This window comes from Sphingosinicella xenopeptidilytica, from assembly GCF_042676985.1.
Lineage (GTDB): Bacteria > Pseudomonadota > Alphaproteobacteria > Sphingomonadales > Sphingomonadaceae > Sphingosinicella > Sphingosinicella xenopeptidilytica.
Map to the genome: position 1 here is coordinate 166,960 of NZ_JBHTIK010000012.1, position 54,100 is coordinate 221,059.

Below are 54,100 nucleotides of genomic sequence, written 5' to 3' on the forward strand. Positions count from 1 at the left end.
CATCTGCAGATAGGCGACAAGCGCGTCCATCTCGGTGATCTGCTTGGGATTGCCGTCGAAATCGCGGACCTGCGCCTTGGGGTAGCGCTTGCTGAAGGCTTCGAGATCGCCGAACTCGTCCGTCTGGAGCTTGAGATCGTCGTTCGCGGCCTTGATCGCCTCTTCGCTGTAGGGAACGCCGACACGGCTGAGCGCAGTGAGGTGCTTCGTCATGTCGCCGGCCTTCAGCGGGCGCTCCTTCAGGAACGCGTAGGGCGGCATGATCGATTCCGGCACCACCGAGCGCGGATCGACGAGGTGCTGCACGTGCCACTCGTCCGAATAGCGTCCGCCGACGCGCGCGAGGTCCGGCCCCGTGCGCTTGGAGCCCCACTGGAACGGGTGGTCGTACATGCTTTCCGCCGCGAGGCTGTAGTGGCCGTAGCGCTCCACCTCGTCGCGGAACGGGCGCACCATCTGGCTGTGGCAGTTGTAGCAGCCCTCGCGGATGTAGATGTTGCGGCCCGCAAGCTCGAGCGGCGTGTAGGGACGCACGCCCTCCACCTTCTCGATCGTGGAGTCGATCCAGAAGAGCGGTGCGATCTCCACGATGCCGCCGATGGCGACGACGATGAGCGCGCCGACGCCGAGCAGGGTGACGTTCTTTTCGAGGCGTTTGTGATCGAAGAAACGGGATGCCATTGCGCGCGTCCTTACTCTGCGGGCTGCGGGGCGAGCGGACGGTCCGCCGCGGCGTCATACGGGGTTTCGGTCATCGGCTTCTCCTCGCGGAGCTTGCCGGCGATGGTCAGCCAGACGTTCCAGACCATGACCAGCGAACCGGCGAGGTAGAGGATGCCGCCGGCGGCGCGGATCAGGTACATCGGCAGCATTGCCGCGGTGACCTCGGAGAAGGCGTACACGAGGTAACCGTCGTCACCGTATTCGCGCCACATCAGGCCCTGCATGATGCCGGCGACCCACATCGACGAGGCGTAGAGCACGATGCCCACGGTCGCGAGCCAGAAGTGCCAGTTGACCATGCGCAGCGAATAGAGCCGCTGGCGGTTCCACAGGCGCGGCGTCAGGTAGTAGATCGCCGCGAAGGTGATCATGCCGTTCCAGCCGAGCGCGCCGGAGTGGACGTGGCCGATGGTCCAGTCTGTGTAGTGCGACAGGCTGTTCACCGCCTTGATGGACAGCATCGGGCCTTCGAAGGTGCTCATGCCGTAGAAGGCGAGCGCCATCACCATCATGCGGATGATCGGGTCAGTGCGGATCTTGTCCCAGGCGCCGTTCAGCGTCATCAGGCCGTTGATCATGCCGCCCCAGCTCGGCATCCACAGCATGATCGAGAAGACCATGCCCAGCGTCTGCGCCCAGTCGGGCAGCGCCGTGTAATGGAGGTGGTGCGGACCCGCCCAGATGTAGAGGAAAATGAGCGACCAGAAGTGGATGATGGAAAGCCGGTAGGAATAGACCGGCCGTTCCGCCTGCTTCGGCACGAAGTAGTACATCATCGCGAGGAAGCCGGCAGTGAGGAAGAAGCCCACCGCGTTGTGGCCGTACCACCACTGGGTGAGCGCATCCTGCACGCCCGCGAAGGCGCTGTAGCTCTTGGAACCGAACAGGCTGACCGGCATCGACAGATTGTTTACGATGTGCAGCATCGCGATGGTGATGATGAAGGCGAGGTAGAACCAGTTCGCCACGTAGATGTGCGGTTCGCGGCGCTTCAGGATCGTGCCGACGAACACCGCGAGATAGGCGACCCAGACGATCGTGAGCCACAGGTCGACGTACCATTCCGGCTCGGCGTACTCGCGCGCCTCGGTGATGCCGAGCACGTAGCCGGTGGCGGCGAGCACAATGAAGAGCTGGTAGCCCCAGAACACGAAGCGGGCGAGGCCGGGCAGCGCCAGCCGGGCGCGGCAGGTACGCTGCACGACGTAGAAGCTCGTCGCGATCAGGGCGTTGCCGCCGAACGCGAAGATCACCGCCGATGTGTGCAGCGGCCGCAACCGGCCGAACGTGGTGTATTCAAAACCGAGATTGAGGACCGGGAAGGCGAGCTGGAGCGCGATGTAGAGGCCGGCGAGGAAGCCGACCACGCCCCAGAATACCGTCGCGATCACACCCCAGCGGATGGGATCGTCGTCGTACCGGCCGGTGTCGACCGGTGTCTTCAGGATACCGCGCGCGGCGGACGCATAGTCCGCACCCGACAGCGTCGCCGCGAGCGCAAGCAGGGCCGCCGCCGCGACGATCGCCATGTGGATCGCAAATCCCTGATCGGCCGAAAGTGCGATCGCGATGATCGCGACAAGCGCTGCACCCAGCCAGCCGAAGGCCTTGAAAGTAAGTGATTCCATAACCGGTCCCCGCCGTTTTGTCGGCATGAATGCCGCAGTTCTGAGGCTGCCATGGTCCTGTTTGACCGGCAATACCTTGACCTGCGTCAAATAACCGGAGACGTCCCGCAAGATGACGAACGCCGCAAAGCGCCTGGGCAAGAACCGATCGGCCTTCGCCGTGCTCGGCTTTCTCGCGGGCGGGCCGCGTTCGGGCTACGACATCAAGAAGGCGATCGGGCGCAGCACCAGCTATTTCTGGAACGAGAGCTTCGGCCAGATCTACCCGATCCTGCAGAAGCTGGAGGCCGAGGGACTGGTGGCCTGCGTGGGCGCGGAAGGTCGTGGACGGCGGCAGAGTCGCAAGTACGCGATCACCGAAACCGGCCAAGAAGCCTTGAAGGACTGGCTCGCAGCGCCTGTTTCAAGTGCGGGCATCCGCAACGAATATCTGCTGAAGCTGTTCTTCGGCCGCCATGTCGCGCCCGATGTGAGCATCGCGCACCTTGCGGATTACCGGCGTCAGCTTGCCCGGGAACTCGCCACTTTCGAGGCGTTCCGCGCGGGCTACGACGATGCGATCCGCGCCGGGCGCACCGGCAGAACGCTGATCTACCTGCTTGCGCCGCTCGATTTCGGCATTCGCGGCGCCCGCACGCAGATCGCATGGTGCGACGACACGATCCGCGCGCTGGAGGCTTTGGAAAGCTGAGGCGGCGGCTCAGCGCACCATGCGGCGCAGTGTTTCGATGCGGTCGGCTTCGGCGGCGGGCTTATCGGTGCGTATGCGGCTGATGCGGGGGAACCGCATGGCGAGGCCGGACTTGTGTCGCTTCGAGGCGTGGATCGAATCGAAGGCGACCTCCAGAACCAGTGTCTTCTCCACCTCGCGCACGGGTCCGAAGCGTGCGACGGTGTTGTTGCGCACGAAGCGGTCGAGCATGATCAGCTCCTCGTCGGTGAAGCCTGAATAGGCCTTGCCGACCGGCAGCAACTCGCCGTCCTCGGTCCAGCAGCCGAACGTGTAGTCGGAATAATAGCTCGATCGCTTTCCGTGCCCCCGCTGCGCGTACATCATCACGCAGTCCGCGACGAGCGGATCGCGCTTCCACTTGTACCAGAGCCCGACGCGGCGACCGGAGACATAGGGGCTATCCCGCCGCTTCAGCATCAGGCCTTCGATCGCGGCATCGCGTGCGCCGAGGCGCAGCTCTTCGAGCGCAGCGAAATCGGGGACGTCGACGAGCGGCGACAGATCGAAACGGTCGCGGTCCAGCCGCGACATGAAGGTTTCCAGCCGGATACGCCGCTGCGTCCACGGCTGCGGGCGCTGGTCTTCGGCGCCGTCGAAGAGGATGTCATAGAGCCGGACGAAGGCGGGGAAGTCCCTCAGCATTGCGGGTGAGACGGTCTTGCGGCCGAGCCGTTGCTGCAGTGCGTTGAAGCTCGCGGCATCGCCGCCCTGAACGTCTCCGCGCACGAGCAGTTCGCCGTCAAGCACCCCCGGTGTCCGGTAGCTTTCCGCGACATCGGGGAAGCTTCGCGTGATGTCGTCGCCCGCACGGCTGTAGAGCCGCGTTTCGCCGCCGACGTGCACGAGCTGCACGCGGATACCGTCCCACTTCCATTCGGCGGCATAGTCCGAGAGGTCGACGTCCCGGTCTTCGAGCGGGTGGGCGAGCATGAACGGACGGAACACCGGCGCGTCTTCGGGCGCGGGGCGCGGGCCGTTGCCGTCCGCCCAGGCGAACAGAGCGGTGTAGGGCGGCGAGACGGCGTGCCAGACCTCCTCCACATCATCGGCATCGAGCGCGAAGGCTTCGGCAAATGCGGTCTTGGCCAGCCGCGCCGAGACGCCGACGCGCATCCCGCCGGTCGCGAGTTTGAGCAGCGCGAAGCGCGCGTTGGCGTCGAGACGATCGAGCAGCCGCGTCATCACCGCGGGCGCCTGCGCGCGTGTCAGAAGCTGCAGTTCGTTCACCACCTCGGAAAGCCGCGGCGGCGCAGCGTCCGGCATGTCCGCGCCCGGCCAGATCAGCGCCACGGTTTCCGCGAGATCGCCGACATAGTCGTAGCTGAGCCCGAAGAGCACCGGGTCGACACGCTCGGAGACCAGCGCGCGGATGATGCTGGGCTGCACGGCAGGGAGCGAGAGATCGCCCGTAAGCGCGGCGAGTGCCCAGCCGCGATCCGGGTCCGGTGCCGCCTTGAGGTAAGCGCCGATCAGATCGAGCTTGGCGTTTCGCGAACGCGTGTAGATGAGGCTGTCGAGCAGCTGCGAGAACGCCTGCATCAGTCGTCTTCGTCCTCGCGGCCGATGAGCGCGAGTTCGCGCGCGGGGATCTGCTGCTCGCGGCACCAGTGAACGAGCGCATCCTCCCGGCCGTGCGTTACCCAGACCTCGCGCGGCGCGATCTCGCGGATCGTTGTGGTCAGCTCGTCCCAATCGGCATGGTCGGAAATCACGAGCGGCATCTCGACGCCCCGCTGCCGCGCGCGCTGACGCACGCGCATCCACCCGCTCGCCATGGCCGTGATGGGATCGGGCAGCCGCCGCGACCAGCGGTCGTTCAGCGCCGAGGGCGGTGCAAGAACGATCTCGCCCGCAAGCGCAGCGGGCTTCAAGCCGGAAATGGGAAGAAGCTCGCCGAGCGTGACGCCGAGTTCCCGATAGAGGTCGCACAGGCGCTGGAGAGCACCGTGGATGAACAGCGGGCGATCGTGGCCGTGGCGCCTCAGCTCCGCAATCACGCGCTGCGCCTTGCCGAGCGCATAGGCGCCGATCAGGACCGCCCGGTCCGGTTGCGCCTGTTGCGCCGCGAGCAGCCTGGCGATCTCGCCGCCGATCGGGGGGTGTCGGAACACGGGCAGCGCGAAGGTCGCCTCGGTAACGAACACGTCGCAGGGTACGGGCTCGAAGGGCACGCATGTGGGATCGGGGCGGCGCTTGTAGTCGCCGGAGACAACCACACGTTCCCCGCGGCGCTCCAGCACCGCCTGCGCCGATCCCAGCACGTGTCCAGCGGGCACAAGCCGCAGGTCGACGTCGCCGATGCGAATGACTTCACCGTAGCCGAGTCCTTGGCCCGATTGGGGTCCATAGCGGCATTCCATGATCGCGAGCGTCTCGCGTGTCGCGAGCACGGCGCGGTGGCCGCCGCGCGCATGATCCGAATGGCCGTGGGTGATGATCGCCCGGTCGACGGGGGTGGCGGGATCGATCCATGCGTCCGCCGAGGGCAGATAAATGCCTGTCGGGTGGGCTTCGATCCATGAAAAGCGGATTGCCATACCCGCTATATGGGTGAAGGCGCCGGAAAGTTCCTTTGCGCCTCAGAGCTTGTGGATGCCGCCCGGTTCCTCGCCATGCAGGCTCATCAGCGAATCCATGAGGTCGCCCTCGGCGGCCGAGCAGACGCCGATGGTAAGCGCCTCTTCGCAGCCTTCGCCGACGACGTAGGCATGGCCCATGCTCGAATCGAGGTAGATCGATTCGCCGGCCTCGATCACGATCGGGTCGTAATACTCGGTGTGGACGACCATGCGGCCTTCGATGACGTAGACGAACTCCTCGCCGGGGTGCCGCACCAACTCGCCGAACTCCTTCACGGATTTGGCCCGGATACGCGTCACCAGCGGGATCATCCGCTTCCGCCGGAGCTCGGTGCACAGGTAGAAGTAGTCGTAGTTGTTCGTCTTCACGCGGATCGCGCGGTCCTGGCTGCCGATGCTGCGCCGCCCGGTGACGGCGGCGGCCTCCTGCGGGTCTTCCTCGGCAAACAGCTCCGACATGCGGATGTTGAGGCGCTGACTGAGCTGCAGGAGCTTGTCGTAGGTCAGCGTCAGGCGGTCGTGTTCGACCTTGGAGAGCGTGGAGACGGGGATGCCGCTCCGCTCGCTCATTTCCTTCAGCGTCCAGTCGTTGCGGGTGCGCAGGCCGCGCAGCAGCGTGCCGAGGGTCGGTTTATCCGGTTTCATGCCGGCACTCCCGCGCTGCGCGACGGTTTCTCTCGCATCATGCCGTTTGACAATTCTCTAAATAGGATCATTATTGCCTGCATGGGACAAAACAACGTGTTCGCGCGCACGGTATCTCGTCCGCGTTGAACACGCAATCCAACATGCTGCTCTGCGGCAACATGAGTTCTGGAGGGGGAATATGCGAGGTTCACTGAAATCTCTGTTTGCAGGAGCGGTCGCCCTGATCGCCCAGCCCGCGCTGGCGCAGCCCGCGCCTGCGCCCGTACCCGTCAATCCCTTGCCGGTGACGGCTTCGGCGCCCGCCGTGCCGATCCCGGTGCCGAGCGCGCCGGCGCTTACCAAGGCCGATGTCGATGCATGGCTCGATGGCTACATGCCTTATGCGCTGGCACGCGGTGCCGTCGCGGGTGCTGTCGTCGTCGTCGTGAAGGACGGCCAGGTCCTCACGCAGCGCGGCTATGGCTATTCGGATGTCGCGAAGCGCACGCCGGTCGACCCGGAAAAGACGATGTTCCGTCCGGGTTCGGTGTCGAAGCTGTTCACGTGGACGGCGGTGATGCAGCTCGTCCAGGAGGGCAAGCTCGACCTCGACGCCGACGTCAACACCTACCTCGATTTCAAGATCCCGGCCTATGAAGGCAAGCCGGTGACGCTGCGCAACATCATGACGCATACGGCCGGCTTCGAAGAGGCGGTGCGTGGGTTGATCTCTGCCAAAGAGAAAGGCGCGCCTCTCGGCGAAACGCTGAAGCGGTGGACGCCGCACCGCATCTTCGCACCGGGCACGACGCCCGCCTATTCCAACTATGCCACCGCGCTCGCCGGGTACATCGTGGAGCGAACGTCGGGTATGTCGTTCGATGACTACATCGACCAGAACATCTTCGGCCGGATCGGCATGGAGCATTCCAGCTTCCGCCAGCCGCTTCCGGAAAAGCTGAAGCCGCTGATGTCGAAAGGCTATGCGACCGCCTCTGGCGATCCGAAGCCGTACGAAGTTATTGATGCTGCACCGGCCGGTAGCCTCGCTTCGACCGGCGCGGACATGGGCAAGTTCATGATCGCGCACCTCGCGAACGGCGGACCGCTGCTTTCGCCCGAAACCGCGAAGCTGATGCACACCACGACGCTCACCATCCTGCCGCCGCTCAACCGCATGGCGCTCGGCTTCTACGAACAGCAGATCAATGGGCAGATGGCGATCGGCCACGGCGGCGATACGCAGTGGTTCCATTCCGATCTGATGCTGTTCCCGAAAGAGAACGTGGGCATCTACATTTCGATGAACAGCTCAGGCAAGGAGGGGGTGACGAGCCCAATCCGCAGCACGCTGTTCGAAGGTTTCGCCGATCGGTATTTCCCGATGGAGCGCACGATCAAGGCTGGCGTCGATGAAAAGACCGCGGCCGAGCATGCCAAGATGCTGGCGGGCACATACATCAGCTCGCGCCGGCCGGAATCGAGCTTCATGAAGGCGCTCGACCTTGCGGGTGGCATGAAGATCGGCGTCGACGACAAGGGCAATCTCGTCCTGCCGTTCAAGAACATCGGCGGCGAGGATTCGAAGTGGGTGGAAACCGCGCCCTTCGTCTGGGAAGAGGTCGGTGGCCACGGACGCCTTGCCGCAAAACTCGTGGACGGCAAGGTCGATTGGGTCAGCATCGATGCCATCTCGGCGATCATGATGCTGCAGCGCCCGGTGTGGTATGCCTCGCCCGGCTGGTTGACACCCGGCGTGCTCGCGGGTCTCGCGATCCTCGGCCTCACCGCGCTGTCGTGGCCGATCGGCGCCATTGTGCGCCGCCGTTACGGCGCAAAGCTGGCCCTTGCCGGCAAGGAGCTGAAGGCATTCCGTCTCGTTCGCGGTTTCGCCGCGGTGGTGACGCTGGTGCTCATCGGCTGGGCGGCAACGATCGCCTCGATGATGTCGGACTTCAGTCTGCTTGGCGGTGCTATGGACTGGGCGGTCTATCTGCTGCAGATCGTCGGCACGATTGGCTTCATCGGCATGGTCGCCGTCGCGGCATGGAACCTGCTCCTCGTCTGGACGGGTCGTCGCGGCTGGTTCTCTAAGCTGTGGAGCATTCTTGTCCTTATCGCCGCGGTCGTGATCCTGTGGGCCGCGTTCGCCTTCCATCTCATCAGCTTTGGAGTTCAGTTCTAATGTCGGTTGCCGGAAGCCTTTCTCTTGAAGTTGCTGTCGAATCCCTGCCCCTGGCGAAGCCGTTCAGGATCTCGGGGCACGTCTTCACCCACTCCGATCTGGTCGTCGTCACGCTTTCCGACGGCGTCCATTCGGGACGGGGAGAGGCTTCCGGCGTCTACTATCTCAATGATAACGTGCCTGAGATGCTGCAGGCCATCGAAGCCGTCCGTCCGGAGATCGAACGCGGCATCGACCGCGCCGGTCTCCAGACGCTGATGCCCGCAGGCGGCGCGCGCAATGCGCTCGACTGCGCGCTCTGGGAGCTCGAAGCCAAGCAGACGGGCCGCAGCGTGTGGGATATCGCGGGGTTCGAAACCTCGCGCCCGCTGCTCACCACCATGACGCTTGGCGCGGATACGCCCGAAGTCATGGCGGAGGGGGCCACGGTTGGATACGCGCAGGCCCGCGCCCTGAAACTGAAGCTCACCGGCGACCTTGAAGACGATATCGCCCGTGTTCGCGCCGTGCGTGCGGCGCGGCCCGATTGCTGGATCGGCGTCGATGCCAATCAGGGCTTCGGCATTGCCGATCTCCCGGCGCTCGTCGAGGTGCTTGTCGAGGCTGACGTGAAGCTGCTCGAGCAGCCCCTTCGCCGCGGCGCTGAGGCCGATCTCGACGGTTTCTCGTGCCTGATCCCGATTGCCGCGGATGAAAGCGTGTTGACGCTTGCCGACGTCCCCAGCCTCGTCGGCCGCTTCAACGTCGTCAACATCAAGCTCGACAAGTGCGGCGGGCTTACGGAAGGTCTGGCGATGGCGCGTAAGGCCCGCGAACTCGGGCTCGGCGTCATGGTCGGCAACATGGTGAGCACCAGCCTTGCGATGGCGCCCGCCTACGTCGTCGGCCAGCTTTGCGATGTCGTCGATCTCGATGGGCCGATCTTCCTTGCGAAAGATCGCGAGCCGGGGGTCGTTTACGAGGACGGATACGTGCGCTGCCCGGACAGTGTCTGGGGCCGGGACGCCTGAACGCAGCCGATTGGAGGGGGAAGATCATGAAGTCTGTTCTTTGCGGGCTGCTGCTTGCAACCGCGACGGCTCCGGCGCTGGCCGCGGCCGATAGCCCTGCAACCTACATTCAGGCGGGTCGCCTGCTCGCCGACCCCGGCACCGGCCGGGTCGAGACGGCGAAAACCATTGTCGTCAAGGATGGGCGTATTGCCGAAATCCGCGACGGCTATGTGGGCGAGGGCAAAGTCGTCGATCTGCGCGACGCGTTCGTGATGCCGGGCTTTATCGACAGTCACGTCCACATCACCGGCGAGTCCGGGCCGAACGAGCGCAACGACGCGCTCGCGAAATCGGCGACGGATGCGGCCTTCGACGGTGTCGTCTACGCCGGGCGCACGCTGCGCGCCGGGTTCACGACCGTGATCGATCTCGGCGGCGAGCCGCAGGCCATCTACGGGCTTCGCAATGCCATCGCTGCGGGCAAGGTCGAGGGACCCCGCATTCTTGCGGCAGGCGGCGTCGCCGCGCATGGCGGCCACGGCGATATTCACGGCTACCGTCAGGAGATCCTCGATCTCTATCGCTCGCCGACGTTGTGCTCGGGTGCGGACGACTGCGCGCGCGCGGTGCGTCAGGCCGTGCAGAGCGGCGCCGATGTCATCAAGACGGCTTCTACGGGCGGCGTCATGTCCAACACCGCCGCTGGCCTTGGCCAACAGATGAGCGACGCGGAACTCACCTCGCTGGTGGAAACCGCACACCGGCTCGGCCGCAAGGTGGCGGCGCACGCGCATGGTACGGACGGCGTCAATGCGGCGCTCCGTGCGGGGGTCGATTCGGTCGAGCACGGCACCTACCTCGATGCTGAATCGATCAAGCTCTTCAAGGCGAAGGGCAGCTATCTCGTGCCGACGCTGCTCGCCGGCGACACGGTGAAGAAGCGCGCCGAGACGGCGGAATGGATGCCCGCGCCGGTGCGCGCCAAGGCGCGTCAGGTCGGGCCGCTGATGATCGATGCGCTGCGCCGCGCGCACAAGGCGGGCGTGAAGATCGCGTTCGGCACCGATTCCGGCGTCTCCGCCCACGGCGACAACGCGCAGGAGTTCGCGCTGATGGTGGAAGCGGGTCTCACCCCGCTCGAAGCGATCCGCGCGGCGACGGTCTCGGCGGCGGACCATGCCGGTCTCACCAGCGAGATCGGCACGCTCGCGCCCGGCAAGGCGGCGGATATCGTCGCCGTGAAAGGCGATCCGCTCACCAACATTCGGGCGCTGGAAACCACGGCGTTTGTTATGAAGGGCGGGGCGGTCGCCAAGCCTGTTCAGTGACGGCCGTGTGATCCCTGATTGACAATTTTCTGATCAGGACTAATAATCCTGATCAGGATAAATACTCAGGCAGGGAGAGAGGCGATGGCTACATTGCCCGGGGTTTCGCGGCGTCAGCTGATCGGCGGCGCGGTTGCAGCAGCCACTGTGACCGGGTTTCCCATGATCAACTCGGGCATGTTCCGCGCCCACGCCGCGGCGACGAAGGCCTATTCGAAGCGCGCTGTGGACCTCGTCAAGCAATCGCTCGTCATCGATATGCTTGCGCCGCTCAAGATCGATTTCCGCTCCGAATATTATGCCAACCCGCTCAGCGAGAAGGATGCCGCCGATTTCCGCGCGAGCGGGATCACCGGCTTCCACAATGCCGTCGGCACGGGCGGTCCGGATGCCTATGCCGAAACGCTGGGCTGGATCGCTGCGTGGCAGGGTTTCGCGGGCCGCAATGCGCACGTGTTCTCGCTCGTCGGCAAGGCCGAGGATCTTGATCGCGCCAAGCGTGAAGGCAAGTGCGCCGTCATCATGGGCGTCCAGAATTCCGAGCACTTCCGCAAGGTGGAAGATGTGAAGGCTTTCTACGAGATCGGCCAGCGCTGCTCGCAGCTCACGTACAACAGCCAGAACCTGCTCGGCTCGGGCAGCACGGAGCGCGTCGACGGCGGCGTCACCGATTTCGGCGCCGCGATCATCGAGGCGATGAACAAGGTTGGAATGCTTGTTGATGTGTCGCATTGCGGCGACCGCACGACGCTCGACGCCATCGCCATTTCACCCAAGCCGATCGCGATCACGCACAGCAATTGCCGTGCGCTTGTCAATCACCCGCGCGTCAAGACCGACGAGGCGATCAAGGCGCTCGGCGCGAAGGGTGGCGTGATGGGCATCACCGGTGTGCGCATGTTCGTGAGCGAAAAGGAACCGACGACGATCGCGAACATGGTCGATCACATCGATCACGTCGTGAAGCTGATCGGCGTCGATCACGTCGGCGTCGGTTCGGATGCGGATCTCAACGGCTACGACGACATGCCCGCCGATCAGTATGCGATGCTGAAGGCCGGCTACAAATCGAGCTACGCGTTCCGCGACAAGATCGACACGGACGGTTTCGATCATCCGATGAAGACCTACGATCTCGCCGAGGAACTCATCCGCCGCAAATATTCGAACGAGAACATCACCGCCATCCTGGGGGGGAACTTCCGGCGGTTGTTGGGAGCGACCTGGGCATAAAGCTCAGGCGATAAATCAGGGAAAGGGACTGGGACAATGACAACACATATGCGCGGCATACTTACCGCCACGACAGCCATGGGGCTTGTCTTTTCGGCATCATTCGCGTCGGCTCAGGAGGCCGATGCCGAAGCCGGTGAAATCATTGTGACCGCGCAGAAGCGCACCGAGAATCTGCAGGATGTGCCGATCTCGATCAGCGTTGTTTCGGGCGAAAAACTGCAACAATCGGGCGCTGTGCAACTCGTTGATTTTGGCGCGTACACACCCGGTCTGCAAGTCGATAGCTCCGGCACTCCCGGCCAGTCGACGATCTCGCTGCGCGGTGTGGCTCCGGTCGGCCCGAGCCAGACAGTTGGTACCTATCTCGACGATGCACCCGTGGGATCGAGCAGCCTCTATGCGCGAAGCGCTGTGTTCGCGCTCGACCTGCTACCCTATGATATCCAGCGCCTTGAAGTCCTGCGTGGTCCGCAGGGAACGCTTTACGGTGCAAGCTCGATCGGTGGTCTTCTGAAGTACGTGACGATCACGCCGAGCCTTGACGGTTTCTCCGGCAAAGTTGGCGGAGAGGTATTCACAATCGATCATGCGAATGATGTCGGTTACGCTGTGCAGGGTATGGTCAATGCTGCAATCGTTCCCGGTAAGCTCGGCATCAGCGCCAGCTACGCCTATCGCGATACGCCGGGTTACGTGGATAACATCCAGACCGGCAAGAAAGACCAGAACAGCTATTGGCAGGAAGGCGCGCGTGTCAGCCTGTTGTGGCAGCCGGACGAAGCGCTTTCCGTCCGCCTTTCAGGCATGTGGCAGACGATCGACGCGGACGGCAATGCGAACGTTCGCGAGGATCTCGTAACCGGCGAGCGTCTCGGTGACGGCATGTCGAACTGGAACTATCTTGATGAAAAGTTCCGCAAGAAGGTCCAGTATTACGCCTCGACAATCGACTATGATTTCGATTTTGCAACGTTGACATCGGCAACAACATACAGCCGCATGAAGACCCTGCAGATTCAGGATGCGAGCCGCCTCTACGGCACGTTGTTCCCGCTTTTCGGTCTCCCTGAGCCTGGGCTTGCGCCTTTTACGCTGCGCCTGAATCTCAAGAAATGGACGCAGGAAGTTCGTCTGACCTCGCCGAGCAGCGGCAATTTCGAATGGATGGTTGGTGGCTTCTACACATACGAGAACAGCGACAACAAGCAGCTCGTCAATTCCTATTTCATGGATGGCACTTCGATCCCAGGCCTTGATCCGCTTGCGATCGCCGAGCTGCCGAGCAAGTACCGCGAATATGCAGTGTTCGGTAACGTCACATACCGGTTCAGCGACTCCTTCGACATTACCGGCGGTCTTCGTTGGGCGAAGAACAAACAGAAGTTCCGGCAGATCAGCGAAGGCGCAATCATACCGACTGCCAATGATCCTGGCCGTTCCTCGGAAAGCGTGCTCACCTACAGCATCAGTCCGCAGTTCCATGTGAACGACGACACGATGATCTATGGCCGCGTGGCAAGCGGCTACCGTCCCGGCGGGCCAAACATCACATTCCCGGGTGTCGAGCCAACCGTCGGGTCGGACTCGCTCGTCAACTACGAGGTAGGGCTTAAATCGATCCTGTTCGATCGTGCGGTGACGCTGGACCTCGCAGCCTTTTACATGGACTGGAAGGATATCCAGCTCTCGGTTGACTTCGATGGTGTAAGCGGGCTCGCGAACGCAGGTAGTGCACGTAGCCAGGGTCTTGAGGCGTCGCTTCAGTGGCGTCCCGCCCCTGGTCTCACGCTCGGTGCGACCGGTGCCTATACGGATGCGAAGCTCACGTCTGATACACCGCCGTCGGTTGGCGGCTTCGATGGCGACCGCCTTCCCCGCATCCCGAAGTGGAGCGGGTCGCTGACCGTCGACTACAGCTTCGACATCGACGATACAGCGTCGTTGCGGATTGGTGGCGGCCTGCGCCATACTGGCAGGCGCTTGTCGGCGGTGGCGAGCGATCCCAATGCTATCTGGGCGAAGCGCTATACGGCGATCGATCTCAACGCTGCCCTAACGCTTGATGAGAGCATCACGATCCGCGCCTATGCGCGCAACGTTACCGACAAGCAGGCTGCGATCACGCGTGACATTCTCACGGATGGTCTCGGTAGCGCCTACGTCATCGGTCTAACCCCGCTGCAGCCCCGAACCGTCGGTGTTGCACTCGATCTTTCATTCTAGCCAAGAGAACAGACTGGTCCCCATGCACATGTCGTCTTTCCCCGGTAATGCCCAGCTTCGGCTTCCGACCCCGTATTTGCTGTTTCTCGGGGACACTGTAGAGAGTGGTTACGCGAAGACGGCGTTTGGTCTTCGCGACTGGGCGGGCGACAAGTGCGTGGGGGAGTACCGGCTTGCAGCGGGAACAGTGACGGCGGGTCTGGCTGAACTGACGCCTGCGGAAGGCTATGCGCGGGGTGCGCGGTCGATGGTGATCGGCGTTGCGCCCGGCGGCGGTGGCATTGCGCCGTCGTGGGTGCCCGCGCTCGTGGAAGCGCTCGAGGCGGGCCTTGATCTCATCAGTGGTATGCACGTCCGGCTCGGGGATGTCCCCGAGCTTGCCGAGGCGGCGGCGAAGCACGGCCGGCGCCTGATCGACGTGCGCGTTCCGCCGGCGGGTCTGCCGGTGGGCACCGGCCGCAAGCGGACGGGCAAGCGCCTGCTGACGGTGGGAACGGATTGCGCGCTCGGCAAGAAATACACGGCTCTGTCACTGGCAAACGCGTTCGCGGAACGCGGCGTGGACGCCGATTTCCGCGCCACCGGGCAAACCGGCATCATGATCGCGGGCGGCGGCATCCCGATGGACGCGGTGGTTTCGGACTTCGAGGCAGGCGCCGCTGAAGTGCTGAGCCCGGACGCAGCACCCGATCATTGGGACGTGATCGAAGGGCAGGGCTCGCTGTTCCACCCGGCCTATGCAGCGGTTTCGCTCGGCCTTCTGCACGGCAGCCAGCCCGACGTGATCGTGGTGTGCCACCAGCCGGGGCGCGCGGAGATCATCGGTGCGCCGGGCTACGCGATCCCGAGCCTTGAAGAGACGATCGAGCTCAACCTGCTGCTGGGGCGGCGTACCAATCCGGCGATCCGCTGCGCGGGCATCGCATTCAACACCAGCGGCATGGATGCCGCCGAGGCCGACGCGCTTATGGAAGCCGAAAGCAAGCGCCTCGGCCTTCCTGTCGCGGACCCAATCCGCGGCGGCGCGGCTTTTCAGAAACTCGTCGATAACTGCATAGGATAGACTGCGTGGGGGAGGGGACAACGTCGAGCTGGTTCCAGAGATTTCTGTTGCCGGGTTTCGCATTCAAGGCCGTGGTGATCGGGGGCGGTTACGCCACCGGGCGTGAACTCGCCGAATTCTTCATGCCGAGCGGGCCGTGGGGCGGGCTTGCCGCAATGCTGCTCGCGACGGTGCTCTGGAGCATTATCGCCGCCACCACCTTTGCCTTCGCGCGGAAGGTCGGGGCGCTCGACTATCGCACTTTCTTCGCGCGCCTTCTCGGGCCGGGCTGGATCGTGTTCGAGATCGCCTACGTGCTGTTCGTGATCCTGATCCTGTCGGTGTTCGGCGCGGCTGCGGGCGCGATCGGCGCGGCGATGTTCGGCCTGCCGCCGATCGTCGGCACGCTGATCCTCGCCGGGTCGATCGCGGGCTTCGCGGCGTTCGGCAACAGCTCGGTCGAAGAGCTGTTCAAGTATGTCTCGTTTCTTCTCTACGGCGTCTACGCGCTGTTCCTCGTCCTCGCGCTCGGCACCTTCGGCGACAAGATCGCGGCCAATTTCGCGATCCCCGCGTCCAGCGACGGGTGGATGCTCGGCGGCATTACTTATGCCTCCTACAACATCGTCGGCGCGGTGGTGATCCTGCCGGTGCTGCGCCATCTTCACAGCCAGCGCGATGCCGTCGTCTCGGGGTTGATCGCCGGGCCGCTCGCGATGGCGCCCGCGATCCTGTTCTTCGTGTGCATGATCGCCTTCTATCCCGGCATCCAGCACGAAGAGCTGCCGTCCGATTTCATGCTTCGGCACCTCGAAATGCCGCTCTTCCACCTGCTGTTCCAGTTCATGATCTTCACTGCGCTTCTCGAAAGCGGCACGGGTTCGGTTCATGCGATCAACGAACGGATTGCGGGTGTGTGGCGCGCGCGGCGGGGAACGGATCTCGGCACGCGCCCTCGCGCGCTCATCGCCACGGTGCTGCTGATCGGCTGCATCTTCGTTGCCGATCACTTCGGTCTCGTTGCGCTCATTGCGAACGGCTACCGCATCCTTGCCTTCGTCTTTCTCGCCCTGTTCGTGGTCCCGCTCATGACGATCGGCCTCTACCGGGTCGTCAAGGGCGGATCGCCGGCCGATGTGAGCGCGTGAGACCGGGCTGAAACCCATCGCGATCGCCGAGGGCGATAACCCGTCGCTGTCCCAGGGCCTCGGGATTCGAAACTCGGCGAGCGTGTGCCGGTCGATCCGGGACGATGTTATCGGACCCGATCGACCGGCAAGCCGTTCGCGGTGAAAAGGAGATTTGAAATGAAGCGTATCCTTGCCGTCCTCCTCGCCGCCGCGGTGCCGGCGCACGCCGAAACGCTGCACCAGCGTACGCTGACGCTCGATACGCACCTCGATACGCCGATGCACTTCGCGCGCCAGGAGTGGAGCTTCGGCGACAAGCACAGCTACGACACCGATCTCGTTCAGGTGGACATGGGCCGCATGGACGAAGGCGATCTCGATGGCGGCTTCTTCGTGATTTACACCGAACAGGGTCCGGTGACGGCGGAAGGCTTCGCGAAGGCAAAGGCGTTTGCGCTCGGCCGCGCCGATCTCATTCGCACGACGCTGGCGAAGTTCCCGGATCGCATCGCGCTCATCTCGACCGCCGCCGACGCGAAACGGATGGATGCCGCAGGCAAACGCTTCGGCTGGCTCAGCATCGAGAATTCCTACCCGCTCGGCGAAGACCTTTCGCTGCTGAAGACGTTCTACGATCTCGGCGTGCGTCTGGCAGGGCCGGTGCACGGCAAGAACAACCAGTTCGCCGATTCCGCGACCGATACGCCGCAGTGGAACGGCCTCAGCCCGCTCGGGCGGCAGTGGGTTGCCGAGATGAACCGTCTCGGCATCGTGATCGATGGCAGCCATTCGTCGGATGCCGCGTTCGATCAGATGCTGGCGCTGTCGAAGACACCGCTCATTCTGTCGCATTCGGGTTCGAAGACGATCTCGGACCAGCCCCGCAATCTCGATGACGCGCGCATTCGCAAGCTCGCCGAGGCGGGCGGCGTGATCTGCGTCACCACCGTATTTCTCGCCCCGATGAACTTCACGCCGGAACGCAACGCGCTCTTCGCGCAGCTCGAACACATCGGCACGATGACGCCGGAGGAACAGGCGAAGCTGACGCGTGAAACGCGCGCGCTCGATGCGGTGATGCCGCTTCAGAACACCGACTTCGAAGCTTTCATGAAAAGCCTGCTCCACATCATCAAGATGGCGGGCGTCGACCACGTCGGCATCGGCGCGGACTGGGATGGCGGCGGCGGCGTGAAAGGCCTCGAGGATATCGGCGGCCTTCCCAAGGTCACCGAGCGCCTGCGCGCCGAAGGTTTCTCGGACGCCGACATCGAGAAGATCTGGAGCGGCAACGTACTCCGCGTCCTGCGCCTCGCCGAGGAAAACGCCGCGCGGCGCTGATCCGCTTTTTCTGTTATCAGCAGGCGATGCCGAACATGTCGCCGCCTCGCCGTCGCTTCGCCCCCGCAACTGCGCGCAACCGCGATCCGATTCTGGACGTTCTGGGGCCGCTGCTGCCCGAATCGGGGCTGGTGCTCGAAGTCGCGAGCGGAACCGGCGAGCACGTCGTGCACTTCGCGCAGGCGCGGCCCGGTCTCGTCTGGCAGCCGAGCGATCCGTCGCAGGAGGCGCGCGAATCGATCGCCGCATGGGCTGAGGCCGAGGGCTTGCCGAACGTGCGCGCGCCGCTCGCGCTCGACGCGGCGGCGGAAGACTGGCCCGTGGACAATTTCGATGCCGCGGTCTGCATCAACATGCTGCACATCAGCCCGTGGGCGGCCACGCAGGGGCTGATGAAGGGTGCAGGCAAGCGCCTCACCCCCGGCGGGCTCCTCTACATCTACGGGCCGTTCCGCCGCGCTGATACGCCGACCGCGCTCAGCAACGAAGCCTTCGATGCCGATCTGAAAGGCCGCGACGCACGCTGGGGCCTCAGAATGCTGGAGGATGTACGGGCCGAGGCCGAAGCAAACGGCCTCGGCTTTGAAGGGTTTGTAGAGATGCCCGCGAACAACCTGTCGCTCATCTTCCGCAGGCGCTGACCACAAAAAAGAGCGGCGCAGGTTGCCCCGCGCCGCTCCTTTTTCGTCACGAAGCCTGATGTCAGGCGTTCGCTTCGCCTTCGGCCTCAACCTCGGCCTCGGCGGCGAACTCGCCCGGCTCGAGGTTCGGGTCGCGCTCTTCGGTGAAGCCGCTCACGTCCTTTTCGAACATGTCGGCCAGCACGTCGACGCCCTGCGCCTGCAGATCGGCCTCGTCGTTCGAGCGGGCGACGTTCGCCTCGATCTCGATGCTGACTTCCGGGTGCAGCGCCACGCGGACCTTGTGAATGCCGAGCGCCTTGATCGGCGTATTCAGCACCACCTGGTTCTTGTGGACGGCGATGCCGTTTGCTTCGGTCAGCGCCTCGGCGATGTCGCGCGCGGCGACGGAGCCGTAGAGGTGACCGGCGTCCGAAGCGGCGCGAATCAGCACGATCTTCGCGCCATTCAGCTTCTTCGAGTCCGTCTCGGCGCCCGAGCGCTTCTCGGCGTTTTCCTTCTCGATGCGCTCGCGGTTCGCTTCGAACTTCGCCTTGTTGGCGTCGTTGGCGCGAAGCGCCTTGCCGCGCGGCAGCAGGAAGTTGCGGGCGTAGCCGGGCTTAACCGAAACCACGTCGCCGATGCTGCCGAGGTTCTCGACGCGCTCAAGCAGGATGATGTCCATAGCCATGGGTCTTATCCTTCCTTAGCGAACGAGGAACGGCAGCAGGCCGAGGTGGCGGGCGCGCTTGATCGCCTTGGCCAGCTCACGCTGCTTCTTGGCCGAAACCGCGGTGATGCGGCTCGGCACGATCTTGCCGCGTTCGGAGACGAAGCCCTGCAGCAGGCGCACGTCCTTGTAATCGATCTTCGGCGCATCGGCCCGGCTGAACGGGCAGGTCTTGCGACGACGGAAAAACGGGCGTGCCATCGTTATTCTCCTTCACGCTCGCGGCGCGGGCCGCGGTCACGATCGCCACCGCGATCTCCACGGTCGCCGCGATCCCCACGATCACCGCGCGGTCCACGCGAGTCGCGGTCGCCGCGATCGCTCTTGCGCATCATCGCCGAAGGCTCTTTTTCAAGCTCGTCGACGCGGATCGTCTGGTAGCGGATCACATCTTCGTTGATCGCGATGTTGCGCTCCAGCTCGTGCACCGCCGGGGCCGGGGCCTCGATGTTGAGCAGCACGTAGTGCGCCTTGCGATTCTTCTTGATGCGGTAGGCGAGGCTCTTCAGGCCCCAATATTCGGTCTTTGCAACCTTGCCTGCACCGTCCTCGATGATCTTCGTGAACGTTTCGGCAAGGCTATCCACCTGCGCGGTGGACAGGTCCTGGCGCGCCAGGAAAACATGCTCGTAAGAGGGCATGGTCCTATCTTCTCCTCAAATACCGATCGCTGACGACGGGCAATCCGCCGCCCCTCCGGCTGGCTACGGGATACAAAAACAAGCGGCGGGAAGCTTGGCTCCCCGCCGCTGGTGACGGCCCTATGGCGCAAAAGCGCCGGAAAGGCAAGTGCAGCTTAGGCCGCGTTCGTCGATGCGTAGAGCGCCCACAGCGCCGCAACGCCGTTGAAGCCGCTTGCCTCAGGCACGCTCTTGAACGTCGCCGATGCGGCCGAGCGGTTGCCCGCACGCAGCTGGCTGATGCCGCCCAGCACCTTCGCCTGATCGCCGGTGGCGCCGCCCGCCTTCGCGGCCGCGCCGTAAAGCGAGGAAGCCTTGGCATAATCGCCCGCGCCGAACGCAATGTTGGCGGCCTGCAATTGGCCCCCGGCGTCCTTCGGCAGTTTCGAAGCGCCCGCAGCCGCAGCCGCAGCCCGCTTGGAGGCGGCCTCGAGCAGCTTGACGTTCATCGTGTCGGTCGAAGCGACGGCGCCCGACTTCATGCCGGCTTCGAGCACGCGCTTGGCGACGGCGGGCTGGTTCGCGACGATCGCGAGCTTCGCATATTCCTGATAATCTTCAGGTTTCGTGATGTTGCCCGTCTGCTCCATCAGCTCGAAGAGCGCGAGCTTTGCTTCGCGGGGCATCTGCCCGTTCTTCATGTCGACGAGGAGCGCACGCCAGCGCGCCGGCGACGGATCGATCTTGATGAGCCGCTCGGTCGTGGCGAGGTAGCCCTTCTTGTCGTCCATCTTGTACTGGGCGTTGGCGAGGCTCTGCAGCCAGCCTTCACGAGCACCGTTCTGCTTGATGAGGTTCTGGTAGACGTCGGCAGCGCCCTTGAAGTTGCCCTGACGGAAATACGACTGGGCGACGATCGTCTGGCCCTGCACGCCGCCGGTCTTCTTGCCGAGCGCGACGGCCTTGTCGAGCTGGCCGGCGCGGTAATAGAGCGGCGCGAGCTGCGAGGCGGGTGCCCCGATGCTTTCGAGCTCCTGCGCGGCGGCACCCCAGCGACCAGCCTTGGTGTGCACGAAGGCGGCCATTTCGGCGACCTTGCGGCGTTCGGTCGCAGTGCTCGCAGCGCTACGGGCGGCATTCACGCGCGCCGTTGCGGCGGCGAGGTTACCGGCTTTCGCGAGGTTCGAGGCTTCCTGCAGCGGTTTGCCGACACCCGGCGAGAGCGCCTGTGCCACGGCCGGGGCCGAAAGGGCTGCGGGAACCGCGAGCGCCAGCGCGGCAGCCATCGTCAAGCGGGAAACAAACGTCATCGTAATCCTTCCACTCCCAGTTTCGGGTCCAGCGTGCCGAATCAAGGCACATTAACGCCTGAAGAGGGTCCTCCGCTTCAAGCCTTTGACCATGCTTTATTACACGGCAATGATGGCCTGCATCTGAACGGGCCATTCATCACGGCGAATGAAAACCGCGCGAACCTTACCGATTCGGAGCCGAATCGCAACATTCCTCTGTCGCTTGCGCGTGCGCACGGACATCACTAAGCGCCTGCCGCAGGCATCGTAACCAACGAAGAAGGGGCGGCCCCTATGGCACGCGCATTCATTTTTCCGGGGCAGGGCAGCCAGTCGGTCGGCATGGGGCAGGCGCTCAGCCTTGCGAGCGCGGCCGCGCGCGAGGTGTTTCAGGAGGTCGACGACGCACTCGGGCAGAACCTCTCGAAGCTGATGTTCGAAGGCCCGGAGGCCGACCTCACGCTCACCGAGAACGCCCAGCCCGCGATCATGGCGAACGCCATTGCGGCGCTCCGCGTGCTCGAAAAGGAAGGCGGACTGCTGCTTGCAGACAAGGCCGCCTACGTGGCGGGTCACAGCCTCGGCGAGTACACGGCGCTGTGCGCGGCCGGCAGTCTTGGGCTTGCCGAGACAGCGCGGCTCCTGAAGCTGCGTGGTCAGGCGATGCAGGCGGCCGTGCCGGTGGGCGAGGGCGCGATGGCCGCGCTGCTCGGCCTCGATTTCGAAGCCGCCGTGAAGGCCGCCGCGGAAGGTGCTCAGGGTGAAGTCTGCCAGGCCGCGAACGACAACGCGCCGGGGCAGGTCGTCATTTCGGGCCACAAGGCCGCCGTCGAGCGCGCCATCGAGATCGCCAAGGGACTCGGCGCGAAGCGCGGCATGTTGCTGCCGGTATCTGCGCCCTTCCATTGTTCGCTGATGGCACCCGCCGCCGAAAAGATGGCGGAAGCGCTGGCAGGCGCAAACATCGCGGCGCCCTTCGTGCCCGTCGTCGCCAACGTCACCGCTGCGCCCGTCACCGATCCCGCTGAAATTCGCCGGCTTCTGGTGGAGCAGGTCACCGGCACGGTGCGCTGGCGCGAAAGCGTCCTTGCGATGGCAGACCTCGGCGTCGACGGCTTCGTCGAGTTCGGCGGCAAGGTGCTCGGCCCGATGATCAAGCGCATCGCGCCCGATGCGGCAACGCTCAGCCTCGTTTCGATGGACGACATCGAAGCGGCGGCGAAGACACTCTAGGGGAGGCAAGACATGTTCGATCTCACCGGCATGAAGGCGCTCGTCACGGGCGCGAGCGGCGGTATCGGTTCGGCGATCGCGAAGGCGCTTGGCGAGCAGGGCGCGACGGTCGCGCTGTCCGGCACCCGCGAGGAGGCCCTGAAGGCGGTCGCGGCCGAAATCGGCGGCACCACGCACATCCTGCCCTGCAACCTTTCGGACAGCGCCGCGGTCGACGCGCTCGTCGGGCAGGCGGTCGAGGCGATGGGCGGCATCGACATCCTCGTCAATAACGCAGGCGTCACCCGCGACAATCTCGCCATGCGCATGAAGGACGAGGAGTGGACGGACGTGATCCGCATCAACCTCGAGGCCGCCTTCCGCCTCTCGCGCGCCGCGCTCAAGCCCATGATGAAGGCGCGTTTCGGGCGCATCATTTCGATCACGTCGGTCGTCGGCGCCACCGGCAATCCGGGCCAGATGAACTACGCCGCCTCGAAGGCGGGCCTCGTCGGCATGTCGAAGGCGCTCGCGCAGGAAGTCGCCAGCCGCAACATCACCGTGAACTGTGTCGCGCCGGGCTTCATCCTCTCGGCGATGACGGATGCGCTGCCAGATGCCCAGAAAGAGGCGCTCACGGGCCGGATTCCGGCCGGTCGCCTCGGCGAAGGCAGCGACGTGGCGGGTGCGGTCGTCTATCTCGCCAGCCGTGAAGCCGGCTATGTTACCGGCCAGACACTTCATGTGAATGGCGGAATGGCGATGATCTGAGCTACACGGGGACTTGCAAGGCCACGGCCACCCGGCTACTGCCAAATCAAACGTAATCCTGTTCTTCTGAGGGGACCATTATATGAGCGATGTCGCAGAACGCGTGAAGAAGATCGTCGTCGAACACCTCGGCGTCGAGCCGGACAAGGTGACCGAGGACGCGAGCTTCATCGACGATCTCGGCGCGGACAGCCTCGACACGGTCGAGCTGGTGATGGCGTTCGAGGAAGAGTTCGGCGTCGAGATCCCTGACGATGCGGCCGAGAAGATCCTCACCGTGAAGGACGCCATCGGCTACATCGAGGAAAACAGCGCCGCCTGACACGGGGACGCTTGCCGGACCGAACGGCACGGAATCGCGAGCGGCTCCCCGGAAAAGCCGGAGGGCCGCTCGCTTGTTATCAGGACACGGGAGAACCGAATGCGCCGCGTCGTCGTCACCGGACTGGGTCTTGTCACACCGCTTGGCGGGGACGTTGAATCCAGCTGGCGCAATATCCTTGCCTCGAAGTCGGGCGCTGCGCGCATCACCCGGTTCGACCCGTCGGATCAGGCCTGCACCATCGCGTGCGAAGTGAAGATGGACGGCCGCGAGGATGGCTGGGATGTCTCGAAGCGTGTCGATCACAAGGTCCAGCGCCAGGTCGACCTGTTCATCCAGTTCGGCATCGATGCCGCCGGCCAGGCAATCGAGGACGCGGGCCTCGCAAACCTCACCGACGAGCAGAAGCTGCGTGCGGGCTGCTCGATCGGCTCGGGCATCGGCGGTCTGCCGGGCATCGAATCCGAATCGATCGTGCTCCATGAAAAGGGCCCGCGCCGCGTCAGCCCGCACTTCGTGCACGGCCGCCTCATCAACCTCGTGTCGGGCCAGGTCTCGATCAAGTACGGCCTGATGGGCCCGAACCACGCCGTCGTCACCGCCTGCTCCACGGGCGCGCACTCGATCGGCGATGCCGCGCGCATGATCGCGCTCGATGATGCAGACATCATGCTGGCGGGTGGCGCCGAAAGCGCGATCTGCCCGCTCGGCATCGCCGGTTTCGCACAGGCCCGCGCGCTCTCCACGGCGTTCAACGACCAGCCGGAACGCGCCAGCCGCCCCTACGACAAGGACCGCGACGGCTTCGTGATGGGCGAAGGCGCGGGCGTCGTCGTGCTCGAAGAGTATGAACATGCGAAGAAGCGCGGCGCGAAGATTTATGGCGAGGTCGTCGGCTACGGTCTCACCGGCGACGCCTACCACGTCACCGCGCCGCATCCCGAAGGCTTCGGCGGTTTCCGTTCGATGCAGATGGCGCTGAAGAAGGCGGGCATGAACCCCGCCGACATCGACTACATCAACGCCCACGGCACCTCGACACCGCTCGGCGACGAGATCGAACTCGGCGCCGTCCGCCGTCTGTTCGGCAGTGCGATGGATACGGTGTCGATGTCGTCGACGAAGAGCGCGATCGGGCACCTTCTGGGCGGCGCCGGCGCGGTCGAAACGATCTTCTGCCTGCTCGCCATCCGCGACCAGATCGCCCCGCCGACGATCAACCTCGAAAACCCGAGCGATGGCTGCGCGGGTGTCGACCTCGTCCCGCTCGTCGCGCGTGAGCGCAAGATCAAGGCCGCGCTCAACAACAGCTTCGGTTTCGGCGGCACCAACGCCTCGCTGATCGTCAAGGCACTCTGACTGTATGAAAAAGCTGCTGGTCGCCATCGTCATCGCGGCGCTGGCGGCGGCTGCCGTGCTTGCTTTCCAGTGGACCGCCAGCGGCCCGCTCGCGAAGGACGCGGACATCATCGTGCCGCGCGGCGCGTCGCTCGCCGCCACCGCCGTCCAGCTCGAAAAGGCAGGCGCGATCCGCTCGTCGGACGCGTTCCGGCTGATGGCGCGCGTGCTCGGCTCCGGCGCGCCTATCAAGGCGGGCGAGTTCCGCATCCCGGCTGGCAGCAGCGCGGCGGCGATCCTGCGCATCCTCCAGCATGGCGAACCGCTCCAGCGGCTGATCGTCGTGCCCGAAGGCCTGCCGTCGATCCTCGTCCATGAAAGACTGATGGCCGAAGATCTGCTCACCGGCGACGTGGAGGTTCCGGCGGAAGGCTCGGTGCTCCCGGGCGGCTACAGTTTCGAGCGTGGCGAGCCGCGCGCCGCCGTGCTGAAGCGGATGCAGGATGCGATGGCGAAGACGCTCGCCGAGCTCTGGCCCGCGCGCAAATCCTCGTCCGTCGTCAAGACGCCCGAGGAGGCCGTGAACCTTGCCGCCATCGTCGAGAAGGAAACCGCGAAGGCGGAGGAACGCCGCACGATCGCGGGCGTCTATTCGAACCGCATCCGCATCGGCATGATGCTGCAGGCAGATCCCACGGTGATCTACCCGATCACGAAGGGCAAGCCGCTCGGCCGTCGCATCCGCCAGTCGGAACTGCGCGCCGACAACGGCTACAATACCTATGCGAAGGCGGGGCTTCCAACGGGGCCGATCGCCAATCCGGGGCGCGCGTCGATCGAGGCCGTGCTCGATCCCGAAACCACCGACGCGCTCTATTTCGTGGCGGACGGCACCGGCGGTCACGTGTTCGCGCGCACGCTTGCCGAGCATAACGCCAATGTCGTGAAGTGGCGGGCGATCCGCCGGGAACGCGGCGAGCTATAGCCTTCGCACCGCCGTCACCGGCGCGTCGTACTGCGGCAACAGGCGACCCACCACGTCGTCGAGCGGCTCGATCACCGTGGACATGAAGAAGGCGTTGGCGTGGAGCAGCCGCGTCTCGTCGAACATGAAGCCGACATGGCCGGGGAAGAACACGAGGTCCCCGCGCCGATAGCGCCGATCCTCGACCTCTGACCCAAGCGCCGCCTGCATGTCGCTGTCGCGGGGGCAGCCGATGCCGCACGCATCGAGCGCGACCTGCACGAGGCCCGAGCAGTCGAGCCCGCCGCGCGTGCGCCCGCCCCACTTGTAGGGCGTGCCGAGGAACAGTTCGGCAATCGCCACCGGATCAGCGGCGCGGTCATCGATCGCGGCGATGTGGCGCCTGTGAACATAGCCCCCGGCGGCGGACACGAATTTCTCGTCATGCTCCACGGCGCGGGTCAGCGCCCCCATCGGCAGCGCGCCGATCACGGTGGATTTGATGTCGGGCTTCGCGAAAACGAGCGCGGTCGGCGCAGCAATCCGGTGCGTCGGCGCCTCGGTGCCTTCGGCAAGCAGCGCGGCATCGACATAGCCGACATAATGGTCGTGAACGCTGTAGCCCCATGCGACGCCGCCCGACACGTCGAGCACGTCGAACGCCTCCCCCGAAAGCAGCTCGCTCACTGCGACGGCATCCAATTCCGACGCCTTGCGGATGGGCGCTTGCGGCGCGGTCAGCCGATGGCGAACGGGCGCTGCGAAGCGCGGCACATCGACAACACCCTCCAGCGCAGCATCGGCGAGATCGTCCCGCCACGCATGGATGCGTGGGTCGGGGTTAGAGGTAGGCGCGATCCTCGCGTTCGGTGCTGCGGTTGGCATGGCCCTGCGTCGTCTCGATCATTCCTGCGAAGGTCTCGAGGAATTCGTGGCCCTGCGCTGTCCGCTCGACGAAGATGTTGCGCAGGTCACTCTCGTCCTTCTGGCGGCGGATATAGCCGAAGGCGCCGAGCGTGTTGAGTGCCCGCGTGATTACGGGTTTCGAAACCCGGAGCTTGGCCGCAAGGCCGCGTACCGTATGCGGTCCCTGTGTCAGGTAGACGAGCAGCAGCAGCGCCATCTGCCGGTTGGTAAGATCCGGACGGTTCGATTGCACATAGGCAATGACCGTCTGCATCCAGGGGCTGAGGAGCGCATCAATCCGGTCGTCTAGGCCTGAGAGGGTCATGGCTGTTTCACCCGTTATGTCGTTTCGGGTCACCATATTTTAACGGGAGTTAATGATGTGTTGATAATTTGGGTTAACCCGTTGAAGCGTTCATTCGGCGCGATGATTGCCGTAACGTTTCTCAATATACGCCCAAAACGCCCGTAGACCCAGCGCTTCCCCGCCTTTCGGGCGGCCCGGTTTCGCCGTCGGCATCCACGCGAACGTATCAAGGTGCGCCCACGGCGTTTTCGGATCGACGAATTTTTCGAGGTAGAGCGCTGCGGTGATCGCCCCGGCGAACGCGCCCGAAGCGCTGTTGTTGATGTCCGCCACGTCGGACTTCAGCATTTCCGCATAGGGTTTCCACAGCGGCATCCGCCACAGCGGGTCGCCGCTCGCCCCGGCGCCTTCGAGCAGCCCCTCGGCAAGCGCCTCGTCGTTGGCGAAGAGCGCGGGGAGATCGGGGCCGAGCGCCACGCGCGCTGCGCCGGTCAATGTCGCGAAGTCGAGGATCATCTCCGGGCTGTCCTCGCCCGCGAGTGCGAGTGCGTCGCACAGCACGAGCCGCCCCTCGGCATCGGTGTTGCCGATCTCGACGGAGAGGCCCTTGCGCGTCTTGATGATGTCGCCTGGCCGGAACGCGCCGCCGTCTATGGCGTTCTCGACCGCCGGAATGAGGAGGCGCAGCCGCACGCGCAGCTTCGCGCCCATCACCAGCCCTGCGAGCGCAAGCGCGTGCGCCGCGCCGCCCATGTCCTTCTTCATCAGCAGCATGTTGCCCGCGCTCTTGATGTCGAGCCCGCCCGAATCGAAGCACACGCCCTTGCCGATGAGCGTCAGCTTCGGGTCGCCCTTGCGGCCCCAGCTCATGTCGATCAGCCGGGGTTCACGGCCCGCGCCGGCGGCGCGGCCAACCGCGTGGATCGTCGGGAAGTTCGCCGTCAGCAGATCGTCGCCGGTGGTGACCTTCACCTCGGCGCCGTGGTGGCGCGCGACATCGCGCACGGCCGCCTCCAGCGCCTCGGGCCCCATGTCCTCGGCAGGCGTGTTGACGAGATCGCGGATCAGAACCTGCGCGTCCGCAAGCCGCGCGAGCGCTGCGATGTCGACCGATTTCGGGACCAGCAGCGTCCGCGGCTCGAGGGGCTTGGGTTCGGAAAGGTAGCGCGTGAACGTATAGTGCGCGAGCATCCAGCCGAGCGTAGCCGCGCCCCCTTCGCGGCCCGCCGCGAGCCTGTAACGCCCGGCGGGCAGGGCTTTCACGGCACCGGCAAGGTCCCACGGCCCGAGCGTGGCTGGAGCGCCGAAGGCGGCGCTCCAGCTTTCCGCCTCGCTCCCCGGAAGGATCACCCGCGTACCGGCCGCGCCCTTGAACTGCGCGGCTTCCACTGCGGCGCGCGCACGTGCCGGCAGCGCGTCCCGCCACGCTTCGAAGCCGGCGGGATCGACAAGCGCGATCTCACGGGCGTCCTGTCCCGTGTCATGTTCGATAAGGCTGGCAGATTCCATCGTGTTCGCGCTTTTCCGTTCCTGCTCTTCGCTTGCCGCGAAGCGGCAGACCGCCTAAACGGTCGGCCAAATTTCAACTCCGTACCTGCGCCTGAAGGAACACAATGGCCACCAATCCGCAAGCCGCCCAGTTGCCGCCGCTCTACAACGCGCTCGCGCCGCTCTCCTCGACGGTGCATCAGGCGCTCGGGCTGAAGTCCCGTACGGGTGCGCCCTTCGCGCGCGGGCTGCACGCGATCCCGATCACGGTCGACGAGTTCCACCTCGTGCAGCGCCACTACCCGATCGTCTTCGCGGCGGGCCAGACGCCCGTGCCGCTCGCGCTCACCTCGCTCAGCGAAGGCCAGAACCTGTTCGTCGACGAAGCGGGCAACTGGCGCGCCGGCACCTATGTGCCTGCCTATGTGCGCCGCTATCCGTTCCTCCTCGCGCGGATCAATCCGCAGTCCGAGGAACTGACGCTCTGCTTCGACGAGACCTCCGAGGATCTCGGCGCCGACGAAGGCGATCCGCTGTTCAAGGATGGCGAGGCGACCGATGTCGTGAAGAACGTCCTCGAATTCTGCGAGCAGTTCGAAAACTCGATGCGCAAGACGCAGGCGTTCGTGCAGGAGCTCGAAAAGGGCGAATTCCTGATGGACGGCGAGGTTTCCATCCAGATGGATGGCATGGCGCAGCCCGCGATCTACCGCGGCTTCAAGATGATCTCGCAGGACAAGATCCGTGACCTGCGCGGCGATCAGGCGCGCAAGCTCATCCAGAACGGCATGTTGCCGCTGATATACGCGCACCTCTTCTCGCTGTCCTACGTCACCGACCTGTTCTCGCAGGGCGCGGCGAAAAACGCGGCGGAAAAAACGGAAGCCTGATCGCTTTCCCGCGCTGTCTTGCACCGCAGGGGATTCGCCCTAGACTCCCCGTACGTGCAGGGCAATCGCAGGAAGGGGCCTCATGGCAACGGTTCACAGCAGCTATTCGAAAACGGCGATCACGCTTCACTGGCTGATCGCCGTTCTCGTTCTCGGCAATATCGTCGGCGCGGTCTACGCCGAAGGGCTCCCGGATGCGGAGCGCGGCGCCGTCATGGGCATTCACAAATCGATCGGCATCACCGTCCTCGCGCTCACGGTATGGCGGCTCGTGATGCGGCTGAAGGCGGGCTTCCTCGCGCTGCCCGCACACATGAAGGGGTGGGAGATCTTTCTCGCCCGCCTCACGCACATCGGCTTCTACGTATTGCTGCTCCTGCTGCCGCTGAGCGGCTGGGCGTTTGCTGCAAGCCCCGAGCGGCCGCTCGTGTGGTTCGATCTTATTCCGATTCCCGATTCACCGCTGGGGAAGGCCGGCCGTGGTTTCTTCCATGCGCTGCATGGGCCCGCCGCGTTCCTGGCGCTCGTGCTCGTTGTTCTGCACGTTCTGGGCGCTTTGAAGCACCATTTCCTCGATCGCGACGACGTTCTGGCGAGAATGTTGCCTTTTTTGCGAAAAAATCGGGCAGACGCTTGAAAACTTAACAATTCCGGCCCATCTTGATTTTGGGCGGCGCTGCGTTCCCCCCCTTTTGCGCGGCACGCCTGCGTAGCATCATCTGACGAGGATGATGCCACGTCCTCCCTGAACCCTGGTCACTTCGACATTGTCGAAGTGACCTTTTTTCTTTCAGACAGCTTTATTCGGCCGCGATGGCCTGCGGTCTTCCGAACATTTGCGGAAGCCAGCCCAGAAGCTCCGCCACCAGGTTTTTCAGCGTTTCCGCGACGTCATTGAAGCCGGCGTGCCGTTCCAGCGTGTCCGGGTCCATGTAGAGCGTGCGGTCGATCTCGATCTGAATCGCGAATCGGCCGCGTGCGGGCGCGGCGTGGAAGCGCGTTGTGTACCCGCCCGCGTAGGGCGTGTTGCGCGCGACGCGCAGGCCTGCCCGGCGGAAGTGGGCCTCCACATGGCGTACGACTGATTCGGGTGCGGACGTGCCGCCCGCGTCGCCGATCACGATCTCAGGCCGTTGCCGCGCGGGAAGCGAGAGCGGCGGCATCGAGTGGCCGTCGATGAGCAGCGCATAGCCATGGCAGGTGGCGGCGTCTTCGATCAGCGATGCGAGCCGCTGGTGATAGGGCGCGTGCACCGCCGCGATTCGCTGCAACGCCGCTGCGCTGCTGATCCGGTCGCGGTAGATGTGAAGCCCCGGCCCGGTGAGCCGCGGCAGCACGCCGAGTCCGGAGCGGACACGGTCGGTGGTTTTCACCGGCCCCGCCGCTGCCGGGTCGCTCAGCATCGAAAGATCGATCTCCTGCGGGTCGCGGTTGAGATCGACATAGGCGCGCGCCCAGCGCGCGGTGATCAGCGGCGCGCCCGATTCGGCCGCGGGCGCGAGCAGTTCGTCGACATAGGCATCCTCGGCGCGCCGCAGCCCATCCATGTCGAGCGCGGCGGTGGAGAGAAACCCCGGCGGCAGCGCGCGGCCGCTGTGCGGCGAGGCGAGCACCAGCGGCGCGGGCGCGCCGCGCGGGCCCGAAACGAAGTGGCCGGGCGTCAGCGCGGAGACGGAGGGCTCGGCGCTCAACGGTGATGGTTCCCCTGTGGCATGGCAACAGCCTAACCCCGGCGAAACGAAAGCAAAAGAGGGGCTGCCGCAGGTTTCGGGCTGGCAAGCCCACGACAGGAAATGTTAAGTCCTCAGCCGTAAGAAGCGGCGGACACGACCATGACGACACAACCCGAAGGCCGCATCACGGGCCGCATCCTGCTCGCGGAAGATGACGACTCGATGCGTCTTTTCCTGGAACGCGCGATTACCCGCGCGGGTTATGAAGTCGTTGCGGTCGATCGCGGCACAGCGGCGCTGCCCCACATCGCCACGGGAAGCTTCGGGCTGCTGCTCACCGACATCGTCATGCCGGAAATGGACGGTATTGAACTCGCCCAGCGCGCCGCACAGCTCGCGCCCACGATGCGGGTCATGTTCATCACCGGCTTTGCCGCCGTGGCGCTCAGCCGCGGCTCCGGCGCGCCGAGCGACGCCAAGGTGCTCTCGAAGCCGTTCCACCTGCGCGATCTCGTCGCCGAAATCGACCGCATCTTCGAAGGCGAATAAGCGGCTTGCGCCGCGCCCGGCGCTCGCCTAGAAGGCACGCCGCGTGGGCGCGTAGCTCAGTGGTAGAGCACTGTGTTGACATCGCAGGGGTCGCAAGTTCAATCCTTGCCGCGCCCACCATTCTCCCCCTCGATACCTCTTACTTCTCCTGCGTCTTCAGCAGGAACGCGCCGAGTTCCGGCTGCGTGAGGTAGCGGCCGTAGCCGAATTTGCGGCCCTGCCTGTCGGTATATTCGTCGATCTGGTCGGCTTCGGCCTTGAGCAGTTCCGCGCCTTTGCCGCGCGCGAAGAAGGGGACGAGGTGGTTGGAGTGCGAGCTCCACGCCCAGGAATAGCCGGGCAGCTTGCCCGCGCCGTTGTTGGTCACGCGCTGGAACGGCTCGTCGAGATTGGGGCCGTACAGGAGATGGTCGTGATCGGCGGTGACGACGAGCAGCGTGTCGTCCCAGCTCGCGGCGCTTTCCGGGCTCTCGATCCATGCCACCACCGCGCGTACGGCGTCGTCGAACGCCATATATTCCTCGATCATGCGCGGAAAATCGTTCGCGTGCATCGCCCAGTCGACCGCGCCGCCCTCGATCATCATGAAGAAGCCGTTGGGGTCCGTGCCGACGTGCTTCAGCGCTGCGATCGCCATCTCGTCGAGCTTCGCCATGCCGGGCGTGAAGGGCACCGCGCCCGGGTCCGCCGTGCCGCGCGCGATGTTCGCCGGATAGCTGCGCTGCGCCTGCAATGTCGGGTTCACCGCAGCGATCATCGCGAGCGGCTTTGCCGAGGTCGTCTTGCCTTCGGCGAGATCGCGGATGTCGCCCGCCGTTTCGACAAGGTTCCAGCGTGAATCCGGCTCTTTCAATTTCGCCCAGAGTTCGGGCGGCATCCACTTGAAGCGGATCTCGGCGTGCTCGTCGGTGATCGGCTTGCCGTCCTGGTCATAGTCCGGGTTGCCGCCGCCGCCGATCACGTCGAGCGAGCCGGAGAGCATCTCGCGCGCGATGCCGTGGTAGTCGTCGCGGTCGGGATTGTGCGCGCCGCCGCCTGCCGCGGGCGTCGCGTGGTTGAACGGCACGCTCGTGATGCTGCCGGTCATCTTGCCCGCCGCCTTCGCGGCCTCGGCGATCGACTGCACGGGCTTTTCCGCGCCGTCCACGTCGATCGCGCCGTCGAAGGTGCGCACGCCCGTCATCATCGCGGACATGGTGTTGGCGCTGTCGGGCGCGACACGGCGGTGCCATTGATAGCCTGCGAACAGCGCGGGGTAGGTGCTGCCCGGCTTCGCCATACCTTTCACGGGCCGCGTGTCCCAAGCCTTCGCAGGATCGTACACCGCGTCCGGATCCTGCGCGTAGGGGTCGCCGCCTTCGGGCACCTTGCGGTCCAGCCGAAGGCCGTATGTCGCCATCGAAGCGCGCACCCACGGACCCGTGTCCATGGTGAGCGGCCGCCCGGTCCAGAAGCGCGTCGCCGCGAGCGTGTTGTGACCGGAGCCGTCGGCGATCATCACGATCACGTTCTTCGGCATGTCCGCGGCGATCGCGGGCGTTGCAGTGGCGAGCAGCAGGGCGGTAATGAACGCGCGCATGGTATCCCCTCAAGATGTCGCGGGAACCCATGTCCCGCATATGTGACAGGGGGAAGTCAAGCGGCGCGGTTCGTCAGAACTGGCGGCGCGCGCGAAGCATCCAGACGCGCGGCGTGTTCAGCCACGAGACGTTGCCCAGCGACGCATCGACCGTTGTCTCATTCAGGCAATTTTCGCACTCGAGGCTCACCCGCCAGAAATTGTCGTCGGTGCGCAGCGCGATCCCCGCATTCACCAGAAGCTGCGATTTGGACTGCGATCCGGTAATGAAGCCGCCGCCATAGGGATTGGCGGGGTAGACGGTGGTGCTGAGGCCCGTCACGCTGCCGGTGTAGAGCGAGGCATTTGCACCGCCCGTCTCCATCGCCGAGCGGTAAGTCACATCCACTGATGGCGTGACGATCGAGCCCGAGACCGGCGGTAGCCAGATGTCCCAGGCCGCACCCGCTGAGAACGTCCATTTGGGCGCGCGGATCGGATCGGCGATATCGCCGGCGGCCGTGACGATGCCGCTCCCGCAGGAGAGCGCATTGTCCGCGCCGGACGCACCCGCGATCAACCCTGCCGCGAGTTCCACACCGCAAGCCGCCTGCTGCGCACGCACGGCGCTTCCGGCTTTGTATTTCGCGTCCTGCCAGCCTGCGGCGGCGCGAACCGTAACGTTGGTGAGCGGCACCGCAGCGATTTCCAGTTCGACGCCCTTGTTACGGTAGCCTGCCGTGCTGATCGCTCCGTTGCTGTCCACGATCTGCACGTCGCTGCCGTCCGCGTAGAAGCCGGTAAGGTCCACTGCGAGGCGGCGCTGGAACCATGAAGATTTGAGGCCAGCCTCGTAGCTCCAGATCGTTTCCGCCGCATAGGGGCGGATCGTGGTGGCGGTCGCGGCGTGATCGCTCCAGCCGGCCGAACGGTATCCGCGCGTCGCGGAGACGAAGAACATGGCATTCTCGTTCGGCTTGAAACTGGCCGCGACGCGCGGCGACCAGAAGCTGTCGCCGATCTTCGCGGGCACACCCGCCGTGATGAGCGCATCCTCAAGGCAGCCGTCGGGGAGCACGGCGCAGCCCGCGCGATTGTCGGTCAGGCTGAAGCGCAGATCCTCGTCGTTGTAGCGCAGCCCACCGGTCAGCGTCAGCGCGTCGGTGACGTTCACGTCCAACTGTGCGTAGGCGGATTTCGATTTCGTCTCGGTCGACACGCGCCGGTCGGCGAGAAGGCTCGCGATACCGCCAGTCGACGTGAAGATGTCGGCAAGATCGCTGTCGCCGTCCTCTTCCGCATAGGAAACGCCCGCGACATAGTTCACAAACCCGCCCGCGAGTGCGCCGCTGAGGCGCAGTTCCTGCGAGAATTGCTTGAAATGCGTGTCGCCGAGGATCGTGTAGCCGCCGTAAACATCGCCGCGCGTGGCGGGCACGGGGTTTGCGATCGTCGGCGCATCGCGCCCGTCGCGAAGGTCGATGCCGTATTGCCGCTTGGTGTCGACATAGCCGGTGATCGCTTCAAAGGTGACGGCCTCGCTCGGGGCCCACGCGATGCGCGAGGTCGCGAGGTAGGTTTTCGCTGAATTGCCGAAGCCGAAGCTCGCCTTGCGTCCGTTCACGCCGAGCGGTCCGAAATGGTTCGGGCCTACCGTTTCAGCATAGCCGGTCGAAGCGAAGCGGCCCTTGCAATCGGCGGGGGCGGCGGGGTCGCATTCGAAATCGGGCGCGTAGAGCGCCGTGCTTTCCATGCGCGCGATCGATCCCGTCCACGTCAGCGTGTCGGCGAGCTTCGCGTGCGCGGCCGCGCGCAGGCCCCAGCCGTCGTCCTCGTTCAGCCGGTCGCCGGTCGTGGTGTTCCGCACATAACCGTTCGACTTGCGCCAGTAGCCGGAAAGGCCGAGCGAGAAGCGCTCGCCGACCGGCACGTCGAGCCCGGCGCGGAACTGGTAAGTACCGAAACGACCGTATGCACCGTCGAGGTATCCGCTCGTCCGGTCGCCCGGCGTGCGGTTCACGATGTGGAGCACGCCGCCGCTCGTGTCGCGGCCGTAGAGCGGCCCCTGCGGGCCGCGCAGCAGCTCGATGCGGTCGATATCGAAGAAGCCGTAGTTCGTGGCCGCACCGTGCCCGACGTAAACGCCGTCGATCACCGTGGCGACGCCGCCGCGCCCGCGGATCACATAATCATTGTCGCTGCCGAAGCCCGGCACATGCGCCGCGACCGTGCTGGGAATGCCGCGCAGGGCATCGAGCGGTTCGTCGATGCCGCGCGCCTCGATCTCGCCCGAAAGCAGCGCCGAGACGGCGAGCGGCACGGTTTCGATCGGCTGCGGGCGAAGCTGCGCGCTGACGACGATTTCGGGAAGCGCGGGGTTCGCTGCGTCATCCTCGGCCATCGCAGGCAGGGCCGCCACGGCGATTGCGGCGACGGCACAGCTTCCATGCAACAGCGAACGTCCTGACATACGCGACCTTTCCCGGAAACAAGACCCTGCCTCTTGCCCTCCCGCGCGGCGGTTCGCAAGCGATGTGCGATGAGGATCGATCCTAGTCGACAATGTCCACCGCGCGGAGCACGGTTCTGGTGCTGGCGATCAGGTCGATGCCCTTCGTGCAGCCGGTGAAGCCGCCCGGCCCCACGGCAGAGCAACTCCCGATACCCCCGGCATCGACCGCACGCCCGCGCAGTTTCGTTCGCTCTGCCGGCACATTCGCAGCGCGCGCGCTGCGGCTGCCGGGCTCGGGCTCGCGAAACGGCAGGCGATAGACGCTGCCGCGCCGTGCGCACACGATGATCTCGCCGCGCGCCGCCGCCTCGCGGCATGGACGTTCGGCGCGTGTGGCGTCGTGGTAGGCCGCCATCGCGTCCGGTGTTTCCGCCGCGGCGGCGAAAAGGAGCAGGGCGGCCAGCATCAGCGTTCGGTCCGGCTGTCGGTGAGCAGTTCGGTCGTGTGCTTGCGGAAAACGCCGGCGATCTTCTCGCCGAACATGCCGAGCAGGCCGGGCAGGGCAAGTTCGATGCTCACGCGGTCTTCGTCGACGTCGAGGTTCGCGGTCGTCACCTGGCCCAGCGCCGTCACTTCGATCACCAGCCGGTCGCCCTGCCACGTCTTGCCGATGCGCGAGGCGAACGGCATCGCCCGGTCGAGATCGCCGAGGCCCTTGTCCATGCGGCGGCGGGCCTCATCGCGGCCGAGGCGGTGCGGAATGTCGAAGCGGACAGGCTGTGCCATGGCGGGAGTCTAGCGCACTGTCTTGATCGCGCAAGACAGTCAGGTGGCGCGGCGAATCCTGTAGACGCTCGCGGGCGGCAGGTTGCGCCACACGCGGCCCGCCGGCTCGGCGACGAGGCCGAGCGCGGCGAGGCTGCCGCGCCCGAGCGGCGCGCGCGGACCATAGGTGAACTGGTAGAGCGCGCCGTCCTCCGCGAGCCGTGCGAAGATTGCCTCGAGGATGCGCCGCCTCAGCGCGGGCGGGAAATTGAGGAGCGGCAGGCCGCTGACGGCATCGGCATAGCGCCGGTCGGCAAGCGGGCCGCCTTCGCCGAGCACGTCCTCCGCGCGGCCCTCCACGATCTCGACCTCGGGAAACCGCGCCCGCAGCAGCGCCGCGAACACCGGATCGGCCTCCACGGCCGTGAGCGCTCCGGGCTCAACCCCGCGTGCCAGCAGCGCGGCGGTGAACACGCCGGTCCCCGCGCCGACCTCCAGCACCGCGCCGCGCGCCGGATCGATCCCCGAAACGATGCGCCGCGCGAGCGCAGGCCCGCTCGGCGCGACCGCGCCCACCATGCGCGCGTTGCGCAGGCGCCCGAGGAAGCGCAGCGCGTCTTCCGATTCACTCTGTATCCGGCGTCGGGACTGGCGGATGCGCTCGACGACCGAAGGCTCGGAGTCCATCAGAACCCGCCGCCGACTTCGATAAGCTCGATGAGTTCGCCAGCCGCGCCGCGCGTGCAGGCCGTGCGGCGCCCGGCATAAAGCGGCCCGCCAAGCGCCTCCGGGGGCGCGATCAGCGGCGCGCGGATCGCGGCGAGCGAACGCACCGCGAAGCTCACCACGGCGTTCCCGGGCGGCAGGTAGCCGAGCAGCTGCTTGCGCTCCGTCGTTCCCGGCGGGAACTGGTCGATCTCGCACACCGGCATCCGGCCAACGCTGATCACGGTCGCCTCGCTCTCGGTTTCGGGCGGAAGCCCGAAAGCATTGTTGATGATCGGATAGGGTAGCCGGAATGTGCCGCCTTCCGAAAACCCCAATGCGTCGACATGAAAGCGCACAGCGGCGGTGCGGTCGGCGGCGGCGAGCATGGCGACCATGATGCGGTCAACATCGGCGACCGCGCGCGGGAATTCAAGGTCGCGCAGCGTGTCGGTCACGGCGTTGAAGAACAGCACCTCGCCCGCGCGTCCGGTCGCCTCTATCGGTGTCCAGCCCGTGCCGTCCGGCGTGCGTTCGGGCGTGGTCAGGATGCGGATGCTGCTGCCGCGCAGCCGGTCGTGGAGCGAGGGCACGTCGCGCACGGTGAGTTCGTAGCCGACCCAGCCGTAGGTCCGCATCGGCAAATAGGCGAGCACGGCGGGCTGCTCGATCAGCCGAACGAATCCGGTGTCGCCGCCGCCGGGCGGGGCCAGCAGCGCCGTGCGCGCGCCGAGTGTCTTGATTGCGTTCCAGCCATTCGCCAGCTCGATCGGCACCTTGCCCGTTTCGACGCATTCATAGCCGAGAAGAGTCGTCCAGTCGGCGAGAGAACCCTGGAAATCGGGCACGGAAATCGTGCCGCATTTGATGCGGCCGTGCGTGTCGAACATGGCACCCCGACGCTTGCCGGCCTGATGCCAGCTTTTTTCTGCTTTTGACCCCTGCACGTTCCCGTGCAAGCTTTGTTTTTACAATCATCTGGCTTGATTCGCGCGCGGCATGAACGCTTGCCCTCAGTATGGATTTTTTCGCGACCCGGTCCGCGCGCCGCTGGTTGGCGGTTTCGCCGTGTGGTGGGGCTGGCTCGCCGTCGCGCCGAGCTACCGGGAGGACTGGCTGCTCGAAAACCTGCTGGTCTTTGCGGGGCTTCCGATCTTCGTATGGCTCGATCGCCGCGTCGGCTTCTCGCGCCTGTCGACCGTGGCGGTGTTCCTGTTCCTCGCCGCGCATGTCTACGGCGCGCACTACACCTATTCGGAAGCGCCTTTCGGCTTCTGGCTGAAAGAGATCGGCGGCACCGTCCGCAACCCTTACGACCGGCTCGTGCATTTCCTGTTCGGGTTGCTGCTCGCGCTCCCCATGCGGGAAACGCTGGCGCACTATGCAAAGGCGGGCCGGGGGTGGATGCACCTGTCGGCGTGGATGTGGATCGCGGCGCTTTCGACATTCTATGAACTGCTCGAATGGGCCGCGATGCTCGTCGTCGCGCCCGATCTCGGCATCGCCTATCTCGGCACGCAGGGCGATGTCTTCGATGCGCACAAGGACAGCGCGCTCGCGATCGCGGGCGCCGCTGTCGCGCTCATAGCGCATTTCCTTTTCGGGAGACGGACATGAAAAGCCTCGCGGCCCTGCTGCTCCTTGCTGCCGCGCCAGCCCTCGCGGGTGTCGAGGGTGTCTATCGCCTCGAAGGCGTTCACGAGGCCGCTTCGGGCCTCGAACTCACCGCCGATGGACATTTTCGCTACGGCCTCACCTACGGTGCGCTCGACGAGGTGGGCGAGGGCCGCTGGGTCCGCGACGGCAATCGCATCCTGCTCACCACCGAACCCGCGTGGACCCCGCCCGCCTTCGAGCCCGTCTCGGCGGAACGGAATCCCGAATTCACCGTGCGCGTGCAGGTGACGGGGCCGGACGGCAACCGCATGAGCTGGCCCGTGGATGTGCTGCTGACATACGCGGACGGCACGGAGACCGAAGGCTATACGCAGCCCTACGGCTATATCCCGAACCTTCCCGAAGACACGAAGATCACGGCGGTGAAGCTCGGCCTCGCCATGTTCGGCTTCATCTCGCCGCCGTTCCCGGTCGATCTCGCGCGGGCCAACGACCTCACCTTCCGCCTCGTGCCGAACAGCCTCGGCCAGCCGCCGTTCAAGGACCAGCCGCTCCTCATCGAAGGCGATGATCTGGTGATGCTGCGCGGCGACGGGCGCCTTACCTACCGCAAGCAGGAATAATTGCTATTAGCCTTACAGCGAGCTTTGCTTTTTTGTTACCACGTTCCAGTCACGAAGACTGTCAGGTAAATCAAAATCTCCACTGTCGATCCCACTACTGGGCGTAGAAGTATGGCCTCCGACCATATCGCTAAGGGCTGCTTCAGGGCGGTGATATGAACCCACACCATCTCCGTCTATGACGGCCTGCCATCGTCCATTACTTTGCAGTAAAATGGCAAAGTTGTGCCCGCGTTTATCACAGCGAAAGCCGATTATCATTTCGCTCTCTCCGGATTATTCACCGATTACTATATGCCCATTGATGGCAATAATGTTTCGATAAAGGCGATTATTCGCTGTCCATGATGGCCTTGAGCGCGGCCGGTTTCAGGATGCGGAGGCCGCGGCGGCCTTCGGTGGCGATCACGCCCGCGTCCTTCAGCTTGCCGATTTCGCGGCTCACCGTCTCGATGGTGAGGCCGAGCACGTCCGCCATCTCGGTGCGGGTGAGCGGCAGCTGGATCAGCTGGCCGATGCCGAGGTCGGCGCCGCAGCCCGTCTGCGCCATGCGCCGGTCGATGTCGATGATCAGCCCCGCGAGCCGGGCGCTCGCGCTCTTGCGGCCGAGGAACAGCAGCCAGCGGCGGCTGCGTTCCAGCTCGCTCAGCGTGCGTTCGAGCAACTGGCGCTCGAGCTGTATGTTTTCCGCCATCATCCGCTCGAACGGCGCGCGCGCGAAGATGCACACTTCCGCTTCGGTCAGCGCGGTGATGTCGTGGTCCACCGTGTCGGCGTAAGGCCGTCCGATGAAGTCGGCGGGGTAGAGCAGCCCCACGGTCTGCGCGTCGCCCGAAGGTGTGAGTGAGCTCAGCTTCAAAACGCCGCCCAGCACGTTCGCGCAAAGGATGTTGTCGTCGCCCTCGAACTGCAGCGACTCGCCCGCGGCGAGCTTGCGTCTGCGCCCCAGGCGCGACATCTCGGTCAGTGCGGCATCGTCGAGCGTGCCGCACAGCGACCTGTCGCGAACAACGCAATCCTCGCAAACTTTGGTCAACCGCTGCTCCATTCGCCGGACTTGATTCCGGTCAAAGCCCGCTTCTGCTCACGCCCTTAGCATTATTTTCGCCCATAATTCCACACTTGCGGATCGCCTGCGACCGATTGACCGCCCGGACGAGCTATTGTCGCGCGGGCGCTCAGGGCCGGGCACGTGCCCGCTGCGGCACGCGCACATTGCAGAGGTCGATGAACCCCGAGTCGCGCGCGAACCAGCCGTCGCGCATCCGGTGCGCGCGGGCATCCACGTAGTCGCGGAACGATGCGCTTTCGGTGCGCATGATCTCGATGGGGAGGCGCCCGCCCTCGGGCACGTCGCTGCCCAGCCGGATGCGCGTGATGGGCACGCGTTCGGCCGCCGTTTCATAAAAGCCGATCGGCCCGGTGCCGCGCTTCAGGCTTGAGAGCGCTTCGACCCCCGAAATCACGCGGCCGACGATCGTCACGTTGCGGTCGAGGTGGCGTGGCGCGTGGCCGATCACGACGTAAAGCTCGCTGCCATTGCCGCTATCCGCGCTCTCCGCGCGCCCGACGCCGAGCGCCGCGTAGCAGTGCGTCGCCCACACCGCGCCGTCCCTGCGCGTCGCCGCGAAGCCGTTCACGAAGCCGGGCTCGCCGAAGCCGTCCGGGCCGGGAATCGGCGTGAAGGCGACGCCCGCCGCCGGGCGGCCGAACTCGGGTGCGAGCGTCGGCGGGATGCCCTGCTTGCGCTGCCTGGCCGGGTCTTCCGCATCCGGATCGCCCCACTGCACCACGTAATTGTCCTGCACGCGGTTGATGCTGAGCCCGTTGAAATAGCCTTCGCGCACCAGCGTTCGGATATTGCGGACGGTGTTCGGCGCCAGCTCGGGCGCAAGCTCGAACACCACCGTGCTCCCGCCTACGTCCATGTAGAGCGTGTTCTCGGGGACAAGCGGCCGCCACTCCTCCGCCCGCGAGGCATCGATCACGCCCTGCGAGGAGAGCGGCGCAAAGCCCGCGAGCAGGCAGGCGAGGGGCCAGAAGAGGGGGATGAGTGCTCTCATGTTCGTCCTTCCGGGTGCAGGGCGAGCAGCGCGAAGCTGCACAGCCAGTGGGAGCCCATATAGTCCTCCTCGATGTGCGGCAGGCTCGCGGCGAGGTGGCGCGCGGCGGCATCGGCGTCGCCGAGTTCGCGCCAGCCCCATGCGCGCGTGAAGTTGAAGCCGTCGAGGTGGACGAGTTTGCCGTCGCTGCGGTCGAGCACGGCGGCGGGCCGCAGCAGCGTCGCCGGTTCGCCCTCGCCAAGGCGCGGCAGGAAGCCGGAAAGCCAGCCCGTGAATTCCGCCGCGGGCAGCACGCGCTTCATGCACAACGCCTCGACCATCGTCGAAGACAGAAACTCGTCCCCGCCCGGCTCCCACGCCGGGCAGTCGCGATCCGCCCCGAAATAGGTCTCCGCCCGTTCGCGGATCAGCGCCGCCATCGCCGCGTCGTGGGTATCCGCCCAGTCCAGCGACAGGATGAAGGCGAACGCCGTGTTCGCGTGCGCGCCGCTGCGGATCGGATAGAGCTGCTTTGGAAAATAGTTTTTGAAACGCGCCGCGAACGCATGGGCGAGCGGCGCCAGCGCCGCGCCCCAGCCCCTGTCCGCATGGCGCGCGGCCTCGCCATGCAGCGCGAACAGCCATGCCCAGCCGTAGGGCCGCTCGAAACCTGCGGACGACGGCCGCGCCAGATAAGCCACCTCGCCCGCCACATTCGCCGCCGTCAGCACCGCGTCCGCCCGCGCGGCGATCTCGCGGCTCTCCGGCAGATCGGGGAACAGCCGCCGGATCGTCAGCAGCAGCCACCAGCTGTGCACGCAGCTATGCCAGTCGTAGCTGCCGTAGAAGACCGGATGCAGCGCGCGCGGCCCCAGCGCATCGGCGGGGCCGTCCAGCACATGGTCCATCTTGTTCGGATACTCCTGCCCCACGTGGCCAAGCGCGATGCGCGCGAAGCGGGTGGCGAGAGGAGCGTCGAGGGTCATCGGAACGCGAATATATAGATGATGACGAGGTTCACCGCGAGCAGCGGCAGCGCCGTCGCGATCTGCGCGCGGATCACGCCGTTCCGGTTTTTCAGTTCCAGAAGCGCGGCGGGCACGATGTTGAAGTTCGCCGCCATCGGCGTCATCAGTGTGCCGCAGAAGCCCGCGAGCATTCCCACCGCGCCGATCACCGCGGGGTTGCCGCCCATGCCGTGGATCAGCACCGGCACGCCGATCGCCGCCGCCATCACGGGGAAGGCGGCGAAGGCATTGCCCATGATCATCGTGAACCCCGCCATCCCGAGCGCGAACACCGCGACCGCCGCGAAGCGGCTGCCCTCCGGGATCAGCGCGCCCGCGATATCGCCCACCACCTCGCCGACCCCCGCGAGCGCGAACACTGCGCCGAGCGAGGCGAGCATCTGCGGCAGCACCGCCGCCCAGCCCACCGAATCAATCAGGCGCCGCCCTTCCTCCAGCGGCGCGAGCGGCGGTGGCTTTAGCCAGAGCATCGACACGGCAAGCGCGAGCACGACGCCGATACCGAGGGACAGCAGCGTCACCTGCTTCGGATCGAACAGCGGTTCGCCGCCCACGCTGATCGCCTTGAACGCGACGGTGCCGACGAGCGCGGTCACCGGAATGATGAGCGCAGGCAGGAACAGGCGGTTGCCGAGTTTGCCCGAAAGCGCCGCCCGTTCCTCCGGGCGCGTCGTCTTCGGTGTCCCGCTGCCGAGCGCGCCTGCGCCCGCGAGCGCGACGAGGCACAGCACCAGCACACCGTTGCCGAGATCGCCGAGCCGGTCGCCCGCAAGGAAGCTCAGCGACAGCAGCCCCCAGAACGCCGCGTTCCCCAGCCGCCGCGCGTTGCTGCGGTCGCGGAGGCTGCCGAGCGCGAAGGCCGCGAACACCAGCCCTGCGAAGGTATAAAGCGCGGGAAGCCCGATCATCTCCGCTCTCCCAGCCGCCGGTCGAGCAGCATCAGCCGCGCGCCGTGGATGAGTAGCGCCGCGATCGCGGTCGGAATCGCCCACACCGAGAGTTCGAGCGGCGCGAGGTTGATGCCGTAGGTCTCGAACGTCCCCTTGATGAGCAGGATCGAGGCGATGGCGATGAAGATGTCCTCGCCGAAGAAGAGCCCGACGTTGTCGGTCGCCGCCGCCATCGCCTTCACCTCTTCGCGCGTCTCTTCATCGCCCGCACGCGGTGTCTGCATCTGGGCCTCCGCCGCCGCCTCCGCCATCGGCGCGACGAGTGGCCGCACGGTCTGCGCGTGTCCGGCGATCGAGGTGAGCCCGAGCGCGGCGGCGATCTGGCGCACGATCAGGTAGATGATCAGCAGGCGGCCCACCGTCGCGCCCTTCAGGCCCGCGATCAGCGTCCGCGCGCGCTGCTGCAATCCATAGCGTTCGAGCAGGCCGATCACGGGCAGCACGATCCACACCACGCTCACGTAGCGATTGTCGTTGAACGCCTTGCCGAACGCGGAAACCACCGCGATCGGATCAAGCCCGGCGGCGATGCCCGTCGCGAGCGCCGCGATCGTCACCACGAGCAGCGGATTGAGCCGGGCCATGAAGCCCAGCACGATGATGACGATTCCCGACATTACCAGCACGACGCGAGGCCCCCGACTCAAAGCGTCTTTACATCGCGCCCGGCGCCTTTAGCATCGGAAAAAACGACCTGTGGGGAAGGGCTTGATGACGCTTCATCTCGCGATCGTGGGTTCCGGTCCGGCAGGTTACTACACGGCAGAGGCCGCCCAGAAGCTGAACGGCGGCGATGTCCGCATCGATATCATCGACCGGCTGCCCACACCCTTCGGCCTTATCCGCGCGGGCGTCGCGCCCGATCACCAGTCGATCAAGGCCGTCTCGCGCCGCTACGAGAAGACCGCGCTTACCGACAATGTCCGCTTCGCCGGCAATGTCAGTGTCGGCGAAGGCGGCATCTCGATCGATGAACTCCTCGGCCTCTATGACGCCGTGGTGCTCGCGACCGGCGCGCCGACCGATCGCCCGCTCGGCATTCCCGGCGAGGGTCTGCCCGGCGTCCTCGGTTCGGCGGCGTTCGTCGGCTGGTACAATGGCCATCCCGATTTCGCCGATCTCGCGCCGCCGCTCCACAGCGAGTCGGTCGTCGTCATCGGCAACGGCAATGTCGCGATCGATTGCGCGCGCATCATTGCCAAGCTGCCGGAGGAGTTCGAAGGCGCGGACATCGTGCAGCACGCCGTCGATGCGCTCGGCGCGTCGCAGGTGAAGCTCATCCGCATCGTCGGCCGCCGCGGTCCGCATCAGGTGAGCTTCACGCCGAAGGAGGTCGGCGAGATGGGGGAGCTTGCCCGTGCAACGCCCGTCGTCGATCCAGCCGTGTTCCCGCCCGTGGAGGAAGACGATGCGCTGGAGCCGGGCCTGCGCAAGGTCGTCACGGCGCTGCGCGGTTTCGCCGCCGCGGGCCCGGACCCTGAAAAGCCCGTCCGCGTTCACTTCGATTTCTTCCTGCGCCCCGTCGAAGTGCTGGGGGATGGCAAGGTCGAAGCCCTCCGCCTCGAACGCACGCGGCTCATCGATGGCCGCGCCGAAGGCACCGGCGAGATGCTCGATATCCCCTGCGGCATGGTGATCAGCTGCATCGGCTACCGCACGATCCCGATCGCGGGCGTGCCTTATGATGAGCGCGGCGGCCGCTTCGTGAACGAGGAGGGGCGCATATCCCCCGGCCTCTACTGCGTCGGCTGGGCACGGCGCGGGCCGACGGGGACGATCGGCACGAACCGGCCGGATGGCTTCGCGATCGCGGACCTGATCGCTGCCGAGATCACGCCCGCCGGCAAGCCCGGCCGCGCCGGTCTCGATCCGCTCGCGGCCGAAAAGGGCGTCGACATTGTCACCTTCCGCGATTGGCAGAAGATCGACGCCGCCGAGGTCGCAAGGGCGCGCGGCAGCGCCCCGCGCGAGAAATTCGTGGCGGTCGACGATATGATGACGACGGCGCGAAGCTGAGGCTTGCGGGGGCGTGACCCCCTCGCTATAAGCCGCCGTCCGCTGTCCCGAGGGCTTCCGCCCACAGCGGCAAATCCTGCGCGTCGGGGAGTAGCTCAGCCTGGTAGAGCACTGTCTTCGGGAGGCAGGGGCCGGAGGTTCGAATCCTCTCTCCCCGACCACGCGCAGTCTTTTAGATCAAAGAGTTGGCCGCCCGGTTGCAATCTTGGGTCGGTCGGTAGCGACCCTCCTCCGGTGATCGTCCGGTGAGCCGGGAGAACAACATGACCGACATTCGCATCACGGCTGGCGATCTCGTTTTTCTCGCCCGTCTCGAACACGCGCTGGCGCCGGAGACGTGCCGGTATTTCCTCTCGCTGCTGCCGTACAAAACGCAGTTCGTGCATGTCCGCTGGAGCGGTGAAGGCTGCTGGGTGCCGCTTGGCGACGTGCCCGTTCCCTTCACCTTCGAGAACGCGACCAGCTATCCGGCACCCGGCCAGATGATCTTCTACCCCGGTGGTTACAGCGAGACGGAGATCCTGCTGGCCTATGGCGCGGTGAGCTTTGCGAGCAAGCTCGGTCAGCTCGCGGGCAATCATTTCCTCACCATCGTCGAAGGGCTCGATCAGCTGCCGACGCTCGGCAAGCGCGCGCTCTGGCAGGGCGCGCAGGATGTTCTGATCGAGAGCCTTTCCTGAACGCTCAGGCGTCCCGCAGTGCTTTCGAAATGCCGTCCAGTCCCGCTTCCAGCTCAGCGCGCGTCGTCCAGCCATAGCCGAGGCGGAAGTGCGTGTCGGGCATCTCGAACCAGTGGCCGGGGCCCACGTAGGTGCCGTGCGCTTCGAGCAGGCGCTTGTAGAAGCCGTCCGTGCCGCCCGGCGGCACTTCGCGCATTCGCGGGAAACACACCACGCCGCCTGAGGGCTTCACCCATTCCAGAAGCGACTCCTGCGCCATCCAGTCGCTCACGAGCCCGAGCCGCGTCCGCATCTCTTCCAGCGTGGGCGTCAGCAGCGCGGCGCGGCGGGCAAGCACCTGCTCGGCGATCCATTCGTCGACCACGCTGCCGCAGATGCTGATCTGCTCCTTCGCGGCGAGGAACAGTTCCTGCAGCGCCGGGTCGGTGGTGATCAGCCAGCCGATGCGGATGCCGGGCACGCCGTAAGCCTTCGACAGCGAAGAGACGCTGATCACATGATCGCCGAGCGCGGCGGCGAGCGGCAGCGTGCCGCCATAGGAAAGGTCGCGGTAGGTCTCGTCGACGAGCAGCTTGCAGCCGTTGTCGCGCGCGAGATCCACGAGCTGGCGGAGTTCGGCCTCGCTCAGCATCGTGCCCGTGGGGTTGTGCGGGCAGGTCACGCTGATGATCTTCGTGCGCGGCGTGATCGCGGCGGCGATGCGCGCGATGTCGATGCGGAAGCCCTCCTCGAACTTCAGGTCGATAAGGCTGATAGCGCAGCCGATCGCGCGCGGCGTTTCCAGGTTCGTCGCATAGTTGGGCCGGATGACGACGAGGTGGTCGCCGGGCCCGAGCAGTGCGGTCGCGATGATGAACAATGCCGTTGCCGCACCGCCGCAGACGAGAACGTCGTCCGCCTTCAGGCCCGGCGCGTCCGCTGCGATCAGCGCGCGCAACCGCTCGCTGCCGCGATGCTCACCGTAAAGCAGCGTGAGATCGGGGACGGAAAGGCCGAGGCTCGACAGCGTCTGGTCGGTGATCGAGCTTTCGGAAAGATTGTAGCGGATGTTGCCGTAGCCGTACTCCTCGGGGGATTCGACCTCGATCGGCATTCTGACATAGCGCATGGGAACGACCTCGATGCTGCGGGGCATTGCCTTCAACTATTGAAGCGACCTGACACCAGCTTGTCACCCGGCCCGTTCAGGCGATGTCGTACCCTTCCATCACCGTCGGCAGCAGCTCCACGAGCACGCGTCGGTGGATTTTCCAGCCTTCGGCGGTCCGCACGTACTCGTCGTCATAGCGTCCGCAGAACTCGGTGCGTCCGCCGTTCTTCAGGATGCTGCGCTGGAAGAAATAGGCGAAACCGGTTGCGCGGTCGCCTTCCACCGAAAGCACGCGCTGGTTCATCGTCATGTGGATATTGTGCGTCTGCTGGCGGAAGGCGTTGCCCATCGTTTCGGCGATGTCCGCCCGGCCTACGGAGACGGCGAAGCCGCAGTGGCTCGCGTCCAGAATGCCGTCCTCGGTGAAGACCTCCGCATAGCGGGCCGGGTCGAAGCTGTCGGCGGCGCGCGCATAGTCCGCCTGCAGTCCAAGGATGGCCAGCGTGTCGCCGATGGTCTGCAGGTCGTACATGGCGCTGGCTCCCGTCACGGGCGGCGTGCCCGCGCAGATGGTCTGCGCGTCTCCGGGCGGTCTTGCCAACGAAAAAGGGCGACCCCCCGAAGGGATCGCCCTGATTTTTGTCCGTCTGTCGCTGGATATCAGCGGCGGCGACGCAGCGCGCCCATGCCGACGAGGCCGAGACCGAGCAGGCCGAGCATCCCCGGTTCAGGAACCTCGGGGATCGAGGTGTCCTCAAGCAGGATCGTCGTCTGCACCTTGAAGTTGGATTCCGTGGTGTGACGCTCTGCGAAGAACAGCTTGAAGCTGTAGTCTTCTCCAACGGTGAGGCCGAGCGAGTCGAGATTACACGCGCCCGACATTGCGCCGTGCACACCGCCAAGGTCGATGCACTGCTTGCCGTCGATGTACACCCACAGGTCGTCGTCGCCCGTGAAGTTGAACACTTCGCCGCCCTGGTAGGTGAAGCTCGTCTCCAGCTCCAGCGTGAAGTGGTAGTTGTGCGGGTTGCCTTCCGTCGCGCCGGTGATCGCGTCGAGCGGGAAGAACGAAGAATTGGCGTAGCTGTAGATGCCCGAACCCGGCGCCGTTTCTTCAAGCGTCAGGTTGATGGTGTAGGGCGTGTTGACGCCCGGCACATCCCGATACCACTGGGCGAAGGACGCGGCGTTCGCAACATTGCCGGTGCCATCCGCGCCAGAGAATGTGGGCTTGCCGTCAGCGTCCAGCGTGTAGCTGGCAAGACCGGCAACGTGGCCCGCGATGGGGTTGGCCTCGAAGTCCGAATGCGAAGCCGAGAAGTCGCGCAACGTCGCCGAGAGCGAGATCGATGCGGCGTCCGCCGGCATACTGGCGAGAAGTGCAATTGCGGTCGCGGCGCTGCCCAGAATGCGAATGTTCATGTCATCCTCCAACTGTCCGGGCGCTTTTCACGGTTTTGCGCCCCCCATTATAGGAAGATGAAGCAACGCCTGTGCCAGTTGAGCGGAATCGACGGGAATCCGAATGACTCCCGTTTACGCGGCCGCCCGTCCGCTTTCGGAATGTAAATTATACCGGCACCAGAACGATGCCGGCGTTCAGGCGGCCGGGAACTGTGTTTCCACCATCGAAGAGCGCGAGGCCCACTCGTCGTGCAGCTTCGTGAGCTCGGGCCGCGTGCGCTTCCAGTCGAGCGTCGGGTGCCGGAAATCGATATATTCGAGCGCGATCACCGAGAGCATCTCGGCATAGCGGCGATAGGCGGGCGCCGCGTCCAGCATGGCGGGGAGGGCATCGAGCGCGCGCTCGATCTTTCCGCGCCAGCGGCCTTGCCAATAGATCGATCGCTCGCCCGGCTGGCGCTGCGTTTCCATGCGCCACGCGACGGCGGCGTCGAGGATCGCATCGATATGCGCGGCCAGCGTCATCGCTGCCCAGCGCTTGGGATCGCCGGCGGCGGGATAAAGGTCGCCGGTCTCCTTCAGGCTCGCGAGATAAGCGAGGATGACGCGGCTGTCGTGCACCGCCGTGCCGTCGTCGGTGATGAGCGCGGGGACTTTGGAAACCGGGTTTACGGAAACCAGCTCGTCGGGGTCCGCGAGCGGATCCACCGGCACCTCGTCGACGGCGTCCTCGAGATCGAGCTCGCGAACGAACACGCGCACCTTGCGCGCATAGGGCGAGGTGTAGGACATGTAGAGCTTCATGCATGATTCCCTGAACAATTTCGCGCACGCTAGCGGCGCGGCGCCGGCAAGGAAAGCCGAACCGTTGCGGGGTGCGCCATGAGCCGCACCGACGATCTCGCCTTCGCGCACCGGCTTGCCGATGCCGCGGGCGAAGCGATCCGGCCGTGGTTCCGCGCCCGTGTCGAGGTCGAGACGAAGGGCGACGCCTCGCCCGTCACGGTCGCGGACCGCGCGGCGGAAACCGCGATGCGCGCGCTCATCGAGGCCGAGCGGCCCACGGACGGCATCGTCGGCGAGGAGTTTGGTGTCTCCAATCCCGGCGCCTCCCGCGTCTGGGTGCTCGATCCCATCGACGGCACGCGCAGCTTCATCGCCGGGCGCCCGATTTTCGGCACGCTGGTCGCGCTTCTCGAAGAGGGCCGCCCGGTCCTCGGCATCATCGATCAGCCGATCGGGCGGGATCGCTGGGCGGGCGCGGAGGGCGAAGCGACCACGCTGAACGGCGCGGCGATCACCACGCGCCGCTGCCCCGTACTGTCGAAGGCGCTCATCGCCTCCACCGGCCCGCAGTATTTCCACACACCCGAACGCGCGCGCTTCGAGGCGCTCGCCGCCGCGGCGGGCCAGCTCGTCTACGGCGGAGACTGCTACAACTACGGCCTCGTCGCGGCGGGCCATATCGACATCGTCGTCGAGGCGAACCTCAAGCTCCACGATTTCGCCGCGCTCGCGCCCATCGTCATCGGTGCGGGCGGTTCGATGACGGACTGGGAAGGCTGCCCCCTTACCGGCGACAGCAACGGCAGCGTCATCGCGCTCGGCGATGCCTCGCTGCTCCCCGAAGTCTCGCGCCGCCTTATCGGCTAACCTTTCTTCTTTTCGGCGGCCTTGTCCGCCGCCCGCACCGCTGCGCCGTTCGCCCCGGCCAGCACCGGCGCGCAGTTCGTGTCCTCCTCGTCGCCGAGGTCGATGAACGCCACCAGTGCGGCAAGCGGCGAAATGAGCGCGCCGAGCACGCCGCCCACCGCCGCGCGCCCCACGAGTTCGCCCGAGATCGGGTTGACCGTCGGCGCGGCAAACCACCCGCCCACGCCGATCGGCGACTGGCCGGAGAACAGGCTGGGGTTCTTGGCGTCCGCCTCCACCGCGAGGTCGAGGCTTTCGTCCTTGAAGCTGATGCGCCCGCCGCCCCGGATCACGTTCTTGCGCGTATCGATGAAGATGGGATCGGCGCGCCCCACGCCGTCCTTCACCGTGAAGGCGATCAGGCCGCAGCGGATGCGCGCGGGTTCCTTCAGCTTGTCGCCGAGTGCGGCCTCCACGAAGTCGCCGATGTCGAGTTCCAGAAGCTCAGCGTTGCGAAGCCAGAAATCGCCCTGCGGCAGGATCACGGCGATGCGCCCGTTCGCCGAGCCCAGCGATTCGCGCACATCGTTGCCGTAGCCGGTAAGATCCAGCCGGCCTTTCAGAACGCCCTTCGTGCCCGTGCTCTCGATGTCGAAGCCGCGCAGCAGGTCCGCGATCCGCACGGGGCTGAGATCAATATCATAGCGTGTGACCACCGGCGAACGGCGGGCATTGAGGTCGATGTTCCCGGTCAGTGTGCCGTCCGCGAAATCGAACCGCACGGGCTTCAGGGTCAAAAGCCGGTTGTCGAGCCCCAGCGTGAGCCGAAGGTTCTGCAGCGGGATCGTGCCCGTGCGCACGTTCGCGGCGCGATAGGCGATGCGCGCGTCGAGACGGCTCAGCCCCTCGGCATTCAACGGTGCATTCGGCAGCACGCGCGGGCGCCCGCCCTCGGTCGTGATCGCGCCCTTGCCGCCCATGCTGTCCAGCCGTTCGGGCGAAATGCCGATCCACGGGCCGGCGTCGAGGATGTCGAGCGCGCGGCTCGCGAGGTCCGCCGCGATGAACAGCCGCGCGCTGCCCGTGCGCACGGTCATGCTCCCGGAAAGGTCGCTGTCGCCGAACGTCCCCGCGATCTTGGTCATGCGCCATTCGTTCCCCACCGGCCGCAGCTCGCCGCCGAGGTCGAATGCCCGCGTTTCCGGCACGGCGACGCCGAGCAGCAGGAAGGGCGTGGCGAGATTGCCGCCCCGCGCGCGGACGCTCAGCACCGCGCCGTCCAGCTCGGTCGCACCCGGCAGCGTGCCCGCCGCGTCGATGCGGCTGTCGCCGACCTCGATGCGGAGCGCGAGGTCGTTGCGCCCGCCCGCAGCCGTCGCGTCGGGGCTTTCGAGGCGGCCCGTTACGCGGAACGCCTCCCCCATGGAGGTGCCGCCGCCCTTGAAGCCGATCGCGTTGCCGAACCGGCTCGATCGCGCGGCGATCGGCGCGAAGGCGAGGTCTGCGAAGAGCCGCCGGGGCGGGTCGCGGTAGGCGAGCGTCGTGCCGGTGATCGCCGCGTGCCGGATTTCAGGAAGCCGGAAGGGCTCGCCGCGCGTGTCGCCGAAGGTCCAGCTGTTGCGCTCGCCCGCCTTGTCCCATTCCAGCGCGAAATGCGTGTCCTGCAGCGTTGCCTGCCGGAACAGCACCTTGCCGAAGATCAGCCGCAGGATGTCGATCCGGAGGTCGATGAGCTTCGAATCGACGAAGCGCTCGCCCTCGGCCCAGTCCGGGTTGGCGATGACGAGCCTTTCGGCGCGGAATTTGATGTGCGGGTTCGAATAAAGCTGGAAATCGCCGCCGACGCTCACCTCCCGGCCCACGATGCTGGTCGCGATCCGCTCGAAGGGGCGTTCGAGAAAACGCCCCTTGGTGATGAACAGGATCAGCCACAGCAGGAACAGGATGCCGATCACCCACAGCACGGCTTTCAGCGCGAGCTTCACAGGGTTCGGAAACCGATCCCAGGTGTCTCGACCGGACTGGCCCCATTCCCGGCTCCATTCGCGGATGGACGGCGTCTGCATGGGGAGACTAACGTGCGGCGATGATCGAGCGTTCCCCGAAACATGTTCTTGCCGCCGCGCGAATCGACACGCCGACCGGCGAGATGCTCTGCGTCTGGGGCACGGACGGCCGCGTGCGGGCGCTCGAATGGGCGGATAAGGACGATCGTTTTCAGGCACTGCTCGCCCGCTATCAGGGGCCGGATACCGTGCTCGAAATGCAGGAAGCTGCGCCCGGGCATGTCTCCCGCGCGCTTGCCGCCTACTTCGAGGGTGATTTCGCGGCGACGGCGGCGATCGAGGTCGATCACGGCGGCACGGCCTTCCAGAAGGAGGCGTGGGCGGCGCTCCGGCGCATCCCGCCCGGCGAAACACGCACTTATGCCGAGCAGGCGGTCGCCATCGGGCGTCCCGCAGCCGTGCGCGCCGTCGGCGCGGCGAACGGCGCGAATCCCGTGGCGATCATTGTGCCCTGCCACCGCGTGATCGGCGCGGACGGTTCGCTCACCGGCTTCGGCGGCGGCATCGAACGCAAGCGCTGGTTACTCGCGCACGAGCGCGCGCCGGTCGCCGCGGTTCAGCCCGGACTTTTCGGATAGTTCTGGCTCAAGCCTGCCTGGAAAGCGCGAGTTTCAGCCCGAATGCGATGAAGACGCCGCCGGTCAGCCGGTCCATCGTCTTCACCACGCGCGGCCGCGCAAGGAACCGGCCGAGTGGCACCGTCGCGGCGATCAGCACGGCGAACCACAAGGTGCCGAGCACGACATGCACGCCTGCAAGAAGGAACGAAAACCCTGCAGGATCGACCCCGGTCGGGATGAACTGCGGCAGGAAGGTGATGTAGAAAACCCCGATCTTCGGGTTGAGCAGATTGGTGACGAGGCCGCGCGTGAAGGCCTCGCGCGCGCCGCCGCCGCTCGCGGCGCTGCCCACGGCGAGCGCGGTGCGCGGTTTCAGGAGCAGGCCTACGCCGAGATAAAGAAGATAGGCCGCGCCCGCCCATTTCACGATCGTGAAGGCCATTTCCGAGGCCGCGAGCAGCGCGCCGAGGCCAAGTGACACCGCCCCGCCCCAGATCAGGCAGCCGAGCCCGATGCCGAGCGCTGCGAACGCCGCACTGCGCGGGCCGGTGGCGGCACTCCGCAACACCATCGCCGTATCGACACCGGGCGTCAGCGTCAGCACGGTCGCGGCGGCGGTGAAGGCGATCAGGGATTGGGTGATGGTCATATCCGGCTTCTAGAACAGGTGATGAGTCCCGTACAGCGCCGCCCATGTGCGCTGCCGGGCTTGCTCTCCACGCTTTGCCCCGCTATAGCCCCCGCTTCGAAAAACGTGACCGCCCGGCCAGTGTGGGCTGCCGAGGCGGTCTTATAGCGTTTCAAGGAGACGGAAATGCCCAAGCTCAAGACGAAGAGCGGCGTCAAGAAGCGGTTGAAAATCACCGCGACTGGCAAGCTCAAGCACGGCGTCGCTGGCAAGCGCCACCGTTTGATCAGCCATAATTCCAAGTACATCCGCCAAAACCGCGGCACCGACGTGCTGGCCGACTGCGAGACCAAGAAGGTCTTGAAGCAGTGGGCGCCTTACGGCCTGAAGTAGGAGGATAGTCCATGGCACGTGTCAAACGCGGCGTAACCACGCACGCCAAGCACAAGAAGATTCTGAAGGCAGCCAAGGGCTACTACGGCCGCCGGAAGAACACCATCCGCATCGCGCGTCAGGCGGTCGAGAAGGCCGGCCAGTACGCGTATCGCGACCGGAAGGTGAAGAAGCGGAATTTCCGCGCACTCTGGATTCAGCGCATCAATGCCGCTGTCCGCGAAGAAGGCCTCACCTATGGCCGGTTCATGCACGGCCTGAAGCTGGCCGGCGTGGAGCTGGACCGCAAGGTGCTCGCCGATCTCGCCGTCCACGAGGGCGAAGCGTTTAAGGTCATCGTCAAGCAGGCAGAAGCTGCGCTCGCGAAGGCCGCGTAACAAACGCGAACCAAAGCAATGGGAAGGCGCGGCGCTGCTCACGGCAGCGGCCGCGCCTTTTTCTT

Annotated in this window: 57 protein-coding genes and 2 tRNA genes (1 of these 59 cut by a window edge); 28 read left to right on the forward strand and 31 right to left on the reverse strand. The window is 65.7% G+C overall.

Annotated elements, in window-relative coordinates; genetic code table 11:
• Positions 1-681: the 5' portion of a cytochrome-c oxidase, cbb3-type subunit II gene (gene ccoO / locus ACFQ00_RS16370; protein WP_381493239.1), read on the reverse strand. It extends 54 nt beyond the left edge of the window; 681 of the gene's 735 nt are visible here — the first part of the coding sequence; its start codon is at positions 679-681; its stop codon lies off the left edge, out of view.
• A gap of 11 nt (positions 682-692) precedes the next feature.
• Entirely contained in the window at positions 693-2,351 is a 1,659-nt protein-coding gene (gene ccoN, locus ACFQ00_RS16375; RefSeq protein ID WP_381493242.1) for a cytochrome-c oxidase, cbb3-type subunit I, read from the reverse strand.
• A gap of 112 nt (positions 2,352-2,463) precedes the next feature.
• On the opposite strand from ccoN, the gene ACFQ00_RS16380 reads away from it, so the two are divergent.
• Positions 2,464-3,042 (forward strand): PadR family transcriptional regulator, encoded by a 579-nt coding sequence (locus ACFQ00_RS16380; protein WP_381493245.1) that lies wholly within the window; start codon positions 2,464-2,466, stop codon positions 3,040-3,042.
• Between the two features lie 9 nt (positions 3,043-3,051).
• Here the strand turns inward: ACFQ00_RS16380 and ACFQ00_RS16385 are convergent, their stop codons facing one another.
• Genes ACFQ00_RS16385 through ACFQ00_RS16395 form a run of 3 tightly spaced genes read right to left on the reverse strand, consistent with a single transcriptional unit; the run spans position 3,052 to position 6,308 of the window.
• Positions 3,052-4,623, reverse strand: a complete 1,572-nt coding sequence (locus tag ACFQ00_RS16385) for a cisplatin damage response ATP-dependent DNA ligase (RefSeq protein WP_381493248.1) — start codon at positions 4,621-4,623, stop codon at positions 3,052-3,054.
• Complete coding sequence (locus tag ACFQ00_RS16390; protein ID WP_381493250.1) at positions 4,623-5,621, reverse strand: ligase-associated DNA damage response exonuclease; 999 nt, start codon at positions 5,619-5,621, stop codon at positions 4,623-4,625. The genes ACFQ00_RS16385 and ACFQ00_RS16390 overlap by 1 nt, the downstream gene beginning before the upstream one ends.
• Positions 5,622-5,663: 42 nt before the next feature.
• Positions 5,664-6,308, reverse strand: a complete 645-nt coding sequence (locus ACFQ00_RS16395; protein WP_381493254.1) for a helix-turn-helix domain-containing protein — start codon at positions 6,306-6,308, stop codon at positions 5,664-5,666.
• A 181-nt stretch (positions 6,309-6,489) separates the two neighbouring features.
• Between ACFQ00_RS16395 and ACFQ00_RS16400 the strand changes: the two genes are divergently transcribed.
• From ACFQ00_RS16400 to ACFQ00_RS16440, 9 genes are all read left to right on the forward strand, one after another.
• Positions 6,490-8,475, forward strand: coding sequence for a serine hydrolase domain-containing protein (locus ACFQ00_RS16400; RefSeq protein WP_381493258.1), 1,986 nt, complete (start codon positions 6,490-6,492; stop codon positions 8,473-8,475).
• Entirely contained in the window at positions 8,475-9,485 is a 1,011-nt protein-coding gene (locus ACFQ00_RS16405; RefSeq protein ID WP_381493261.1) for a dipeptide epimerase, read from the forward strand. The genes ACFQ00_RS16400 and ACFQ00_RS16405 overlap by 1 nt, the downstream gene beginning before the upstream one ends.
• Before the next feature lie 26 nt (positions 9,486-9,511).
• A complete protein-coding gene (locus ACFQ00_RS16410; protein WP_381493264.1) occupies positions 9,512-10,795 on the forward strand; it encodes a metal-dependent hydrolase family protein in 1,284 nt (427 codons plus the stop codon).
• A gap of 84 nt (positions 10,796-10,879) precedes the next feature.
• Positions 10,880-12,028 carry a dipeptidase gene (locus tag ACFQ00_RS16415; protein ID WP_381493267.1) on the forward strand — a complete coding sequence of 383 codons (1,149 nt, stop codon included), beginning with the start codon at positions 10,880-10,882 and terminating at the stop codon, positions 12,026-12,028.
• Between the two features lie 36 nt (positions 12,029-12,064).
• On the forward strand, positions 12,065-14,254 hold the full coding sequence (locus ACFQ00_RS16420) for a TonB-dependent receptor (protein ID WP_381493270.1): 2,190 nt from the start codon (positions 12,065-12,067) through the stop codon (positions 14,252-14,254).
• 22 nt (positions 14,255-14,276) lie between these two features.
• Entirely contained in the window at positions 14,277-15,317 is a 1,041-nt protein-coding gene (locus ACFQ00_RS16425) for a DUF1611 domain-containing protein (protein WP_381493273.1), read from the forward strand.
• A gap of 47 nt (positions 15,318-15,364) precedes the next feature.
• Entirely contained in the window at positions 15,365-16,444 is a 1,080-nt protein-coding gene (locus ACFQ00_RS16430) for a YkvI family membrane protein (RefSeq protein WP_381493276.1), read from the forward strand.
• Between the two features lie 159 nt (positions 16,445-16,603).
• A complete protein-coding gene (locus ACFQ00_RS16435) occupies positions 16,604-17,767 on the forward strand; it encodes a dipeptidase (RefSeq protein WP_381493279.1) in 1,164 nt (387 codons plus the stop codon).
• Between the two features lie 35 nt (positions 17,768-17,802).
• On the forward strand, positions 17,803-18,408 hold the full coding sequence (locus ACFQ00_RS16440; protein ID WP_381493282.1) for a DUF938 domain-containing protein: 606 nt from the start codon (positions 17,803-17,805) through the stop codon (positions 18,406-18,408).
• A gap of 61 nt (positions 18,409-18,469) precedes the next feature.
• Here ACFQ00_RS16440 and rplI read toward each other — a convergent pair whose 3' ends face one another.
• The 4 genes from rplI to ACFQ00_RS16460 all read right to left on the reverse strand — a co-directional run bounded on the left by rplI (position 18,470) and on the right by ACFQ00_RS16460 (position 21,047).
• Positions 18,470-19,072 (reverse strand): 50S ribosomal protein L9, encoded by a 603-nt coding sequence (gene rplI / locus ACFQ00_RS16445; protein ID WP_381493427.1) that lies wholly within the window; start codon positions 19,070-19,072, stop codon positions 18,470-18,472.
• 21 nt (positions 19,073-19,093) lie between these two features.
• Positions 19,094-19,318: a 30S ribosomal protein S18 gene (gene rpsR, locus ACFQ00_RS16450; RefSeq protein ID WP_121050826.1), complete on the reverse strand. Its 225-nt coding sequence runs from the start codon at positions 19,316-19,318 to the stop codon at positions 19,094-19,096.
• Positions 19,319-19,320: 2 nt separating this feature from the next.
• Positions 19,321-19,758, reverse strand: coding sequence for a 30S ribosomal protein S6 (gene rpsF / locus ACFQ00_RS16455; RefSeq protein ID WP_293780472.1), 438 nt, complete (start codon positions 19,756-19,758; stop codon positions 19,321-19,323).
• Between the two features lie 155 nt (positions 19,759-19,913).
• The gene (locus tag ACFQ00_RS16460; protein WP_381493287.1) at positions 19,914-21,047 is read right to left on the reverse strand and encodes a tetratricopeptide repeat protein; all 1,134 of its coding nucleotides are present in this window, start codon (positions 21,045-21,047) and stop codon (positions 19,914-19,916) included.
• A gap of 276 nt (positions 21,048-21,323) precedes the next feature.
• Here ACFQ00_RS16460 and fabD point away from each other — a divergent pair, with 276 nt between their 5' ends.
• The 5 genes from fabD (at position 21,324) to mltG (ending at position 25,657) form a co-directional block, all read left to right on the forward strand.
• Positions 21,324-22,262 carry an ACP S-malonyltransferase gene (fabD, locus tag ACFQ00_RS16465; RefSeq protein WP_381493290.1) on the forward strand — a complete coding sequence of 313 codons (939 nt, stop codon included), beginning with the start codon at positions 21,324-21,326 and terminating at the stop codon, positions 22,260-22,262.
• Between the two features lie 12 nt (positions 22,263-22,274).
• A complete protein-coding gene (gene fabG, locus ACFQ00_RS16470; protein WP_381493293.1) occupies positions 22,275-23,012 on the forward strand; it encodes a 3-oxoacyl-[acyl-carrier-protein] reductase in 738 nt (245 codons plus the stop codon).
• Positions 23,013-23,094: 82 nt separating this feature from the next.
• Positions 23,095-23,334 (forward strand): acyl carrier protein, encoded by a 240-nt coding sequence (locus ACFQ00_RS16475; RefSeq protein ID WP_121050812.1) that lies wholly within the window; start codon positions 23,095-23,097, stop codon positions 23,332-23,334.
• Positions 23,335-23,433: 99 nt separating this feature from the next.
• Positions 23,434-24,693 carry a beta-ketoacyl-ACP synthase II gene (fabF, locus tag ACFQ00_RS16480; protein ID WP_381493297.1) on the forward strand — a complete coding sequence of 420 codons (1,260 nt, stop codon included), beginning with the start codon at positions 23,434-23,436 and terminating at the stop codon, positions 24,691-24,693.
• A 4-nt stretch (positions 24,694-24,697) separates the two neighbouring features.
• Positions 24,698-25,657, forward strand: coding sequence for an endolytic transglycosylase MltG (gene mltG, locus ACFQ00_RS16485; RefSeq protein ID WP_381493300.1), 960 nt, complete (start codon positions 24,698-24,700; stop codon positions 25,655-25,657).
• Here mltG and ACFQ00_RS16490 read toward each other — a convergent pair.
• The 3 genes from ACFQ00_RS16490 to ACFQ00_RS16500 all read right to left on the reverse strand — a co-directional run bounded on the left by ACFQ00_RS16490 (position 25,652) and on the right by ACFQ00_RS16500 (position 28,358).
• The gene (locus ACFQ00_RS16490) at positions 25,652-26,521 is read right to left on the reverse strand and encodes a C40 family peptidase (RefSeq protein WP_381493303.1); all 870 of its coding nucleotides are present in this window, start codon (positions 26,519-26,521) and stop codon (positions 25,652-25,654) included. The two genes, mltG and ACFQ00_RS16490, sit on opposite strands and share 6 nt — an antisense overlap.
• Entirely contained in the window at positions 26,478-26,867 is a 390-nt protein-coding gene (locus ACFQ00_RS16495) for a MarR family transcriptional regulator (protein ID WP_381493306.1), read from the reverse strand. Before ACFQ00_RS16495 ends, ACFQ00_RS16490 begins: the two co-directional genes overlap by 44 nt.
• 90 nt (positions 26,868-26,957) lie before the next feature.
• On the reverse strand, positions 26,958-28,358 hold the full coding sequence (locus ACFQ00_RS16500) for a leucyl aminopeptidase family protein (protein WP_381493309.1): 1,401 nt from the start codon (positions 28,356-28,358) through the stop codon (positions 26,958-26,960).
• A gap of 104 nt (positions 28,359-28,462) precedes the next feature.
• On the opposite strand from ACFQ00_RS16500, the gene ACFQ00_RS16505 reads away from it, so the two are divergent.
• Together ACFQ00_RS16505 and ACFQ00_RS16510 are read left to right on the forward strand one after the other, a co-directional pair.
• The gene (locus ACFQ00_RS16505) at positions 28,463-29,227 is read left to right on the forward strand and encodes a SapC family protein (RefSeq protein WP_381493312.1); all 765 of its coding nucleotides are present in this window, start codon (positions 28,463-28,465) and stop codon (positions 29,225-29,227) included.
• An 82-nt stretch (positions 29,228-29,309) separates the two neighbouring features.
• A complete protein-coding gene (locus tag ACFQ00_RS16510) occupies positions 29,310-29,864 on the forward strand; it encodes a cytochrome b (RefSeq protein ID WP_381493315.1) in 555 nt (184 codons plus the stop codon).
• A gap of 163 nt (positions 29,865-30,027) precedes the next feature.
• Here the strand turns inward: ACFQ00_RS16510 and ACFQ00_RS16515 are convergent, their stop codons facing one another.
• A complete protein-coding gene (locus ACFQ00_RS16515) occupies positions 30,028-30,918 on the reverse strand; it encodes an N-formylglutamate amidohydrolase (RefSeq protein WP_381493317.1) in 891 nt (296 codons plus the stop codon).
• A gap of 141 nt (positions 30,919-31,059) precedes the next feature.
• Between ACFQ00_RS16515 and cpdR the strand changes: the two genes are divergently transcribed.
• Positions 31,060-31,449, forward strand: a complete 390-nt coding sequence (cpdR, locus tag ACFQ00_RS16520; RefSeq protein WP_121050786.1) for a cell cycle two-component system response regulator CpdR — start codon at positions 31,060-31,062, stop codon at positions 31,447-31,449.
• Positions 31,450-31,494: 45 nt separating this feature from the next.
• Positions 31,495-31,569, forward strand: a tRNA-Val gene (locus ACFQ00_RS16525).
• Between the two features lie 19 nt (positions 31,570-31,588).
• On the opposite strand, the gene ACFQ00_RS16530 is transcribed toward ACFQ00_RS16525, so the two are convergent.
• The 6 genes from ACFQ00_RS16530 to ACFQ00_RS16555 form a co-directional block, all read right to left on the reverse strand.
• A complete protein-coding gene (locus ACFQ00_RS16530; protein WP_381493321.1) occupies positions 31,589-33,028 on the reverse strand; it encodes an alkaline phosphatase in 1,440 nt (479 codons plus the stop codon).
• A 73-nt stretch (positions 33,029-33,101) separates the two neighbouring features.
• Complete coding sequence (locus ACFQ00_RS16535; RefSeq protein ID WP_381493324.1) at positions 33,102-35,477, reverse strand: TonB-dependent receptor; 2,376 nt, start codon at positions 35,475-35,477, stop codon at positions 33,102-33,104.
• Positions 35,478-35,559: 82 nt separating this feature from the next.
• Entirely contained in the window at positions 35,560-35,925 is a 366-nt protein-coding gene (locus ACFQ00_RS16540) for a hypothetical protein (protein ID WP_381493326.1), read from the reverse strand.
• Entirely contained in the window at positions 35,925-36,245 is a 321-nt protein-coding gene (locus tag ACFQ00_RS16545) for a polyhydroxyalkanoic acid system family protein (protein WP_381493329.1), read from the reverse strand. Before ACFQ00_RS16545 ends, ACFQ00_RS16540 begins: the two co-directional genes overlap by 1 nt.
• A gap of 39 nt (positions 36,246-36,284) precedes the next feature.
• Complete coding sequence (locus ACFQ00_RS16550) at positions 36,285-36,911, reverse strand: class I SAM-dependent methyltransferase (RefSeq protein ID WP_381493332.1); 627 nt, start codon at positions 36,909-36,911, stop codon at positions 36,285-36,287.
• The gene (locus ACFQ00_RS16555) at positions 36,911-37,819 is read right to left on the reverse strand and encodes a hypothetical protein (RefSeq protein WP_381493334.1); all 909 of its coding nucleotides are present in this window, start codon (positions 37,817-37,819) and stop codon (positions 36,911-36,913) included. The genes ACFQ00_RS16550 and ACFQ00_RS16555 overlap by 1 nt, the downstream gene beginning before the upstream one ends.
• Positions 37,820-37,928: 109 nt before the next feature.
• Here ACFQ00_RS16555 and ACFQ00_RS16560 point away from each other — a divergent pair, with 109 nt between their 5' ends.
• Complete coding sequence (locus tag ACFQ00_RS16560; RefSeq protein ID WP_381493337.1) at positions 37,929-38,546, forward strand: DUF2238 domain-containing protein; 618 nt, start codon at positions 37,929-37,931, stop codon at positions 38,544-38,546.
• Complete coding sequence (locus ACFQ00_RS16565) at positions 38,543-39,169, forward strand: hypothetical protein (protein WP_381493341.1); 627 nt, start codon at positions 38,543-38,545, stop codon at positions 39,167-39,169. The genes ACFQ00_RS16560 and ACFQ00_RS16565 overlap by 4 nt, the downstream gene beginning before the upstream one ends.
• 12 nt (positions 39,170-39,181) lie before the next feature.
• On the opposite strand, the gene ACFQ00_RS16570 is transcribed toward ACFQ00_RS16565, so the two are convergent.
• The 6 genes from ACFQ00_RS16570 to ACFQ00_RS16595 all read right to left on the reverse strand — a co-directional run bounded on the left by ACFQ00_RS16570 (position 39,182) and on the right by ACFQ00_RS16595 (position 43,815).
• On the reverse strand, positions 39,182-39,430 hold the full coding sequence (locus ACFQ00_RS16570) for a hypothetical protein (RefSeq protein WP_381493344.1): 249 nt from the start codon (positions 39,428-39,430) through the stop codon (positions 39,182-39,184).
• Positions 39,431-39,500: 70 nt separating this feature from the next.
• A complete protein-coding gene (locus ACFQ00_RS16575) occupies positions 39,501-40,205 on the reverse strand; it encodes a Crp/Fnr family transcriptional regulator (RefSeq protein ID WP_381493347.1) in 705 nt (234 codons plus the stop codon).
• Positions 40,206-40,347: 142 nt separating this feature from the next.
• Positions 40,348-41,232 (reverse strand): peptidylprolyl isomerase, encoded by an 885-nt coding sequence (locus ACFQ00_RS16580; RefSeq protein WP_381493349.1) that lies wholly within the window; start codon positions 41,230-41,232, stop codon positions 40,348-40,350.
• Positions 41,229-42,197: a DUF2891 domain-containing protein gene (locus ACFQ00_RS16585; protein ID WP_381493352.1), complete on the reverse strand. Its 969-nt coding sequence runs from the start codon at positions 42,195-42,197 to the stop codon at positions 41,229-41,231. The genes ACFQ00_RS16580 and ACFQ00_RS16585 overlap by 4 nt, the downstream gene beginning before the upstream one ends.
• Positions 42,194-43,147 (reverse strand): DUF979 domain-containing protein, encoded by a 954-nt coding sequence (locus ACFQ00_RS16590; protein ID WP_381493355.1) that lies wholly within the window; start codon positions 43,145-43,147, stop codon positions 42,194-42,196. The genes ACFQ00_RS16585 and ACFQ00_RS16590 overlap by 4 nt, the downstream gene beginning before the upstream one ends.
• Positions 43,144-43,815 carry a DUF969 domain-containing protein gene (locus ACFQ00_RS16595; RefSeq protein WP_381493358.1) on the reverse strand — a complete coding sequence of 224 codons (672 nt, stop codon included), beginning with the start codon at positions 43,813-43,815 and terminating at the stop codon, positions 43,144-43,146. The genes ACFQ00_RS16590 and ACFQ00_RS16595 overlap by 4 nt, the downstream gene beginning before the upstream one ends.
• An 85-nt stretch (positions 43,816-43,900) precedes the next feature.
• Between ACFQ00_RS16595 and ACFQ00_RS16600 the strand changes: the two genes are divergently transcribed.
• The 3 genes from ACFQ00_RS16600 to ACFQ00_RS16610 all read left to right on the forward strand — a co-directional run bounded on the left by ACFQ00_RS16600 (position 43,901) and on the right by ACFQ00_RS16610 (position 45,885).
• Positions 43,901-45,205, forward strand: a complete 1,305-nt coding sequence (locus ACFQ00_RS16600) for an FAD-dependent oxidoreductase (protein WP_381493362.1) — start codon at positions 43,901-43,903, stop codon at positions 45,203-45,205.
• A gap of 84 nt (positions 45,206-45,289) precedes the next feature.
• Positions 45,290-45,366, forward strand: a tRNA-Pro gene (locus tag ACFQ00_RS16605).
• A gap of 102 nt (positions 45,367-45,468) precedes the next feature.
• Complete coding sequence (locus ACFQ00_RS16610; RefSeq protein ID WP_381493365.1) at positions 45,469-45,885, forward strand: DUF3830 family protein; 417 nt, start codon at positions 45,469-45,471, stop codon at positions 45,883-45,885.
• A gap of 4 nt (positions 45,886-45,889) precedes the next feature.
• On the opposite strand, the gene ACFQ00_RS16615 is transcribed toward ACFQ00_RS16610, so the two are convergent.
• From ACFQ00_RS16615 to ACFQ00_RS16630, 4 genes are all read right to left on the reverse strand, one after another.
• A complete protein-coding gene (locus ACFQ00_RS16615; RefSeq protein ID WP_381493368.1) occupies positions 45,890-47,020 on the reverse strand; it encodes a pyridoxal phosphate-dependent aminotransferase in 1,131 nt (376 codons plus the stop codon).
• A gap of 49 nt (positions 47,021-47,069) precedes the next feature.
• The gene (locus tag ACFQ00_RS16620; RefSeq protein ID WP_381493370.1) at positions 47,070-47,576 is read right to left on the reverse strand and encodes a nuclear transport factor 2 family protein; all 507 of its coding nucleotides are present in this window, start codon (positions 47,574-47,576) and stop codon (positions 47,070-47,072) included.
• A gap of 59 nt (positions 47,577-47,635) precedes the next feature.
• Positions 47,636-48,397, reverse strand: a complete 762-nt coding sequence (locus ACFQ00_RS16625; protein ID WP_381493373.1) for a fibro-slime domain-containing protein — start codon at positions 48,395-48,397, stop codon at positions 47,636-47,638.
• A 177-nt stretch (positions 48,398-48,574) separates the two neighbouring features.
• Positions 48,575-49,183 (reverse strand): glutathione S-transferase N-terminal domain-containing protein, encoded by a 609-nt coding sequence (locus ACFQ00_RS16630; protein WP_381493376.1) that lies wholly within the window; start codon positions 49,181-49,183, stop codon positions 48,575-48,577.
• Positions 49,184-49,261: 78 nt separating this feature from the next.
• On the opposite strand from ACFQ00_RS16630, the gene hisN reads away from it, so the two are divergent.
• Positions 49,262-50,032, forward strand: coding sequence for a histidinol-phosphatase (gene hisN, locus ACFQ00_RS16635; protein ID WP_381493380.1), 771 nt, complete (start codon positions 49,262-49,264; stop codon positions 50,030-50,032).
• Here the strand turns inward: hisN and ACFQ00_RS16640 are convergent.
• Positions 50,029-52,077 carry an AsmA family protein gene (locus ACFQ00_RS16640; RefSeq protein WP_381493383.1) on the reverse strand — a complete coding sequence of 683 codons (2,049 nt, stop codon included), beginning with the start codon at positions 52,075-52,077 and terminating at the stop codon, positions 50,029-50,031. The genes hisN and ACFQ00_RS16640 overlap by 4 nt on opposite strands.
• A 20-nt stretch (positions 52,078-52,097) precedes the next feature.
• Between ACFQ00_RS16640 and ACFQ00_RS16645 the strand changes: the two genes are divergently transcribed.
• Positions 52,098-52,655 (forward strand): methylated-DNA--[protein]-cysteine S-methyltransferase, encoded by a 558-nt coding sequence (locus tag ACFQ00_RS16645; RefSeq protein ID WP_381493386.1) that lies wholly within the window; start codon positions 52,098-52,100, stop codon positions 52,653-52,655.
• 7 nt (positions 52,656-52,662) lie between these two features.
• On the opposite strand, the gene ACFQ00_RS16650 is transcribed toward ACFQ00_RS16645, so the two are convergent.
• Complete coding sequence (locus tag ACFQ00_RS16650; RefSeq protein ID WP_381493389.1) at positions 52,663-53,286, reverse strand: LysE family translocator; 624 nt, start codon at positions 53,284-53,286, stop codon at positions 52,663-52,665.
• A 165-nt stretch (positions 53,287-53,451) separates the two neighbouring features.
• On the opposite strand from ACFQ00_RS16650, the gene rpmI reads away from it, so the two are divergent.
• Together rpmI and rplT are read left to right on the forward strand one after the other, a co-directional pair.
• Positions 53,452-53,658 carry a 50S ribosomal protein L35 gene (gene rpmI / locus ACFQ00_RS16655; RefSeq protein WP_121050721.1) on the forward strand — a complete coding sequence of 69 codons (207 nt, stop codon included), beginning with the start codon at positions 53,452-53,454 and terminating at the stop codon, positions 53,656-53,658.
• A gap of 11 nt (positions 53,659-53,669) precedes the next feature.
• Entirely contained in the window at positions 53,670-54,035 is a 366-nt protein-coding gene (rplT, locus tag ACFQ00_RS16660) for a 50S ribosomal protein L20 (protein WP_374595573.1), read from the forward strand.
• Positions 54,036-54,100: the final 65 nt, after the last annotated feature.

Bases quoted from the DNA above. Each gene is read 5' to 3' on its own strand.
- ccoN (WP_381493242.1), bottom strand. From the start codon at position 2,351: ATGGAATCACTTACTTTCAAGGCCTTCGGCTGGCTGGGTGCAGCGCTT.
- rplI (WP_381493427.1), bottom strand. From the start codon at position 19,072: ATGGACATCATCCTGCTTGAGCGCGTCGAGAACCTCGGCAGCATCGGC.
- ACFQ00_RS16380 (WP_381493245.1), top strand. From the start codon at position 2,464: ATGACGAACGCCGCAAAGCGCCTGGGCAAGAACCGATCGGCCTTCGCC.
- ACFQ00_RS16415 (WP_381493267.1), top strand. From the start codon at position 10,880: ATGGCTACATTGCCCGGGGTTTCGCGGCGTCAGCTGATCGGCGGCGCG.
- ACFQ00_RS16495 (WP_381493306.1), bottom strand. From the start codon at position 26,867: ATGACCCTCTCAGGCCTAGACGACCGGATTGATGCGCTCCTCAGCCCC.
- ACFQ00_RS16550 (WP_381493332.1), bottom strand. From the start codon at position 36,911: ATGGACTCCGAGCCTTCGGTCGTCGAGCGCATCCGCCAGTCCCGACGC.
- ACFQ00_RS16625 (WP_381493373.1), bottom strand. From the start codon at position 48,397: ATGAACATTCGCATTCTGGGCAGCGCCGCGACCGCAATTGCACTTCTC.
- ACFQ00_RS16400 (WP_381493258.1), top strand. From the start codon at position 6,490: ATGCGAGGTTCACTGAAATCTCTGTTTGCAGGAGCGGTCGCCCTGATC.
- ACFQ00_RS16590 (WP_381493355.1), bottom strand. From the start codon at position 43,147: ATGATCGGGCTTCCCGCGCTTTATACCTTCGCAGGGCTGGTGTTCGCG.
- ACFQ00_RS16490 (WP_381493303.1), bottom strand. From the start codon at position 26,521: ATGCCAACCGCAGCACCGAACGCGAGGATCGCGCCTACCTCTAACCCC.
- ACFQ00_RS16505 (WP_381493312.1), top strand. From the start codon at position 28,463: ATGGCCACCAATCCGCAAGCCGCCCAGTTGCCGCCGCTCTACAACGCG.
- ACFQ00_RS16530 (WP_381493321.1), bottom strand. From the start codon at position 33,028: ATGCGCGCGTTCATTACCGCCCTGCTGCTCGCCACTGCAACGCCCGCG.
- ACFQ00_RS16460 (WP_381493287.1), bottom strand. From the start codon at position 21,047: ATGACGTTTGTTTCCCGCTTGACGATGGCTGCCGCGCTGGCGCTCGCG.
- ACFQ00_RS16615 (WP_381493368.1), bottom strand. From the start codon at position 47,020: ATGCCCCGCAGCATCGAGGTCGTTCCCATGCGCTATGTCAGAATGCCG.
- ACFQ00_RS16420 (WP_381493270.1), top strand. From the start codon at position 12,065: ATGACAACACATATGCGCGGCATACTTACCGCCACGACAGCCATGGGG.
- ACFQ00_RS16410 (WP_381493264.1), top strand. From the start codon at position 9,512: ATGAAGTCTGTTCTTTGCGGGCTGCTGCTTGCAACCGCGACGGCTCCG.
- fabF (WP_381493297.1), top strand. From the start codon at position 23,434: ATGCGCCGCGTCGTCGTCACCGGACTGGGTCTTGTCACACCGCTTGGC.
- ACFQ00_RS16545 (WP_381493329.1), bottom strand. From the start codon at position 36,245: ATGGCACAGCCTGTCCGCTTCGACATTCCGCACCGCCTCGGCCGCGAT.
- mltG (WP_381493300.1), top strand. From the start codon at position 24,698: ATGAAAAAGCTGCTGGTCGCCATCGTCATCGCGGCGCTGGCGGCGGCT.
- ACFQ00_RS16640 (WP_381493383.1), bottom strand. From the start codon at position 52,077: ATGCAGACGCCGTCCATCCGCGAATGGAGCCGGGAATGGGGCCAGTCC.
- rpsR (WP_121050826.1), bottom strand. From the start codon at position 19,318: ATGGCACGCCCGTTTTTCCGTCGTCGCAAGACCTGCCCGTTCAGCCGG.
- cpdR (WP_121050786.1), top strand. From the start codon at position 31,060: ATGACGACACAACCCGAAGGCCGCATCACGGGCCGCATCCTGCTCGCG.
- ACFQ00_RS16440 (WP_381493282.1), top strand. From the start codon at position 17,803: ATGTCGCCGCCTCGCCGTCGCTTCGCCCCCGCAACTGCGCGCAACCGC.
- ACFQ00_RS16395 (WP_381493254.1), bottom strand. From the start codon at position 6,308: ATGAAACCGGATAAACCGACCCTCGGCACGCTGCTGCGCGGCCTGCGC.
- rpmI (WP_121050721.1), top strand. From the start codon at position 53,452: ATGCCCAAGCTCAAGACGAAGAGCGGCGTCAAGAAGCGGTTGAAAATC.
- ACFQ00_RS16565 (WP_381493341.1), top strand. From the start codon at position 38,543: ATGAAAAGCCTCGCGGCCCTGCTGCTCCTTGCTGCCGCGCCAGCCCTC.
- rplT (WP_374595573.1), top strand. From the start codon at position 53,670: ATGGCACGTGTCAAACGCGGCGTAACCACGCACGCCAAGCACAAGAAG.
- ACFQ00_RS16475 (WP_121050812.1), top strand. From the start codon at position 23,095: ATGAGCGATGTCGCAGAACGCGTGAAGAAGATCGTCGTCGAACACCTC.
- ACFQ00_RS16645 (WP_381493386.1), top strand. From the start codon at position 52,098: ATGATCGAGCGTTCCCCGAAACATGTTCTTGCCGCCGCGCGAATCGAC.
- ACFQ00_RS16580 (WP_381493349.1), bottom strand. From the start codon at position 41,232: ATGAGAGCACTCATCCCCCTCTTCTGGCCCCTCGCCTGCCTGCTCGCG.
- ACFQ00_RS16405 (WP_381493261.1), top strand. From the start codon at position 8,475: ATGTCGGTTGCCGGAAGCCTTTCTCTTGAAGTTGCTGTCGAATCCCTG.
- ACFQ00_RS16560 (WP_381493337.1), top strand. From the start codon at position 37,929: ATGAACGCTTGCCCTCAGTATGGATTTTTTCGCGACCCGGTCCGCGCG.
- ACFQ00_RS16510 (WP_381493315.1), top strand. From the start codon at position 29,310: ATGGCAACGGTTCACAGCAGCTATTCGAAAACGGCGATCACGCTTCAC.
- ACFQ00_RS16585 (WP_381493352.1), bottom strand. From the start codon at position 42,197: ATGACCCTCGACGCTCCTCTCGCCACCCGCTTCGCGCGCATCGCGCTT.
- ACFQ00_RS16555 (WP_381493334.1), bottom strand. From the start codon at position 37,819: ATGTTCGACACGCACGGCCGCATCAAATGCGGCACGATTTCCGTGCCC.
- fabD (WP_381493290.1), top strand. From the start codon at position 21,324: ATGGCACGCGCATTCATTTTTCCGGGGCAGGGCAGCCAGTCGGTCGGC.
- ACFQ00_RS16650 (WP_381493389.1), bottom strand. From the start codon at position 53,286: ATGACCATCACCCAATCCCTGATCGCCTTCACCGCCGCCGCGACCGTG.
- ACFQ00_RS16435 (WP_381493279.1), top strand. From the start codon at position 16,604: ATGAAGCGTATCCTTGCCGTCCTCCTCGCCGCCGCGGTGCCGGCGCAC.
- ACFQ00_RS16385 (WP_381493248.1), bottom strand. From the start codon at position 4,623: ATGCAGGCGTTCTCGCAGCTGCTCGACAGCCTCATCTACACGCGTTCG.
- ACFQ00_RS16535 (WP_381493324.1), bottom strand. From the start codon at position 35,477: ATGTCAGGACGTTCGCTGTTGCATGGAAGCTGTGCCGTCGCCGCAATC.
- ACFQ00_RS16425 (WP_381493273.1), top strand. From the start codon at position 14,277: ATGCACATGTCGTCTTTCCCCGGTAATGCCCAGCTTCGGCTTCCGACC.
- ACFQ00_RS16500 (WP_381493309.1), bottom strand. From the start codon at position 28,358: ATGGAATCTGCCAGCCTTATCGAACATGACACGGGACAGGACGCCCGT.
- ACFQ00_RS16540 (WP_381493326.1), bottom strand. From the start codon at position 35,925: ATGCTGGCCGCCCTGCTCCTTTTCGCCGCCGCGGCGGAAACACCGGAC.
- hisN (WP_381493380.1), top strand. From the start codon at position 49,262: ATGAGCCGCACCGACGATCTCGCCTTCGCGCACCGGCTTGCCGATGCC.
- fabG (WP_381493293.1), top strand. From the start codon at position 22,275: ATGTTCGATCTCACCGGCATGAAGGCGCTCGTCACGGGCGCGAGCGGC.
- ACFQ00_RS16610 (WP_381493365.1), top strand. From the start codon at position 45,469: ATGACCGACATTCGCATCACGGCTGGCGATCTCGTTTTTCTCGCCCGT.
- ACFQ00_RS16600 (WP_381493362.1), top strand. From the start codon at position 43,901: ATGACGCTTCATCTCGCGATCGTGGGTTCCGGTCCGGCAGGTTACTAC.
- ACFQ00_RS16390 (WP_381493250.1), bottom strand. From the start codon at position 5,621: ATGGCAATCCGCTTTTCATGGATCGAAGCCCACCCGACAGGCATTTAT.
- ACFQ00_RS16570 (WP_381493344.1), bottom strand. From the start codon at position 39,430: ATGATAATCGGCTTTCGCTGTGATAAACGCGGGCACAACTTTGCCATT.
- ACFQ00_RS16630 (WP_381493376.1), bottom strand. From the start codon at position 49,183: ATGAAGCTCTACATGTCCTACACCTCGCCCTATGCGCGCAAGGTGCGC.
- rpsF (WP_293780472.1), bottom strand. From the start codon at position 19,758: ATGCCCTCTTACGAGCATGTTTTCCTGGCGCGCCAGGACCTGTCCACC.